Origin of the sequence: Thermithiobacillus plumbiphilus (assembly GCF_038070005.1) — a bacterium.
In the GTDB taxonomy this organism is placed as follows: domain Bacteria; phylum Pseudomonadota; class Gammaproteobacteria; order Acidithiobacillales; family Thermithiobacillaceae; genus JBBPCO01.
This window is the reverse complement of sequence record NZ_JBBPCO010000001.1, coordinates 284,179-341,849: the sequence shown is the minus strand read 5'-3', so window position 1 is coordinate 341,849 and position 57,671 is coordinate 284,179. Positions and strand designations below refer to the sequence as shown.

Genomic DNA, 57,671 nt, shown 5'->3' with positions numbered 1-57,671 from the left:
TTGAAATGAATCCGTCAGAGAATCCCGCTGGGCAGGCAAGACAGATCGTGCGCAGCCATGCCGTGGGCGCCCTGTCCACCCTATCTGTCGCCATGGAAGGTTTTCCCTTTGGCTCGGTAGCCACCTATGTTCTGGATCATCAGGCGCAACCGGTGTTCCTGCTGTCCGACCTCGCTCAGCATAGCCGCAATATCAAGCATGACCCGCGATCGAGTCTGCTGGTGCTGGAATCGGGCGCGGAGGAAGGCGTACTGGCCCGGGGCCGGGTAACGCTGGTCGGTGAAACCAGCGTCTTCGAGCCTGACGCACACCTGCGCGCGCGTTATCTGCGTTATTTCCCGGAAGCTGCGGGATTCATGGAAACCCACGATTTCCGGTTCTACCGCATGGATGTGGCGCGGGTGCGTTTTATCGGCGGGTTCGGCCGGATTCACTGGATAGAAGGCGCTGCCTATCAGGCCACCATGCTTGATGAACTGGCTGCAGCGGAGGCGGGGGCGCTGGCGCACATGAATGCAGATCATCAGCAAGCCCTGCGGGATTATTGCCGGTTTTATCATGGCATCGAAGCCAGCGGGGAAGTTCGTATGCTGGGAATCGATGCGGAAGGCTTCGATCTGCTGTGCAAGGGGCGCCGCCTGCGCTGTCAGTTTCCAGCGCCGATCCAGGCGGCGGGCGAGATGCGTGGCGTGCTGGTTGAAATGGCGCGTACCGCGCGCCAGGACGCCGAGGGATAGCTCTAGTCGAGCGTAGCCGTAGCCTTCTGCAGCAGTCGTTTGGCCTTGTTGCGCCGTTTCGACTGATGGCGGTTGTAGAGGAACTTTGCTCCTACCAGGACCAGGCTGCTCTTGCCCATATTCTCGCCGGCCATGTACAGACCCTGCATCGACTTGTGCGCCACGAGATCAACGCCATGAAGGGCCTTGCCGACCAGCCTGACCTTGTCGTCGGCGCTGCCGCTAAAGGATTGCACCTTGCCCAGCAGTTGATGCACCTGCGCGCTGCGCGGGCCAACTTCGTTTTCAACCCGCTGCAACAGGCGGTTGGCCGCATTCAGAGTCTTGAGACCCAGCAGGGTGGCAACCAGGCCTACCAGCAGAAAGATGATCATCGAGATCGTGATGATGCCCCAGGCCAGTTCGTTATCCATTCTCGTTCTCCCTTTCAAGGATTGCGAATCAAGCTGCTCCCGTGCCGGGCAGGAGTCTTGCGGCCAGCATGGCCGCACCAAGAATCCCCGCGCGGTCCTCGCTACGCGATGCTTCGACGCGAATCTTCCCTCTGAGCGCCGGGATCAGATCCGCCTCCAGACGCTGCCGGAGCGCCGGATAGAATAGATCCCAGGCCGCGGCTACACCACCCCCGATCACGACATATTCAAGATCGAGCACCTTGAGCATGTTCGCCAGGGCATACCCAAGGGTATCGCCCGCGAGCTGGAAGGCAGCAAGTGCATGCACGTCCCCCTGTGCTGCGCGTTCGGCGATCTGCTTTGTATTGAGCCGCTCGCCCGGCACTGCCGCGGCATAGCTGTTCTGGATGCCGGTGGCAGAGGCGTATTGTTCCAGGCAGCCCTTGTTACCGCAGCCACAAAGCCTGCCACCGGGGTCCACGATGATATGACCGACCTCCATGGCCACCCCATGTTCACCCGGGAAGGGCGAGCGCCCCAGTATCAGGCCACCACCCACCCCCGTACCCAGCCCCATGAAAATCATATTCTCGACCATGCCGCCGGTAAGCGCATATTCACCATAAGCGGCTGCCAGCGCGTCGTTTTCCAGATAGACCGGCAGCCCAGAATGGGCGCGCAATGGCGTCACCATATCCCAGTCGTGTAGTCCAGGCATATTGGGCGATTGGCTGAGGCAATGGGTTTTCGGGGAAATGAAGCCCGGAAAGCCGATACCGATGCCCTGTATCCCGGGTTGGGCATGCAGGGCCTGATCGATGCCCGCCTTGAGCAGATCCAGCAATTGGCTGGTTGCCGCTGCAGGACTATCTGCCCGTCTGAAGAGTTCGGACAGCAGGGCGGGCACGCGGACATCCCAGCGCAGCGTGCAGTCCTCATAAACACCCAGACGCAGATTGGTGCCACCTACATCGATGCCAAGAAACAGGGGCTTGCTCATGGGTGGGGTGTATCCTCCCTGGATCTGCGGAAAGCGGATGTGATCAGTGAACCTGACCAGGACGCATGACACCACCTGATGCGGGGTGCCCGGCGCCGACACTGATCGTGTCTTCAAGCACCCTGGGGACAGGTAACTTGATCAAACGATACAGGTTCGCCAGATTGGCACGATAGAGTGCGTCGAAATCCCGTACCGTATCATCCGGATTATAGTCTCCAAACCACCAGAACCAGTCCGACCCTTCGCAGATGGCAAGCTGGTGCAGGGCCGGGGTAAGCTGCGCTGGATTGAGTTCGCCCCGGGCAATGACTGCGTCGAATGCGGATTTGGCATCGCAGAGCAGTTCCCAGGCGCGATTCTTGTCCGGCGAGCCGATCCAGGTGCTGAATGTCCCGTAAACCCAGCTCCCGGCGACAACCTTGTCCAGGCTGGCTGGGCAGGGTGCTTGCGAATTGACCAGATAATCACGGTAGGTGCTCATTTCGATGCCGGGATGCTCGGCCAGGCGCTGGTAGAGACCCGACAGAAAGTAAAAGCCGTTGTAGGGGTAATATTCCCAGGCATTCTCGCCATCGAGGATGATGGAGACCACCGGATCCGGTTGATCCGCGCTGAGTTCCCGGATCTTTTCAAGCTCATGCACGAAATGATCCACCGCATCCCGGCCAAACCAGCGGGAATACTCGAAGCCGATCAAATCGGACAGCCTGTCGTCGCGGAAGAAGCAACAGATGCCAGCCCTCCCATCACTCACACGATAGGGCTGATACAGATACTCAACCCGATCCGGCAGTTCACCTTCTATCTGCCGGCGCAGACTGTTGGCAAGCACACCCTCACCGGTGGCGGCCCATTGCAGACCCTCATGGGCCATCAGATGCAAGGTGGCATCCGACACCCCGCCCTCGGCCGGCCACATGCCGGTAACTTCATGCCCGAACAGCTCACGATGAGACTGTTTTGCTGCCTCGAGATGCCAGCGGGCGCGCTCGATGCCTCCAGGATAGGCCTCCCTTGCCGGGAGCGGGGCATCCAGGCTTTCCGCTGCAACTTTGAGATCCTGCAACAAGGGTAGAATGGGATGAAAATAAGGTGTTGTCGAAAGCTCTATCTTCCCTGAATCCGCGAGCCGCCGGTAGCGCGGGATCAGGTCCGCGAATACCTGTCCGTAGATGTGGATGAGCTGCTGCCGGTCCGCTGGCGTGAATCCATGGCCCTTGGCCATGAGCGAGATGATTTCAGGATGACTGCGGCGCACGGTCTCGCCGGTCCAGGCAAGGTGATACCAGGTGACCAGATCCGCAAAATATTGAACAGACAGATACTCCAGGCTGTCCGCATCGCTCTCCACGGTATGCTGATAAAGCTGCTGCAGGTGACGGTAGCCCGGAAAGGGATCAATCAGATGTTCCTGGTTGGCGCGAAAGCAGCTCGATAGAAGCTGCCTTCTGTCATCCTGACCGAGAGTGCCGAGATCCGGCAGGGCCAAAGCCCTGAGCAGGGGATCGCGAAAGTTGCCGTTTTCAAATTGCTGGCAGTAATCCGCGAGCTGGTCGAGCAGGATAGGCACGAAATTGACCACGGCCCGGGCACCCGGCACCTGCTCCAGGTGCCAGGCCATGTCGGTGTAATCCTTGAGGGCGTGCAGATAGGTCCAGGGCAGGGCAAAATCGCCACTGCTCATCTGTCGGTACTCGGGTTGGTGCATGTGCCAACAGAAAACGACCTTCAGCTTGCGCTCAGGTGACATGAAAGATCCTCGGCGACATGGCCGTCGCGGTAAACGCCTCTAGCGGGGCGCTGCATGCAGTGGTTGACCCAGCATCTCCGGGGTGATCAGCGTGATGCCCTTTTCGGATCGGTGGAATCGACGCGCATCCTCTTCCGGATCTTCTCCAACCACCAGCCCGGCCGGGATCAGCGTGCCCTTGTCGATGATCACCCGCCGCAATCTGGCGTTCTCGGCAATCCGCACATTGGGCAGAATGACCGCCTCATCTATTTGGGCGCCACTCTCCACGATGACATTGGAAAACAGCAGTGAGTTCCGCACCCTCGCGCCGCTGACGATGCAGCCGCCCGAGATCATCGAGTCGGTGGCCATGCCGCGTCGGTCCTCTTCGTCGAAGATGAACTTCGCTGGCGGCAACTGTTCCTGATAGGTCCAGATGGGCCAGTTGCGATCATAGAGGCTCAGCTCGGGCGTGACACGCGTCAGCTCCATGTTGGCCTCCCAATAGGCATCCACGGTACCCACGTCGCGCCAGTAATTGGAGAGGAATCCGCTTTCGTCATGCCGCTGGTTGCCGAACCGATGGGCCTGGACCTTGTATCTGGAGGCAATGTGCGGGATCAGATTGATGCCAAAGTCATGCTGTGACTCGGATTCCTGGGCATCGCGAATCAGTTGCTCATAGAGAAAATCCGCATTGAAGACATAGATGCCCATGCTGGCAAGGATGCGATCCGGCTGGCCCGGGATCGGGGTTGGATCTTTCGGCTTTTCCTGGAATCCCGTGATGCGGTCTTTTTCATCCACGGTCATGACCCCGAAGGAGGTGCTTTCATTGGCAGGCATCTCGATGCAGCCAACGGTCAGGTCCGCCTGTGAATTCACATGGCTGGCCAGCATCTGGCCATAATCCATCTTGTAGATGTGGTCACCGGCCAGCACCAGCACGAATTTCGGGTGATAGGAACGCAGGATGTCGATATTCTGATAAACGGCGTCTGCCGTTCCCTTGTACCAGCTTTCCGCCAGGCGTTGCTGGGCGGGCATGATCTCGACGAACTCGCCGAACTCACCGCGCAGGAATCCCCAGCCCCGCTGGATGTGCTGAATGAGGCTGTGCGCCTTGTACTGGGTGACCACGCCGATCTTGCGGATGCCGGAGTTCAGACAATTGGACAATGGAAAGTCGATGATGCGAAACTTGCCACCGAAGGGGACGGCTGGCTTGGCGCGCCAGTCGGTGAGTTGCTTGAGTCGGCTGCCGCGCCCTCCAGCGAGAATCAGGGCTACGGTGTTTTGTGTGAGGATACTGACGAAACGTGCGGAATCCGGCATGAGCATGCGAGCTGTTTCCCCCTATCGTACGAAAGTTATATAAATAAAATCTAGTTATAGCTCAAAGCGATCCATAAAAAATAGCCCAAAGGTCCGATTGAGATCCCTTGCCCAGGGCTTTTCAATGACTCCCTTTGGATAACAAAAATTCCCTTCGGAAGGAAGTGCATGGATTCCCAGCTTCAGGCAATCATCGACGCAAGGCACCACGATCCCTTTTCCTTCCTTGGCCAGCACCAGCATCAGAAAAAATGGATCATCCGGACTTTTCTTCCGCATGCCAGCCGGGTGGAGGTGGCGGGACCTGCTGGGTGGGAGCCGCTCGAAAGGCGGCATCCGGCAGGCTTGTTTGAACTGGTCCGGCCTGAGGCACTGAGCAGGCCATATCGATTGCGCTGGGAAGCTGACGGTCATCTCCACGAATCCTTCGATCCCTATTGCTTTTCTCCAGAGATATCCGCTTTCGATCTGCATCTCTTTGCCGAGGGCCGACTTTGGGAAGCATACAGGACCTTGGGTGGCCATGTCGTGGAGCAAGAGGGTATCCATGGCGTCCGCTTCGCCGTCTGGGCGCCGAATGCCGAACGGGTCAGCGTGGTGGGTGACTTCAATCGCTGGGATGGCCGCGTGCATCCGATGTACTCGCATGGCAGCAGCGGGGTCTGGGAACTATTCATTCCTGGCCTGGAACCCGGCGCACGCTACAAGTTCGAGATCCGCAACCGCCATTCGGGGGCCGTTTTCCTCAAGACCGACCCTTATGGCAGCCGGTTCGAGCACCGGCCCGGCACCGCCGCCGAGGTCTTTTCCAGCCATTACGACTGGCAGGACGGGCAGTGGATGCAGGCACGTGCCAGTTGGGACTGGCAGACCACGCCGATTTCCTGCTATGAGGTGCATCTGGGTTCCTGGCGGCGAGGGGAGGGTGGGCGTACACTGAGCTATCGGGAAATCGTCGACCAGATCATCCCATACGTCAAGGAGATGGGTTACACGCATATTGAGCTCATGCCCGTTGCTGAACATCCGCTGGATGAGTCCTGGGGCTATCAGGTGACGGGCTATTTTGCGCCGACCAGCCGCCATGGCAGCCCGGATGATTTCCGCGACTTTGTGGACCGCTGCCATCAGGCCGGCATCGGCATCATCCTCGACTGGGTGCCGGGCCATTTCCCAAAGGATGCCTGGGCGCTGGCGCGATTCGATGGCACGGCCCTCTATGAACATGAAGACCCTCGCCTGGGTGAGCATCAGGACTGGGGGACCTACATTTTCAACTATGGCCGCAACGAGGTCAGGAGCTTCCTGCTCGCCAACGCGCATTACTGGCTTTCCGAGTTTCACATCGACGGCCTGCGGGTGGATGCCGTGGCCTCCATGCTCTATCTCGATTATTCCCGCAAGGCGGGGGAGTGGCTGCCCAACCGCTTTGGCGGGCGCGAAAATATCGAGGCCATCGATTTCCTGCGTGACATGAACGTCTTCGTGCACGAGCGCCATCCGGGCGCGGTGACCATTGCCGAGGAGTCCACCGCCTGGCCCATGGTCTCGCGCCCGACCTACATTGGCGGGCTGGGCTTCAGCATGAAGTGGAACATGGGCTGGATGAACGATACCTTGCGCTACATGAGCCAGGACCCGATTCACCGGCAGTATCATCACAACGAGATCACCTTCAGCCAGATCTACGCCTATAACGAGAATTTCGTGCTGCCGCTCTCGCATGACGAAGTGGTCCATGGCAAGCGCTCGCTGCTGGACAAGATGCCGGGCGACGCCTGGCAGAAGTTTGCCAATCTGCGACTGCTCTTTACTTACCAATACACCCATCCGGGCAAGAAGCTCAATTTCATGGGCAACGAAATCGGACAGGGGGCTGAATGGCAGGTATCGGGCAGCGTGCATTGGGATCTGCTCTCACGACATTGGCACGAGGGCATCCAGCGGCTTTCCCGCGACCTGAATCATCTGTACATGCGCGAACCCGCCCTGCATGAGCAGGACTTCTCGCAGCAGGGATTCCAGTGGATCGACAGCAATGATGCGCATCATTCGGTGCTGGCTTACCTACGACGCGACACCGCCGGCGAGATCCTCGTCGTGGTATTGAACTTTACGCCCGTGCCGCGTCCAAATTATCGTATCGGCGTACCACAGGGCGGGACCTATGCCGTGATCTTCAACAGCGACTCAGGCTATTACGCGGGCAGCAATGCCGGCAATGGTGGCACGCTGCAGGCAGACAGTCAGGAATGGATGGGTTTTCCCTATTCCCTTTGCCTGGATTTACCACCACTCGCAGGATTGATTCTAAAACCACAACAGGAGGGGTAGGTGAGCATTTTCAGCCGGATTTCCATCAACAGTGACAACTTCATGGCATCGGCCGTGGGCGAGCATGGCATCCGTGAGGAAGACCTGATCGCACAGGGTGACCGGCTGGATGGCCTGCGCGAACGGTTGCGCATCTGGCGTGATGGCAAGGAACCTTCCTTTCTGGGCCTGCCATTCCAGACCGACCTGGACGAGATCAAGACGCTCGGCAACAGGATGCTCAAGCGTTTCACCAGGTTCATCGTCTTTGGCATCGGCGGATCGTCGCTGGGCGGCAACATGCTGGTGCAGACCCTCGGCCGGCGCAATGACCGCCGCCGGGTGCGCTTCTATGACAATGTCGATCCGATCACGCTGGAGTCCCTGGACCGCATCGACTGGAACGAGACCCTGCTGATCGTCATCTCCAAATCCGGCAATACCGCTGAGACCATTGCCCAGTTCCTGACGGTATTGCCGCGCATGGAGCGCGAACTTGGTGCCCAGTGCGTGCATGAACATGTGCTGGTGATCACGGAAGAGCCCAAGGGCGCCCTGCAGCAGATTGCCGAGCGCCTGGAAATCCCGGTCATTCCGCATCCCGCCGTGGGGGGGCGCTATGTGGTGCTGTCAGCGGTGGGCCTGTTGCCGGCCTATCTGGCGGGCGTGGATATCGATGGCGTCATGGAAGGCGCACGCGCCATGGCGGATCGTTGCTGCCAAAAGGACATCCGCGAGAATCCCGGGCTCTGGCAGGGGGCCGCGCAGTATCTTCTGGCGGAAAATGGCAAGACCATCAGTCAGTGGATGCCCTATTCCGATCACCTGACCCTGGTGGTGGACTGGTACCGGCAACTCTGGGCGGAGAGTCTTGGCAAGCACGATCCCCAGGGGCGCGAGCGCGGGCTGACGCCGGTCAGCGCTAAGGGCGTGACGGATCAGCACAGTCAGTTGCAGCTCTTTCTCGACGGCCCTTCCGACAAGCAGTTCACCTTCCTGACCTCGCCCGACCTGCTCACCGCCGGCGAGCGCATCCCGACCCGTTTTGCCGACCTGCCCGCGGTCAAGCCCCTGGTGGGGCATACCACCGGCGAACTGTTCGGCGCGGAATTCCTGGGTACCCGCGAGACGCTCAGCCGTCGTGGCCGGCCCAACCGCACCCTGAGCCTGCTGCAGGGCGATGCCTTCGCCATCGGCGAGCTGATCATCCTGCTGGAAGTGGAAACTGTGGTGGTCGCCGAACTGATGGGGATCGATGCCTTTGACCAGCCGGCCGTGGAGGAAAGCAAGGTGCTGACACGCAAGTATCTCGATGAAATGAAGACCATCCGGGGGCTTTGAGCCCCTTTATCCCGGCCAGGCCGCCTCATCCAGCCAGATGTCGATACCTTGGGCTGGCTTGATGGCACTGGCCGGAATGTTATCCCCGGCGCGCCAGCGCCTGATGGCATCCCGCTTGCCTTTACCCGTCACATACATGAAAACCTGTGGCGACTGGCTCAGGGCGCGCGCGCTCATGCTGACCCGGTCTGGCGGCGGCTTGGGCGAGTCGTGCACCGGCAACACCAGCGGTGCATCCGTTGCCTCGCCCCAGTCGTGATCTGGAAACAGGCTGGCGGTATGGCCGTCCTCGCCAAGCCCCAGATGAATGAGATCCAGCCGTTTTGCCTCGGTCAGCAGCCTGGCATATGCACTCGCGGCGGCTTCGGCACCGAGTTCCGCAGGCATGGGGTGGACCTGTGAGGCGAGAACAGGCACATGATCCAGCCAGGCCTCAAAGGCCATGCGGCTGTTGCGCTCGGCCTCATTGATCGGCAGGCAGCGTTCATCACCCCAGTAGAGGTGCCAGGCAGACCAGTCGGTGTCCAGCTCGCGCAGCGCCTTGTAAATGGCAATGGGCGTGCTGCCGCCGGCCAGCACCAGATGGAAATCTCCGTGAGTGGAAAGGGCTTCATGCGCAATACGCCCGATGGCGGCTGCGGCATGCCGGACCAGCATGTCGGCATCCGGATACAGATGCCAGCGTCGTAGCTGCTCAGTCGCGGTCTGCATGTTCAGAACTCGTTGCGCCAGCTCTGATCCTCACTGTCAAAGAGCCTTGCGGCCTCTGGCGGCCCCCAGGATCCGGCAGGATAGGTGTGGATGAATTCGCGTTCCTGCGACCAGTTCTTGAGAATGGGATCCACCACCCGCCAGGCCCATTCCACCTCGTCGAAGCGGATGAACAGGGTGCGATCACCCTCGACGACATCCAGCAGCAAGGCCTCGTAGGCATCCAGCGGCTGTTCGCTGTCCATGCGATAGGAGGCATTCAAGTGTGCGGTGCGGGTATCCATTTCCAGGCCCGGCAGGCGTACCTGCAACTCTGCTTTGATGGTTTCCGTGGGCTGGATGGAAAAAGTGATCCAGTTCGGTTCGATGCTCTCGATGGGGGTTTCACGGAACAATTGCTGGGGCGGTTGCCTGAAACGGAGGGCAATGCCCGAAGCCTGCTTGGCCAGGCGCTTGCCGGTGCGCAGATAAAAGGGCACGCCACGCCAGCGCCAGTTGTCGATATACAGTTTCAGGGCGACGTAAGTCTCGGTGACGGAGTTAGCTTCGACACCTGGCTCTTCCTGGTAGCCTGCCACCCCCTGGCCATTGATGTGGCCCGGACCATACTGCGCGCGCAGGGCCTGGGCGTGAATGGCGCGACGCGGGATGGGCCGGATGGAGCGTAGCACCTTCACCTTTTCATCGCGCACGGCATCGGCCTCCAGGGCCGCCGGAGGCTCCATGGCCACTAGGGTCAGGAGCTGCATCAGGTGGTTCTGGATCATGTCGCGCAGGGCGCCGGCGCGGTCGTAGTAATCCGCCCGGTTCTCGATGCCGATGTCCTCGGCCACGGTGATCTGCACGTGATCGATGAAGTTGCGGTTCCATAGCGGCTCGATCATGAGATTGGCGAAGCGGAATACGATGAGATTCTGCACCGTTTCCTTGCCCATGTAGTGATCGATGCGGTAGATCTGGTCCTCGTTGAAGTATTTGTGCAGGCGTTCGTTCAACATCAGCGCGCTTTCCAGGTCATCGCCAAAGGGCTTTTCGATGACGATGCGATGCTTGCCCTTGTCCTTGTTGAGGCCTACGGCACCGAGATTGCTGACCACCTCGCCAAATTCCGTGGGCTTGATAGCCAGGTAAAAGATAGTGTTGCTCGGCGTGGTGATTTCCGTCTTCCCCAGGCGATAGGCAAGCTCCTGATAGGAATCGGCATTATCGAGCTCGCCGCGGACATAGCTGAAGCGCTTGCAAAATTTGCCAAACAAGGCGGCATCGAAGTTCCTGAGCCGCTTCTGGAGTACCTCCTGCATGTGGGCATTCCAGGCAGCAGTGTCCCACTCGCGCCGGCCGAAAGCGAAAAAGGTCAGGTCCGGCGGCAGCCGGCCGGCCTGTTCCAGGTGATAAAGGGCAGGGAGCAGCTTCTTGGTAGCCAGATTGCCCGTGGAACCAAAGATCACGAAATGGCAGGCGCCTTCGATCATCCCTCACCCCCGGGGCTGAGATCCATCACCGGGGCATTGGTCACGGCATGGCCGCCAAAACCCTTGCGCATCATGGCCAGCAGCTTGGCCTCGTAATCAAAGTGCCCCTGGCTGGCGAAACGCATGGCCAGCGCCAGGCTGATCACCGGGGCGGGCACGCCCTGCTCGATGGATTCCATCGCCGTCCAGCGACCTTCGCCGGAATCGGCCACCACCGGCGCGATATCCTCCAGCCCCTGGCCTTTTTGCAGGAATTCCGCCGTCAGATCCAGCAACCAGCTGCGCACCACGCTGCCGTGGCGCCACATTTCGGCAATCTTTGCGAGATCGAGGTCGAAATCCTTGCGCCCATGCAGTAACGCGAAGCCCTCGGCAAAGGCCTGCATCATGCCGTACTCGATACCGTTGTGGACCATCTTGACGAAGTGCCCGCTGCCTGCCGGCCCGCAATGCAGCCAGCCCTTGTCCGGGCCGGGCGCCAGGATCCTGATGAAGGGCTCGACCCGCGCAACCACCTCGGGTTTGCCGCCCACCATCAGGGCATAGCCATTTTCCAGGCCCCAGATGCCGCCGGAGACGCCGGCATCCATGAAATCGATGCCATGCTTGGCCAGCATTTCGCTCCGAAGCATGGAATCCTTGTAGAAGGCATTGGCGCCATCCACCAGGATGTCCCCCTTGGAGAGCAACGGGAGCAGTTGATCGATGTGGTTCTGGGTCGCCTCGCCGGCTGGCAGCATCAGCCAGATGATGCGCGGCGCGGGCAGCTTGTCCACCAGCTCCTGCAGGCTGTGTGCCGCCACCAGACCTGTCTCCTGGGCCATGCTGTCGGTCAGTGCGGCGCTACGGTTGTAAGCCACCACGTCGGCATTGCCCCGGCGCAGGCGACGCGCCATATTTCCGCCCATGCGACCCAGACCCACGATGCCAATCTGCATGTTGGAACCTCCATATCGGGAGAGTACTTATAAAATGATTCTATAATGAATCATTATCGAACCAAAGTGGCAACCTGCAAACCTTAGTGGTATGAACTGTCCGTGCTTTACGGATAGACTTGAAAGCCTCACTAAAATTCCACGAGGTAGACATGAAGATCGGTACGCCGCTATCCGCCAGCGCCACACGCATTCTGCTGCTCGGCAGCGGAGAGCTCGGCAAGGAATTCGTCATCGAAGCACAGCGCTTGGGCGTCGAAGTCCTTGCGGTGGACCGTTACGCCAATGCGCCTGCCATGCAGGTGGCGCATCGCAGTCTGGTGCTGGACATGACTGATGCCGATGCCCTGCTGGCCCTGGTGAAGCGTGAGCGCCCGGACCTCATCGTACCGGAAATCGAGGCGATCAACACGGATATTCTCGCGCATATCGAGGCGCAAGGACTGGCGACCGTGGTACCTAGCGCACGCGCCGTGCGCCTGACCATGAACCGCGAGGGTATCCGCTGTCTCGCCGCCGAGGAACTTGGCCTGCCGACCTCGCCCTATCGCTTTACCGACAGCGAAGCCGGGCTGCGCGAGGCCGTCGAGGCCCTGGGCTATCCCTGTTTCGTCAAACCCATCATGTCGAGCAGCGGCAAGGGCCAGAGCCTGATCCGCAGCCCCGATGAGGTGTCGGCCGCCTGGTCCTATGCCGCCACCGGGGCACGGGTAGCCGGTCAGCGCGTCATCATCGAGGGCAGGGTGGACTTCGATTATGAAATCACCCTGCTGACCGCGCGTACAGCCTTTGGCACGGTGTTCTGCGAGCCCATCGGCCACCGCCAGGAGCATGGTGATTATGTCGAGTCCTGGCAACCGCAGATCATGTCCGACAAGGCCCTGCGCACCGCCCAGGAGATCGCGCAGATCATCACCGACAATCTTGGCGGCTACGGGATCTATGGCGTGGAATTGTTCGTGCGCGGGGATGAGGTGATCTTCAGCGAATTGAGCCCGCGCCCGCACGACACGGGCCTGGTGACCCTGGCCAGCCAGGACATGAGCGAGTTCGAGATCCATCTGCGCGCCATTCTGGGATTGCCGGTCGCCCCTAAGCAATTGGGGCCAGCGGCTTCCGCGGTCATCTATGGCCAGGGCCGTGGCTGGGCGCCGCGGTATGGCAGGCTCGAACAGGCGCTGATGGTCCCCGAGTCACGGATCCGGCTGTTCGGCAAACCAGTGGCGAGCGAGCGTCGCCGCATGGGCGTGGCACTGGCCATGGGCCGCGATACCGACGAGGCGCGCGAACGGGCAGTCAAGGTCGCGCAAAACGTGGAGGTGATGTTTGAATGAAGCACTGCAGCTGAATCTACCCGGCCTGAAATACGCCGATCTCTTCATCCGGGAGGGCATGCTGCGGCTGGACGCCGCCTTTCTCGCCCTCGTGGATGAGGCCGATCCGGCACTTGGCGAGGGCTTGCGTCGCTATCGTCGTGACCCCGAAATGCCGGAGACGGAGAGCTCGGCCATTCTCATCGATGCCGGCCGGCTGCTCGACGATTTTCTCGCCAGCCTGTTTGGCATCATGCCCGCACGCGATGCCGGGACGTTTCAGGTGCAGCAGCAGGATCCCGTCTTCCTGTTCAAGGCGGAACTGGTGAAAGCCGTCGCCAAACGCCGCAGTCCGCCGCCGGGCGATTTTGCCAGCCTGAGCCTGCCCTTTGCCGAGGAACTTGCGGCAAGCGATCCTGAACTGGCCATGGCCGATCGCTGGCTGCTGGCGAAGGAATCCGATGATCGCGCCCTGCTTGATTTCATCGCCGACTGGACCTGGCATGCCCTGAATTCCCCGGAGGGCAAGGCTGCAACCGCCGGCTGGCGCAGTCTGGACCTGCCAAAACGGCTGAATTTCATGCGTCTGGTGGAAGCTGACCCGGTCCCCGACGATCCCTATGGGCGCCTTGAAGGCCCGCCTGATCGGCGGCGCAATCGCGAAGGCTTTTCCCTGACCGACAACAGCTACCGCAATCTGCGCCGCTCCCTGGATCATGTGCATTATTGCGTCTATTGCCACCAGCATGAGGGGGATTTCTGCAGCAAGGGCTTTCCGGAAAAAGGCCAGGGCGGTGATCACGGCCTACGCGTCAATCCGCTTGGCGAGACCCTGACCGGCTGCCCCCTGGGTCAAAAGATTTCCCAGAGCCACGTACTCAAGCGCGAGGGACTGAATCTCGGGGCCCTTTCCGTGATCATGATCGACAACCCCCTGTGTCCCGCCACCGGGCACCGCATCTGCAATGACTGCATGAAGTCCTGCATCTATCAAAAGCAGGAACCGGTGGACATTCCCTTCATTGAGACCAACATCCTCACCGATGCGCTGGCCATGCCCTGGGGCTTTGAAATCTACAGCCTGCTGACACGCTGGAACCCGCTGCGCCGCGACTATCCAGTACCTGCCGCCTATAACGGCATCAAGGTCCTGGTGGTCGGCGCCGGTCCCGCCGGTTTCAACCTGTCCCAGCATCTTCTCAATGCCGGCTTCGGCGTGGTCCTGATCGATGGCCTCAAGATCGAGCCATTGCCTCAGGAGCTGGTATATCGTCCGGGCCAGCCTCCACACCCCATTCGTGACATCAATGTGCTTTACGAGGATCTCGACAAGCGGCAGATGACCGGCTTTGGCGGCGTGGCCGAGTACGGCATCACGGTGCGCTGGAACAAGAATTTTCTCAAGGTGATCAACGTCGCCCTGCAGCGGCGTCAGCACTTCGCGGTCCATGGCGGCGTGCGCTTCGGGGGCACGCTCACTTTGGAGGATGCCTGGTCGCTCGGTTTCGATCACGTCGCCCTGGCGCCGGGCGCGGGCAAGCCCACCGTCATCCCGATGCACCAAGGGCTCGCGCGCGGCATGCGCCAGGCCAATGATTTTCTCATGGCCCTGCAACTGACAGGTGCTGCCAAGCGCGAAAGCCTCGCCAACCTGCAGATCCGCCTGCCGCTGGTGGTGATCGGCGGCGGGCTGACCGGCATCGACACCGCGACCGAGGCGCAGGCCTACTACATCCGCCAGGTGGAAAAAGTGCTGGATCGCTTTGAGTTGGTGGGCGCGCCCGAGGATCTGCCGCCGCTGGAGCGCGAGATCCTCGACGAATTCCTGGCGCATGGCCAGGCAGTGCGGGCAGAACGGGCGCGGGCCGCCACCGAGCAGCGCGCGCCGGATTTCCTGTCGCTGTTGCGCCAATGGGGTGGGGTGACCGTCGCCTTCCGCCGCGCCATGCGTGCCTCGCCGGCCTACCTGCGCAGCGATAATGAAGTCAGCAAGGCGCTGGAGGAGGGAATCTACTACGCCGAGGCCCTGAGTCCGGTGGAAGCGGAACTGGACCAGTACGGCCACGTGGCCGGCCTACGCCTTGAAAAACAGATGGAGGTTGGCGATGGCCGCTGGGTGGGCAGTGGCGAGATGCTGCGCCTGCCCGCGCGCACCGTGCTGGTGGCCGCCGGGGCGACGCCCAACACCGTCTATGAGCGCGAATATCCGGGCACCTTCGCCATGCATGGTCGCTACTACGTACCTTTCCGGGTGGAAGACGATGGCTTGATACCCGCGCCGCTGGACAGCCATGCCAAGGATCCGCGCATGGGCTTCCAGACCTCGCAGATAGGCGTCAGCATCTATGGCGACTGCCATCCGCTGTTTCACGGCAGCGTGGTCGATGCCATGGCCTCGGGCAAGCAGGGGGCGCTTGAGATCCGCAGGATCTTTCAGGACCGTCTGGACATTCCGGGAGATCCCGAGGAATTCGAGCACTTTCGCGCTGGCTTGAGCGAACGCCTGAGTCCGCGCGTATTGCGCCTGAACCGTCTGGCGCCGAATGTGGTGGAACTGGTGCTGCATGCGCCGCAACAGGCGCGCAAGTGGCAGCCAGGGCATTTTTTCCGTGTGCAGAATTATGAGGCGCAGTCACCCCTGGTCAACGGCACCCGCCTGCAGATGGAGGCCCTGGCACTGAGTGGCGCGGGCGCTGATCCTGAACGGGGGGAGTTGAGCCTGGTAGTGCTGGAGGTTGGCGCCAGTAGCCGCCTGATCAGCCGGCTCAAGCCCGGTGATCCGCTGGTGCTCATGGGCCCGACCGGCACGGCCATGCCGATCCCGGAAAACCAACGCATCGTCGTCATGGGCGGGCGTCGGGCGATATTTTTGTTGAGCGCGGTGGGGCCTGTCTGGCGGGCGGCCGGCAATCACGTGACCTTCTTTGGCTGTTTTGAAACTAGCGAGGAGATCTTCTGGCAGGATCGCCTGGAGGCCGCCTGTGACCGGATCTTCTGGTCCCTGGAACAGGGTGAGCTGCCCTGTGGGCTGCGTGCTGGCGACGAGCGTCTGCATGATAGCCCCGAGGATCTGGCCTCCCGCTGTCTGGCGGGCCGGCTGGACGATGCCCAGGAGATCCTGGCGTCGGCGGATGTGATCTGGGCCTTGGGCTCGGCGAAGATGATGCGCCTGAGTGCCGACCTGCTCACAGGCCCTATGGCGCCTTACCTGAAATCGGGCGTGCGGGCCTACGCCGGCGTCAACAGCCCGATGCAGTGCATGATGAAGGAGATCTGCGCGCAGTGCCTGTGCCGCCATGAGGAGCGCGACAGCGGTCAGACCAGGCGCATCGTGTTCTCCTGCTTCAACCAGAACCAACCACTCTTCGATGTGGATTTCGACAATCTCGGCGCCCGCCTGTCCCAGAACAGTCCCCAGGAACAGTTGAGCGACCGCTGGCTGAGCTACCTGCTCGACAGTCTCGGCGAAAATACTGGCGAGCGGGGTTCCGGGTCCTGATCTGGCGTGGATTCCTCAGCTTCCGAGAAAGCCTTCGATGCGGTCCAGCGCCTTTTGCAGGTTCTCCATGCTGGTGGCAAAGGAAATGCGAAGATAGCCCTCGGCCCCGAAGGCGGAACCCGGCACCAGGGCAACCCCGGCCTTTTCCAGCAACTCTTCGGCCAGTTCCAGATCATTTTTCAGGCCACGCTCGGCAATGACCCGGTGAAAGGATGGAAAGGCATAGAAGGTGCCCTGGGACTCAAGGCAACGCACGCCCGGCATCCGGTTCAGGCGCTCCACGACATAATCGTGGCGCTCCCGGAAGGCCCGCACCATCGGCTCCAGCACCGACTGATCCCCGCGCAGGGCGGCTTCCGCCGCCTTCTGGGCGATGGAGGTCGGGTTGGAGGTGCTCTGCGACTGAACCTTGGTCATGGCCTTGATCAGGGGCTCTGGCCCGGCGCAATAGCCAATTCGCCAGCCGGTCATGGCATAGGCCTTGGACACCCCGTTCATGACCACGGTGCGCGGCAACAAGTCAGGGCAGACATTGGCGATGTTCACGAAGGGCGCCTCGGTGAAGAGGATCTTCTCGTACATGTCGTCCGTAGCGATCAGCACCTGTGGATGCGCACGCAGCACCTCCCCAAGAGCTGCCAGTTCATCGGCGGTGTAGGCCGAGCCGGTCGGGTTCGAGGGGCTGTTCAGTACCAGCAATTTTGTCCGGGGCGTGATCGCTGCGGCCAGTTGTGCCGGCCTCACCTTGAAGCCGCTGTCCATGTCAGTCTCGACCACGCGCGGCGTGGCTTCGGCGAGAATGACGATATCGGTGTAGGATACCCAATAGGGCGCCGGCACGATGACCTCGTCACCCGGATTCAACAGGGCCTGACACAGATTGAAGAAGCTTTGCTTGCCGCCGACGGACACCAGCACCTGCGCCGGGCTGAAGTGCAGATCATTGTCGTGGGCGAATTTTTCGACAATCGCCTGCTTGAGACCCGGCGTGCCATCCACTGCGGTATACTTGGTGAAGCCCTCGCGGATGGCCCTGATGGCGGCTTCCTTGATATAGTCCGGCGTGTCGAAGTCCGGTTCCCCGGCGCCCAGGCTCACGATATCCCGGCCTTCCGCCTGCAGGCGGGCCGCTCTCGCTGTCACCGCGAGGGTGGGCGAGGGCTTGATGGCCTGAACCCGACGGGAAAGAAAAGTGTCCAAGCAAAGATCTCCCTGATTCCGTGCCCCGGGGGCACCCTGATAAGGCGTTAAAACCGCCTAATGATATGACGAAAAATTTTGAACTCAAGAGCCAATTTGAAGCGCGTGGCGATCAACCCGAGGCGATCCGCAAACTGCTCGACGGCCTGAACAACGGCGAGGCCTTCCAGACCCTTTTGGGCGTGACCGGTTCGGGCAAGACCTTCACCATGGCCAACGTGATCGCCCGCACCGGCCGCCCCGCCATGATCATGGCGCCGAACAAGACCCTGGCAGCACAGCTCTATGCCGAGATGCGCGATTTCTTTCCCGACAACCGGGTGGAATACTTCGTCAGCTACTACGATTACTACCAGCCGGAAGCCTATGTGCCGTCCTCGGACACCTTCATCGAGAAGGATGCCTCGATCAACGAGCACATCGAGCAGATGCGCCTGTCGGCCACCAAGGCCATCCTCGAGCGCCCCGACGTGATCATCGTCGCCACCGTCTCGGCGATCTATGGTCTCGGTGACCCCGGCGCCTATCACCAGATGATCCTGCATCTGCGCCAGGGCGACCTGATCGACCAGCGGGCCATATTAAAGCGGCTTTCCGAGCTGCAGTATACCCGCAACAACACGGAACTGAAGCGCGGTACCTTCCGCGTGCATGGCGACGTCATCGATATCTATCCCGCGGAAAGCGAGGGCGAGGCCCTGCGGGTGGAGCTCTTTGGCGACGAGATCGAGCAGCTCAGCCTCTTCGATCCGCTCACCGGCGCGCGCATCGCGAAGCTGGCCCGCTACACGGTCTATCCAAAGACCCACTACGTGACCTCGCAAACCGTGCTCAAGGGCGCGATCGGCCTGATCAAGGACGAACTGCGCGAGCGCCTGGCGCAACTGCGCGCCGCCGGCAAGGAACTCGAAGCCCAGCGTCTGGATCAGCGCACCCGCTTTGATCTGGAGATGATGGCGGAGCTCGGCTATTGCTCCGGCATCGAGAACTACTCACGTTATCTTTCGGGCCGTCCCGCCGGTGCCCCGCCGCCGACCCTGCTCGATTATCTGCCCGCCAACGCGCTGCTCTTCATCGACGAGTCGCATGTCACCGTGCCGCAGGTGGGCGGCATGTACAAGGGCGACCGCTCGCGCAAGGAGACCCTGGTGGAATATGGTTTCCGGCTGCCATCAGCCATGGACAACCGCCCGCTCAAATTCGAGGAATTCGAGGGTCTGATGCCGCAGACCATCTTCATCTCGGCCACCCCCGGCACTTACGAGATGAACCACTCCGGCCAGATCGTCGAGCAGGTGGTGCGCCCGACCGGTCTGGTGGACCCCCTGGTGGAAGTGCGTCCGGCCCGCAATCAGGTCGATGACCTGATCGGCGAGATCCACGCCACCGTCAGCACGGGTTTCCGGGTCCTGGTCACCACCCTGACCAAACGTATGTCCGAGGACCTCACGGACTATCTGAGCGACCTTGGCATCCGGGTGCGCTATCTACACGCAGACATCGACACCGTAGAACGCGTGGAGATCATTCGCGACCTGCGCGCCGGCAGTTTTGACGTGCTGATTGGCATCAACCTGCTGCGCGAGGGTCTGGACATGCCCGAAGTGGCCCTGGTCGCCATTCTTGACGCCGACAAGGAAGGCTTCCTGCGCTCCGATCGCTCCCTAATCCAGACCATCGGCCGCGCGGCCCGCAATCTGCAGGGCCGTGCGATCCTCTATGCCGACAGGATCACGGCGTCCATGCAGCGCGCCATGGAGGAAACCGAGCGGCGTCGCAACAAGCAGATCGAATTCAATACCGCCAATGGCATCATCCCGCAGGGCATCATCAAGCCGGTGGCCGACCTGATCGAGGGCGTCTATGCCCGCAAGCCGGGCGCACCGAAGGCCCGCGCCGCCGAGAAAGCGGGCGATTATGCCACGCCGACGGATGCCCTGGGTCTGGCCCGCAGCATCAAGCGCCTGGAGCAGGAAATGTACGAGCACTCGAAGAATCTCGAGTTCGAGAAAGCGGCCAGGACCCGCGATGAACTGCGGCGGCTGGAACAGCTCCTGCTGGGCGTCGATCCTTCATCGCTGGGCAAGCAACCGGCGCGCGCCCGCGCAAGTTGAGTTCGCCAGCAGCTGAGCGATGACAAGTCCCTGCCAGTGCAGCTAGACTGGCAGGGATTGCCATAATGCGAGCCCTTTGCATGACTCAGACTCCATCACATACGATCAGAATTCTCTTCGTCTGCCTCGGCAATATCTGCCGTTCACCCATGGCCGAAGGCGTCCTGCGTCATCTCGCCGCAGAGCAAAGCCTGAAGCTGGAAATCGATTCGGCCGGTACCGCCGACTATCACATCGGCGAGCCGCCGGACGAGCGCGCTCAGCAGGCCTGTTCTGGACGCGGTGTCGATATCACCGGCTTGCGCGGACGCCAGGTCAGCCCCGAGGATTTCCATCGCTTTGACTACATCCTGGCGATGGACACCGAAAACCTGCGCCGCCTGCGCGCCATGCAGCCCGCTGGCGCGCCCGCCAGGCTGTCACTCTTCATGGACTATGCCCCGGGGCCGCAGAAAGGGATGGCAGTGCCTGATCCTTACTATGGCGACTCGCAGGACTTCGATGAGGTGCTGAATATGCTGGAACTTGCGGCACAGGGACTGATCAAGCAAGTTTGTCAGGCCTGAAGCAGAAAGCCCGCCATTTGGCGGGCCTCTGCTTGCATCGAACTCAGTCGGGGTTCTGATCTTCAGGCATCTTGTCTTCTTCGGTCGCCTGATCCTCAGATATGGGGTCCCTGCCTGCACTGGCCCCAATGTCAGGCTTTTCCGGTGCGCTATCGACGGCTTCCTGCGTCACTGCAGGCATTCCCACCCTTGCAGCGAGCGGGCGACGGCGTGCGTAATGCGTCCGCTGCAATGCCCTGGCAGGGGTTGTTTCGGGTTTAGTTTCCTCGGCCTTTGTTTCCTGGGGCACTGTTTCTTCGGGTTGTTCAGCCTCGAAGTTCGGTTCGCTGGCAGTCGTGACGCTATCCTGCTTCAGACCTGGGGCATCCGGGATTTCCGCCTGTTGCCGCGACTGAGGCTGTACTGGCGGGGCATTTACATCAGAACTCCGGATATCGGGCTGCTCCACCCCTGTCTCCAGGGCTCGTTCAGTGGAACCGGGGTGTATCTCTGAACCCTCCTGAGCTTCAGACGAGGGAGCAGATTCCAGGGTAGACGGCAGCCCCGCCAGCTCCTGGTGCTCGCCAGCATCCATAGCAGCCGGGACATGCGTTTCATCCCGGTCTGTCTCCACCTGCAGCTCCAGATCATGCCAATCTCCCGGGGCCGGCTTCATACGATTACGCTGGACGGCGGCCTTGTTCCGGGCAGGGGCAGGCTGATCAACCGCCATTCCACGACCCTCCTGGGAAATCTCCACTGCAGCCATCTCTGCCACAGGAGTCGCTTGATGCCGCTGGCGCGGATGCGCCTTGGCCTCAGGCAGCGCTTCAGAGACCTTGTCCTGGGTCGCAGGTGACAATTCCTGGCCAGCACCCACTTCGCCCTTGCCACCCCGGCCGCGCCGCCCCCCCCGGCGATTGCGACGTGATCCGCTACGCTCGGACGGTTCGCTGGTTTCTGTAGCACTTTCGGCAGAAGCACTTGCTCTGGGTTGCAGGCCGGCATCTTTATCTTCGGTATCCCGCTTTTCCTGCTTCTGAGCATATTGCGCGCCAGCCTGCGGCGCTTGGCGGTCCGGACGTGGGCCCCTGTTTTCCAGCAGGCGCGGACGCGGACTCGAGGCTGGAATGTCTTGCGTCAGGTCGGGCGCGGGCACCGGCTCTGCAAGCAGCTGCGTTGGCGCGGCAGCTTCTGTCGGCAGGTCCGGATCATGGCGGCGTAGCAGCGCGTTCATGAGACGTTTCAGGAGACCCACGGGCTTGGCAAGCATGGTCAACGCCGGTGCTGCCGGTGCCGGTTCAGATGCGCTCGGTGGGGTGTCCTCGCGTGCAGGCAGAGGAGCCCGGGGAGCAAGATCGCCGGGCCGGACCGCAGGCCCTTCGTGAACCTTGACCGCCCGCAAAGGCACTGCCTCGGCCGGCAGGCTTTCCTGCTGAATGATCTGATAGCTCGGCAACTGGCCCTGGGTCATTTCCTGCACGCGCAGGCGATTGAGCTGGTAGTGCGGCGTGACCAGCTCCGCACTCGGCAGGAGCAGCAGTTTGATGCCGGTCTTGATCTCGATATCGACGATTTCAGCACGTTTCTCGTTGATCAGGTAAGTGGCGACCTCGATCGGCACCTGGACCTGAACCTGGCCGGTACGCTCCTTGATTGCCTCTTCCTGAATGATGCGTAGGATATGCAGGGCGCTCGATTCCACGCCGCGAATCTGGCCAGTGCCGTTACAGCGCGGGCAGGGCTGATGACTGGATTCCTCCAGGCTCGGGCGCAGACGCTGGCGGGACATCTCCATCAGGCCGAACTTGGAGATCCTCCCAAGCTGTACCCGGGCCTTGTCCAGCTTCAATGCCTCCTTGAGGCGATTTTCGACCTCGCGCTGGTTCTTGGCAGGACCCATGTCGATGAAATCGATGACGATCAGACCACCCAGGTCGCGCAGGCGTACCTGGCGCGCGATCTCCTCGGCCGCTTCGAGATTGGTCCTGAACGCGGTTTCCTCGATATCCTGGCCCTTGGTGGCACGACCGGAGTTGATATCGATGGAGACCAGGGCCTCCGTATGATCGATGACGATGGCGCCACCGGACTCGAGCCGGACCTCACGGGAGAAGGCAGATTCGATCTGATGCTCGATCTGGAATCGGGAGAAGAGGGGAATGCTATCCTGGTACAGGCGGATGCGCTTGATCATCTGCGGCATGATCGAGCCCATGAACTGGGAGGCCGCATCATGGGCAGACTGCGAATCGATGAGGATTTCGCCAATGTCCTCGGAAAAATAGTCGCGGATGGCCCGCACCACGACATTTCCTTCCTGATAGATCAGAAAAGGCGCCCCGCGGGTCTGGGAAGAGTCGCGGATGGCGGTCCAGACGCTGACCAGATAATTCAGGTCATTCTGCAGGTCGTCACTGTTCTTGCCGATCCCGGCGGTTCTGGCAATCACCCCCATGTTCTCGGGTATGTGCAGTTGCGCCAGCACCTCACGGATATGCTGCCGGTCCTCGCCCTCGATGCGCCGCGAAACGCCACCCGCCTTGGGGTTGTTCGGCATGAGCACGAGATAGCGGCCGGCCAGGCTGATGAAGGTGGTCAGCGCCGCACCTTTGCTGCCACGTTCCTCCTTCTCGACCTGAACGATGAGTTGCTGCCCTTCCCGGATGACATCCTGAATGCGCAGCTTGCGCCCGCCGCCATTGTCATCGCCACCATGCCCAGCATGGAAATACTCCCGGGAAATCTCCTTGAAAGGCAGAAAGCCATGGCGCTCCGCGCCATAGTCGACGAAGGCCGCTTCGAGACTGGGTTCGACCCGCGTCACTACCCCCTTGTAAACGTTGCTCTTTTTTTGCTCCTTGGAGGCTGACTCGATATCAAGGTCTACCAGCTTCTGGCCATCCACCAAGGCAACACGCACCTCTTCCGGATGCGTGGCATTGATCAACATGCGCTTCATATGTGAATTGTTCTCCTGCGCTCGACCTTGTTGTTCCGGTAATGGCCACGATTGGCCCGGAAGGGAGCGCGCCAAAAAATGTCAGTATGCAATATGGTAATGAGGCTGGATCGAAGGCCACAGACCAGGGCAGCATTATAATCATGATTGTTTAAGCGGTTCCGTGCTTATTCCCGCATGATACGGCGCGCCGGCGATTTTCGCATGACAAACCAGGCCAGCACCCTCGAAATCTCAGTATAGCAAACGTAGAATAGCAAATTTACTCAGCAGACTAAACAGGCAGCCCGGAGGCCCTTTGCAACCCACTTCACCAGGAGCTCTGACCAAGGTCCGCCAGCATCAGGTCGGGGCCGAAGAGGCAGGGCAGCGGATCGACAACTTTCTGCTGCGACACTTCAAGAACATCCCCAAGTCCCATGTTTATAAAATGCTTCGTTCCGGCGAGGTGCGCGTCAACAAGGGCCGCGTCCAGGCGACTTACCGCCTGCTGGAAGGAGATGTCGTCCGTCTGCCGCCGGTACGTGAACAGGCAGACAGCGACAAACCCCTTCCAAAGGCACCCGCCGGCCTGCAGTCCAGCCTGGAAACCGCCATCCTCCATGAGGACAACGCACTGCTGGTACTCAACAAGCCTTCTGGTCTCGCAGTCCACGGTGGCAGCGGCCTGAGCTTCGGCGTCATCGAAACCCTGCGGGCCGCCCGGCCTGATGCTCCCTTCCTGGAACTGGTACATCGGCTGGATCGGGAAACCTCGGGCTGCCTGATCGTGGCCAAGAAACGCAGCGCCCTGCGGGGGCTGCATGAACAGCTGCGTGAAGGGCAGATGGACAAGCATTATCTGGTGCTCGCAAAGGGCGCCTGGAAGGGAGGCGCGCAGAGCGTGGATCTGGCCCTGCGCAAGAACACGCTGCGTTCGGGTGAGCGCATCGTTCAGGCCGAGGCGGAAGGCAAGGCGGCTCGCACCCGTTTCGTGCCGGTGCAACGGTTTCGCCGCGCGGCCCTGTTGCGCGCGGAACTGGAGACCGGCCGGACGCATCAGATCAGGGTACATCTGCAGAGTATCGGTCATCCGGTGGCGGGGGACGATAAATATGGTGATCCGGAATTCAATCGGGAACTGCGCGAGCTTGGGCTGCGCCGACTCTTTCTGCACGCCGCCCACCTCAACTTCATGCATCCTGTGAAAGGGGAAAGAGTCATGGTTGAAGCACCCTTGCCCGAAGAACTTCAAGCAGTACTTCAAAAGCTGGATGGGAGCAGTAGCTGATGCAAAGGCGCTATGAACTGATCGTGTTTGACTGGGACGGCACTCTGATGGACTCGGTGGGCCTGATTACTTCCTGTCTGGAGACTGCCTTCCAGCGGGCAGGATTGCCGGTGCTGCCACCCGAACGTTACCGGGCCATCATCGGACTGGGACTTCAGGAGGCCATGAGCGAACTCATGCCGGATCTGTCCGCAGAGGCCCTGGAAACCGTCGTCGATCATTATCGCGACTGCTTTCTGTCCGCGCCGCCCGAATGCATGCCGTTCTTTGCCGAAGTGGAGAGCACCCTGGAGGCCCTGCATGGCGCCGGCTACCGCCTGGCCGTGGCCACCGGCAAGGCGCGCCGGGGTCTCGCGCGCCTTTTCGAGCAGCACGGAATCTGTCGGGTATTTTCGAGTTCGCGCTGCGCTGATGAAAGCCAGTCAAAACCTGCGCCGGACATGCTGCTGGAATTGATGCAGGAAAATGGGGTCAGCGCCGAAGAGACGCTGATGGTCGGGGACTCGCTGCATGATATCCGGATGGCGCGGGCCGCCGGCGTCGACGCCCTGGGAGTCGCGCACGGTGTGAATCCCTGCGAGGAACTGCTCGCCAGCGGCGCCATTGCCTGCCTTGCCAGCATGGCCGATCTCCTGCCCTGGCTCGAAGGGCGGGCAGGGCGCTAACCCAGCACCCTCGCGCCACAGTCAGCCAGCATTTGGGTCAACCGGATCAGCGGCAGACCAATGAGGGCGGTCGGGTCTTCGCCTTCCATGCGCTCGAACAGGGCAATGCCCAGGCCCTCGGACTTGAAGCTGCCGGCGGCGTCCACGGGATTGTCCCGGGCCACGTAATCACTGATTTCGGCAGTACTCAGCTGCCGTATCCGGACTGTAAACGGCACGATCTCGACCAGATGCTGTCCCTGGGCCTGACAGATCACAGCCAGCCCCGTCAGGAAGCGAACCGATTGTCCGCTCAGCATTGCAAGCTGTGCGCAGGCGCGCTCGGGGCTGCCGGGTTTTCCCAGGATCTGTTCTCCAAGCACTGCCATCTGGTCCGAGCCAATGACGATTGCCTGCGGGTGACGGCTTGCCACGGCCATGGCCTTGGCACGTGCCAGACGCAGCACCAGCGCTTCCGGCGTCTCGCCAGGCAGGGCTGCCTCATCCACCAGGGGCGGCTCCTGCGTAAAGGGCAGGCCAAGCCGTTCCAGGAGCGCACGCCGATAGGGGGAGGTGGAAGCCAGGATCAGCGGGCGGCTGATGTGCATCATTCGATCTCGATCAGGATTTCATCAGGATTGACGACGTCGCCCTTGGCGACATGCACCGCCACAACCCGGCCGCCAATGGGCGCATGGATCTCGCTTTCCATCTTCATGGCCTCGGTCACCAATACCGGGTCGCCGGCCTTGACCTGATCGCCGGACTTTACCAGGACCTCGACGATGGTGGCAGGCATGAAGGTGGTCACATGGCCGGCCAGGCTTGCACGTCGGCGGGGTGCCGGGCTTGGTTCCTGTGCTGCCGTTGCCGGGGCTTCAGCCTGAGCCCCCGCGCCATTCAGGATCTCGACATAGACCTCTTCGGGCATGCCATCCACGCTCACGAAGTAAGGGCGTTGGGCCTCATGGCTGATCCCGGTACCAAGAATGCGGATATGATAGGTTTCCCCGTGTACCGTGACATGGAAGTCGTTCGGCGCCCTCTGTTTGGCCGAGGTATCGACGGGAATCGGGGCGGGCGCTTCGGGAAACGCCTTTCCATGGGACCTTTGCTCGAAAAAACGGGTGGCAATATCCGGAAACAGGGCATAGCTCAGGACATCCTCCTCGCTGCTGGCCAGATCACCGATACGTGCGCGGAGCGAGGGAAGTTCAGGGCTCAGGCGATCGGCTGGCCGGCCTGTTTCGGGCAGGACATCGCCTATCGCCAATCTTTGCAGATCGGCGGCGACCCTCCCCTTGGGCTTGCCATAGAGCCCAAGCAGGTAATTTCTGGTTTCATTGGTGATGTGCTCGTAACGCTTGCCCGACAGGACGTTGAATACCGCCTGTGTGCCCACGATCTGCGAGGTTGGCGTGACCAATGGCGGGTAGCCGAAGTCCGCCCGCACCCGCGGGATCTCGGCAAGCACCTCATCCAGACGGTCCAGGGCACCGTGATCGCGCAGTTGGCTGATGAGATTCGACACCATGCCACCAGGCACCTGGTTGACCTGCACCCTGGTATCGATGCCGGTGAATTCGGATTCATGCGCCTGGTACTTGCGCCGGATCTCGCGGAAATAGGCTGCGATCTCCTGCAGCAGGGCCAGGTCGAGACCGGTGTCATGGGCCGTGTCGGCCAGGGCGATGACCATGGTTTCCGTGGGAGCATGCGAGGCGCCGCAACACAGCGAGGAAATCGCGGTGTCAATGATGCGCGCGCCGCCATCGATCGCGCGCAGGTGGTTCAGGGCCGAGAGCCCGGCCGTGTCATGGCTATGTGAATCCAGGGGCAGGGGCGTGGTCGCCCGAAGCGCCGAGAAGAGTTCGAAGGCCTTTTGCGGCGTGAGCAGCCCTGCCATGTCCTTGACGCAGATGCTGTCGCAGCCCATGTCCGTCAGTTCCCGCGCCATTTCGACGAAAGTGTCCAGCGTATGCACCGGGCTCTCGGTATAGGAGATGGCGCCCTGGGCATGCCTGCCCTGGTCCTTGATGGCACGAATGGAGGTTTCGAGGTTGCGCAGGTCATTCATGGCGTCGAAGACCCGGAACACGTCGATGCCGTTGGCTGCGGCCCGCTCGATGAAGGCCTCGACGACATCATCCGGATAGTGCCGGTAACCCAGCAGGTTCTGGCCGCGCAACAGCATCTGCAATCTGGTATTGGGCAAGGCCGCGCGCAACTTGCGCAGACGCTCCCAGGGATCTTCCCCGAGAAAGCGCAGGCAGGCATCAAAGGTAGCACCACCCCAGACCTCCAGCGACCAGAAGCCGACCCGGTCGAGCCTGTCGCAAATGGGCAGCATGTCCTCGGTCCGCATGCGGGTTGCCAACAGCGACTGATGCGCATCCCGCAGCACGGTTTCCGTGATGAATACCTGCTCCTGCATGACCATGTTCCTCCTAGAGCCCTTCGCGGGCCGCAATGGCGGCGGCGACGATGACAGCCACCGGCGTGGTACGCTGATCGGTATACTGGAGCAACTCGGGATGTCTATCCACGAAGGTGGTGTCCAGCCTTCCTGCCACGAACTCCGGGCAATCCAGTATCTCCTGATAGTAGGGCAAGGTCGATCTGATGCCGTATAGACCCATGTCCTTCAGGGCGCGTCGACTGCGGCGCAGTACGCCATCCCAGTCCCGCGCCCAGACGGTCAGCTTGGCGCAAAGGGAGTCATAGTAAGGCAGGATTTCATAACCAGTATAGATGGCGGCATCGGTGCGCACGCCCGGACCCCCCGGCGAATAATAGCGCGTCACCCGGCCAAAGCTGGGCAGGAAGTTGTTCTTCGGGTCTTCGGCGTTGATCCGGAATTCGATGGCGTACCCCCGCAGGCTGATGTCCTGCTGGCCAAACGACAGCGGCTGGCCTGCGGCAATGCAGATCTGCTCCTGGACGATGTCGATCCCGGTGACCTGCTCGGTCACGGGATGCTCCACCTGCAGCCGGGTATTCATTTCCATGAAATAGAACCTGCCGTCCTGATCGAGCAGAAACTCCACCGTCCCGGCATTGATGTAATTCGCGGCGCGTGCCGCCGCCACGCCGAACCGGCAGACCTGGTCCCGCTGCTCCGGGCTCAGTTGAGGCGAGGGCGCGATCTCGATGAGTTTCTGGTGACGGCGCTGAATGGAACAGTCCCTTTCAAAGAGATGCACGATATTGCCCTGCCGGTCGCCAAGGATCTGCACCTCGATGTGCCTGGGCGACTCGATGAATTTTTCAAGAAAGATTTCAGGGTTGCCGAAGGCCTTTTCCGCCTCCGAGATCACGCGCTGGTAATTCCGGCGCAGTTCTTGCGGATCGTTGCAGCGACGGATGCCCCGGCCGCCACCGCCACCACTGGCCTTGAGCATGACCGGATAGCCGATCGAGGCGGCCGCCCCGAGGGCTTCTTCCAGCGATCCGAGCTGGTCGGTGCCCGGCACCACAGGCAGGCCCGCTGCCTGCATGGTTTGCCTTGCCAGTGTCTTGTCGCCCATGCGTCGGATGCTTTCCGGTTCGGGCCCGATGTAGGCTACCCCACGTCGCTGGCAGATTTCGGCAAGTTCAGGATGCTCGGAAAGGAAACCATAACCAGGGTGCAGAGCGTCGCAGCCGGTCTCGACCGCAAGATTGACGATGCGATGCGCATTCAGATAGCCAAGCAGCGGATCAGGCCCGACGCTATAGGCTTCATCCGCTTTCTTGACATGCAAGGCGAAGCGGTCAGGTTCGGTATAGATGGCAGCAGAGGTGATACCCAGTTCGCTGCAGGCGCGTATGATCCGGGTTGCGATCTCGCCGCGATTTGCGATCAGGAGTTTTCTGAACATCGCATCCTCCCCGGCCAGAAAGAAAACCGGACCGCCCATTTCAGGCACGTCCGGGCTCTTTACTATGGCCAGCCTCTTGCAGGCTGTCAACCGGGAAGGATTTGCTAGCCGGTATTCCGCTGGCCGGCGGCGATAGCGTTGATGGAGCGCAGCAGCGGATTGAGCCAGCGCTCCCGCTCCTGACCGGCGAAATAGGTATCCCGGTATCGATACAGCAGCGATAGCTGAATATGGTTCAAGGGCTCCAGATAGGCCTGACGCCGCTGCAGGGAGCGGGCCAGTGCGGGATTGTCCTCCAGCATGTCCATGGCACCGCTGACCTGCAGCATGTGATCCACGGTCCGCTGATATTCACTGCGGATCATCTGGTAGATGTCCCGCGCGGCGGCCTTGTTCTCTGCCAGATCGGCATATTCCGCCGCGATTTCCATGTCCGCCTTGCGCAGGGATTGCTGAATGTTGCTGAGTAAGGCGCGGAAGAAGGGCCAGGAGGCATACATCTCCTGCAGTTTTGCCAGATTGCCGGGATCTTCCGCCTGCCAGTCGGCCAGTGCGGTCCCGAGGCCATACCAGGCCGGCAGGGTATGGCGCGACTGTGCCCAGGCAAAGACCCAGGCAATGGCACGTATCGAGTCCTTGGAGCGGTCCGCCTTGTTGCGGTGGGAGGGCCGCGAGCCGATGTTGAGCAGGGCGATTTCGCTCAGTGGCGTGGCTTCGTAAAAATAATCGAGAAAGCCCGGCGTTTGCTCGGTGAGCCTGCGGTAGGCCTGCTCACCGAGTTCCGCCAGCCTTTCCATGTCCCGGCTGTACTGCGGATTCTCCGCGGGCGCGGGCTGGATCAGATAGCGACTGGCCTTGAGCAGTCCTGTGGAGCCCACGGTCAACTCGTACACCGCGGTTTCCAGGTTGGCGTACTTGAAGGAAAGGACTTCGCCCTGTTCTGTGACCTTGATCTGTCCACTGACGGTGCCAGGTGGCTGCGCCAGGATGGCGTCATGGGTCGGACCACCACCGCGTCCGACCGTGCCACCGCGCCCGTGGAATATGCGCAATGCCACGCCATTGCTGCTGGCAAGCCGGGTCAGCTGCTGCTGCGCCTTGTAGAGAGACCAGCTGGAGGCCAGGATGCCGCCGTCCTTGCAGGAATCGGAATAGCCCAGCATGACTTCCTGGGGACCGCCGGCTGCCTGCAGCAGCGCCCGGTAGGCCGAATTTTCCAGCAGCGCGGACATCACCGCCTCGATGCGTTCCAGGTCATGGATGGTTTCAAAGAGTGGCGAAATGCGAATATCGCAGAACGCCCTGCCATCCCGCCAGCCAGCCAGGCCACATTCCTTTGCCAACAGCATGACCTCCAGCACATGGCTGGCCTCGTGGGTCATGGAAATGACATAGCTGCCGAAGATGCGCGGACTGATTTCCCGGCGCATGCGATCGATGCACTGGAACACTCGCAGGGTCTCGGCGCAGTCCTCGCTGAGTGCGGATGTATTGCCTTCCAGGAGTCCTGGCTGCTGAATGGCCCAGACCAGTCGCTCCAGGCGCTCGGCTTCCGGTAGCGTGTCATAGCTGCTGAATCCCGGCACATGCCGGAAAAGCTCGGCCACGGCCTGGGTATGCCTGCTTGATTCCTGGCGGATATCCATCTGGGCCAGAAAAAAGCCGAAGGTTTCCACCAGACGGATCAGATCCTTGAGTTCGGCATTGGCAACAATCTCATCACCGTGACCTGTCAATGAATCATGCAGCAGTCCCAGATCGGCGAGAAAGGCATCCTCGTCGGCATACGCGTGCGGCGCCTCTGGCGCCTGCTGGTTTTCCAGCAGGCATTCGAGCTGCACGGTGCGTTCCTCGATCCGGGCCCGCATGAAGCGGAGCTTCTGGCGATAAGGCTCATTGAAATAACGCACCTGCGTCCATTCCCAGATCTCCGGAAAATCCCGGGCATCCCGCGTCATCGAATCCAGCAGGGCAGGGGAAACCTCACAGAGTTCACTGGAATGACTCAGGATTTCCTGCATCAATCCCAGGCGTCGCATATACTCACGATGCACTTCCAGGCTCTGCATGCGCAAGGCCCAGATGGTGATGTCGGCGGTGACATTGGGGTTGCCGTCCCGGTCGCCGCCAATCCAGGAGCCGAAACGGATGTAGCTTGGCACCTTCAGTTTCGCTTCCGGATAGAACATCTTCACGGCGCGTTCCGCAAAGCGGAAACAAAGGGGAATGGCCTGGAACAGGCTTTCACGAAAGAAGAACAGGCCGTTTTCCACCTCGTCCGTGACCGCTGGCCGATAGGCGCGCACTTCGTCGGTTTTCCAGAGAATCTGGACCTGGCGCAGCAGGCGTGCCCGGACCCGGTCGCGCTCTTCCTCATTGAGCCGGGGATCGTCCAGTTCCTTGCTGCCGACGAAGATGCGGCGCAAGGTCTGCAACACGGTGCGGCGCTTCGACTCGGTGGGATGGGCGGTGAAAACCGGAATGTAGGCCAGATTGTCGAGCAGTGCCTGTACCTCGGCGGCAGTCATGCCCTGGGCATGCAGATCACGTATCGTGGCTTCGAACGAGCCGCGCCAGGGGTGCCCCACCTCACGGAACTGCCGCCGCCTAGACCGGTGCTGGAACTCCTCCTCGGCAATGTTGGCCAGGCTGAAGTAAATATGGAAGGCCCGGATCACGTGTGTCAGGGTCTCGGGATCCAGCGTGTTGATCAGCCCCGCCAGCTCCTCACGAAGCGCCTGATCAGGATCGCGATGCAGCGCGATGTAACCTTTGCGCAAGCGTTCCACGGCATCGAATACCTGTCCACCGGCCTGACTCTTCAGGACATCGCCCAGCAGCGATCCCAGGAGCTTGACTCGGGCACGCAGTTCATTGTCGGTTAGCACATCTGCCAAAACGTCACACCTCGGTAAATATTCTATAGGCTCAAAACCGACATATCATATATGATTTCATGGGCATTGCGCGACATGCCGATTTGGCGGCAGCCCTTTACATCCCAACCGTCCCTAGCTATCATCCGGCGCCTATGCTTAAAACTGATGCCAAGTGGCTCGACCTTCGTCAGATTGGCGAACGGCAGGAAACCCTGGCCGGCCAGGTGAGCACGGCAGCAATGCATCGCCTGCGGACGGTACTGACACAGGTGCCGCCGGTGGTGGAAGTCGACCTGCGCCTGCGGCGCGAACAGGCCGTCGTCGTTGCCGGAGGCGAGATTCGTCTCGACGGCGGGATTCAGTGCCAGCGTTGCCTGGGAGACATGCCCCTGTTGCTGGTCGCCCCGGTCCACAGCGGCATTACTGCCAGCGAAACACTGATCGGCCGGATGGATGAGAGCCTGGAGCCGGTTCTGGTGGAGGGTGACAGGCTGGAGCTGTCGGCCTGGGTAGAAGACGAGATTCTGCTTTCCCTGCCAATCGCACCCATGTGCACGGCCTGGACTGGCGGGGTCTGCCCTGTGTCTGGAATCGAGCCGGCCGTGCCGGCGACCTGAATTTTTTATACTATGTGCTGATACAGCATTCCTGGAGAGTATCATGGCCGTTCCACAGAGTAAGACCTCAGCTTCCCGTCGCGGCATGCGTCGCGCCCATGACCACCTGGACAGCAAGAGCCTTGCCCAGTGTGCCAACTGCGGCGCCACCAAGCGTCCGCATCATGTCTGTCAGCAGTGCGGACACTACAAAGGGCGCGCCGTTCTGAACAAAACGGCCGGCGAGTAGCGGAACAAGCCGGACGAGACACAGCGGTAGTCACGGATCACACGCGCATGAAGATCGCTGTGGACGCCATGGGAGGGGACTTCGGGCCCGAGGTGATCATCCCCGCCTCCCTGGCCTTTCTCGAAGAAACTCCCGAGGCAAACATCATCCTGCTGGGGCAGGAAGACCTGCTCCGGCAGGAATTGTTGCGCCATGGCGCCAGCAATCATGGCCGCCTGCAGGTCCAGCATGCTCCGCAGGTCGTGGGCATGGATGAGGCCCCTTCCCAGGCCCTGCGCGGCAAGCGCAATTCCTCGATGCGTCTTGGCATAGACCTGATCAAGACCGGCGCCGCCGATGCCCTGGTCAGCGCCGGCAATACTGGGGCCCTGATGGCGATGGGCAAGGTGATCCTGCGCACCATACCCGGCATCGATCGGCCTGCCATTGCCACGACCATGCCCACCCGGCAGGGCAAAACCCTCATGCTCGATCTCGGCGCCAATGTCGATTGCGATGCTCACCACCTCTACCAGTTTGCCATCATGGGCGATGTCTTTGCCCGTCTGGTGATGAATCTGCCCAGGCCCTCGATCGGTCTTCTCAACATTGGCGAGGAAGAGATCAAGGGCAATGAGACGGTGAAGGAAGCGGCAGTCCTCCTGCGTGGCAGCAGCCTCAACTTCCACGGCAATGTGGAAGGGTCGGACATTTACCGGGGCACCACGGACGTGGTGGTCTGTGACGGCTTCGTGGGCAATGTTGCCCTCAAGGTCTCGGAAGGTCTGGCCCAGATGATCCGGACCGAACTCAAGGAAGCCTATCAGGCGAGCTGGTACGGGCGCCTGACCGCAGTCCTGAGTCTGCCGGTGCTCAGGCGCTTTCGCGACCGGCTCGATCATCGGCGCTACAATGGCGCCACCCTGCTGGGGCTCAATGGCATCATCATCAAGAGCCATGGCAACGCCGACGCCTTCGCATTTGCGCAAGCCATCCGGGTCGCGGCAGCGGAAGTCCGTCATCATCTGATCGCAAACATCGCCCAGGAAGTGCAGGTGCTTCTGGCCGAACACCAAGAAACCACGGCATGACCCAATCAAATCAGCCATTCAGTCGCATCATCGGCACCGGCGCCTATCTGCCGGCGCGCGTCCTGAGCAATGCCGACCTCGAAAAAATGGTGGACACCACCGACGAGTGGATCTTCACCCGTACCGGCATCCGTGAGCGACGCATTGCCGCCGAGCAGGAAAGCACCTGTGACCTGGCGGAGCATGCCGCGCGCGAGGCCATGGCCAATGCCGGGATCACGGCCCAGGATCTGGACCTGATCCTGGTGGCGACCACCACGCCGGACCTGGTGTTCCCGAGCACGGCCTGCCTGCTGCAGGCCAGGCTTGGCAACCAGGGTGCTCCGGCCTTCGATATCCAGGCGGTCTGCACCGGCTTTGTCTATGCGCTGGACGTGGCAGACAAGTTCATCCGCACGGGTGCGGCCAGACGTGCCCTGGTGATCGGCGCGGAAACCATGTCGCGCATCGTCGACTGGCAGGATCGCAGTACCTGCGTGCTGTTTGGCGATGGCGCGGGTGCGGTGGTGCTGGAGGCAGGGGATGCCCCCGGCATCCTTTCCACGCATATTCATGCCGATGGCCGTTACAGCGACCTGCTGGCGGTTCCTGCCGGCATTTCCTGTAACAGCGCACGGTTCAAGGCGGGTGAGGCCTACCTCACCATGAAAGGCAATCCCGTGTTCAGGATGGCCGTCAAGACCCTGGGTGAGATCGTCGACGAAACCCTTTCAGCCAACCGCATGGGCCGGGGAGACATCGACTGGCTGGTGCCGCATCAGGCCAATATCCGCATCATCCAGGCAACTGCCGACAAGCTCGGCATGTCCATGGACAAGGTGGTCGTGACTGTCGATCATCACGGCAACACTTCGGGCGCGAGCATACCGCTGGCACTGCACTCGGCAGTGCGCGACGGGCGGATCCGTTCCGGGGAGACCGTCCTGATGGAGGCATTTGGTGGGGGCTTCACCTGGGGTTCGGTCTTGCTTAAGTGGGCGTAATCGGCTAAAAACTCCGCTGCTGTCGCGCGCTGCAAGCCACACGATAGCGCGCCCCACAATCATCTTAGGAGCAATCGAACTTGCTTGGTTCCACTGCCTTCGTCTTCCCTGGTCAGGGTTCTCAATCCGTCGGCATGCTTTCCGCGCTTGCGCAGGATTTCGCCATCGTCAGGGACACCTTTGCGGAAGCTTCCGACATTCTGTCCTATGATCTCTGGACACTGGTGCAGGAGGGGCCTGCAGAGCGGCTGAATCAGACCCTGCACACCCAGCCTGCCATGCTTGCCGCTGGTGTCGCCATCTATCGCGTCTGGGTGGAGGAAAGCGGAACTCAGCCGGATTTCCTGGCGGGTCACTCCCTGGGCGAGTACACCGCGCTGGTCTGCGCCGAGAGTCTGGCCTATCAGGATGCCCTTGCCCTGGTGATGGACCGTGCCCGATTCATGCAGGAAGCCGTGCCCGAGGGCATGGGCGGCATGGTTGCCGTGCTGGGCATGGCGGACGAAGACGTCGTGCGGCTTTGCAAGGAACAGGCCAGGGACGAAGTGCTGGAACCGGCGAACTTCAACTCGCCTGGCCAGCTGGTCGTGGCCGGCCATCTCGGTGCCGTCCAGCGCCTTGCCGATGCGGCGGGCAGCGCCGGGGCCAAGAAGGTGGTAATCCTGCCGGTCAGCATACCGAGCCATTGCTCACTGATGCAACCGGCTGCGGAACGGCTTGCAGAACGTCTGAATGGCATCAACCTGGGGGCACCAAAGGTGCCGGTGGTCAACAACGTTGATGTCAAGACCCCCAGCCAGCCGGAGCAGATCAAGTCCGCCCTGGTACGCCAGCTATACTCATCGGTGCGCTGGTCCGACACGATTCGCTACCTGGCCCGCCAGGGTATGTCGGCAGTGGTCGAACTCGGGCCGGGACGCGTGCTGACCGGCCTGACCAAGCGCATCGACCGCAGCCTGCTGGCCATGGCCATCGATGATCCGGCAACGCTGGAACAGGCAATGGACAAGATCTGAGCAATAAAAGGGAATTTTCGATGTCAAATCCATTCAAGTTGGACGGTCAGGTCGCAATCGTCACGGGCGCCAGCCGGGGTATCGGTCGCGCAGTGGCCTTGCGCCTGGGTGAACTCGGGGCGCGAGTGGTCGGCACGGCCACTTCCGCTTCCGGCGCCAGTCAGATTGAAGAGGCGCTCAGGACAGCCGGTATCGATGGCCGGGGCATGGTGCTGGATGTCACCAGCAACGAGGCGGTTGACGGCTTTCTGAAGGAAGTGACGGGCGCCTTCGGCACCCCGGGCATCCTGGTCAACAATGCCGGCATCACCCGCGACCAGCTCCTGATGCGCATGAGCGAGGAGGACTGGGATGCCGTGCTGGAAACCAATCTCAAGTCGGTGTTCCGCATGAGCAAGGCGGTGATCCGTGACATGCTGAAGGCCCGCCAGGGGCGCATCGTCAGCATCACCTCGGTGGTGGGCAGCATGGGCAATGCCGGACAGTGCAATTATGCCGCATCCAAGGCAGGCGCCGCTGGATTTACGCGCTCGCTTGCCCGGGAAGTCGGTGGGCGCAACATCACCGTGAACTGCGTGGCGCCGGGCTTCATCGACACGGACATGACACGCAAGCTGCCGGAAGAGCAGCGCAAGGCGCTCCAGAGCCAGATCCCCCTGGGGCGTCTGGGAGAGGTCGAGGATGTCGCCAATGCGGTGGCTTTTCTGGTTTCGCCTGCGGCGCGCTATATTACCGGCGAGACGCTGCATGTCAATGGCGGCATGCTGATGGCCTGAGTGCCGCGCCGGCCCGGGCAACTTTTCTTTTTGACGGAGATATGTTCCAATGCGCGCCAATGCGCGAGCCATCTCCGCATCGATACCAACCAAGGAGGCATCCTCACATGAGCAGCATCGAAGAACGCGTAAAGAAGGTTGTGGTTGAGCAGTTGGGCGTCAATGAGGACGAAGTGACCAATGAGGCTTCGTTCGTTGATGACCTGGGTGCCGACTCCCTGGACACGGTTGAACTCGTGATGGCGCTCGAAGAGGAATTCGATTGCGAAATTCCTGACGAAGAAGCTGAAAAGATCACCACCGTGCAGCAGGCGGTCAGCTACATCGAAGCAAATCTGCCCAAGTAATCAGGCCCTTTCAGGCGTGCGGATGGCTGCGCGCCTGTCCTGACCAGTTCTGGTCAGTCGGGCAGTTTTCCAAGGAGTTGTCTTTGAAGCGCCGCGTTGTCGTTACAGGTCTCGGGCTGGTCACGCCGGTAGGCGTCGGTGTCGCCCAAAGCTGGGATAATCTGGTCAAGGGTGTCAGCGGCATTGGTCGGGTCACCCGGCTCGATCCTGCTGCCTATGCCTCGCAGGTTGCCGGAGAGGTCAAGGACTTCGATGTCACTCGCTATCTGAGTGCCAAGGAAGCCCGGAAGATGGATCTGTTCATCCATTACGGCCTGGCGGCCGCCGTGGAGGCGATCGAGGATTCCGGACTCAGGATTACTCCTGAGATTGCCGAACGCGTCGGCGTGTCCGTTGGCTCGGGCATCGGTGGCCTGCCCGGCATCGAGCGCGGCTATGAGGATTATCTGCGTGGCGGCCCCCGCAAGATCTCGCCCTTCTTCATTCCCAGCTGCATCGTCAACATGGTCAGTGGGCACGTCTCCATCATGTATGGCGCCAAGGGCCCGAACCTGGCCATGGCGACAGCGTGCAGCACGGGGGCGCACGCCATTGGCGATGCCAGCCGCCTGATTGCCTTTGGCGATGCCGATGTCATGATTGCCGGAGGTTCCGAGGCGGCCATCAGCCCGCTGGGCCTGGGAGGCTTTTCGGCGGCACGGGCGCTGTCCACCCGCAATGATGAGCCCGAACGGGCCAGCCGTCCCTGGGACAAGGATCGCGATGGTTTCGTGCTTGGCGAGGGTGCTGGGGTGCTGGTACTGGAAGAGCGCGAATTCGCGCTCGCCCGTGGCGCAAGGATCTATGCCGAACTGACAGGCTTTGGCATGAGTGGGGATGCCTACCACATGACCCAGCCGGCGCCGGAAGGCGAGGGCGCGGCACGCTGCATGCGTGCAGCACTCAAGAATGCCGGCATGGCACCAGAGCAGGTCGACTACATCAACGCCCATGGGACCTCCACGCCATTGGGTGACGTGCAGGAAACCCAGGCCATGAAGAGCGTCTTTGGCGAGCACGCCTACAAGCTGGCGGTCAGCTCGACCAAATCGATGATCGGCCACCTCTTGGGTGCCGCAGGCGGTGTGGAAGCCGCCATCAGCGTGCTGGCCCTGCATCATGGCGTCATTCCGCCGACCATCAATCTCGACAACCCGGACGAAGGTTGTGACCTGGACTATGTGCCCCATGAGGCCAGACGCCGGCCGATCCGGGTCGCCATGAGCAACTCCTTTGGCTTTGGCGGCACCAATGGCACGCTGATCTTCGCCAAAGACTGAGCCGATGGCCAAGCCTGCAGGAGACTGGCAGATCCGGCCGATCTCCCCTGATACCCTGGATCTGGCTGCCCTGCATGGCCGGCATCCCGAACGCTACCCTGCCTTGCTGGAAAGCACCGCCCGCAATCGCCTGACCGGGCGGTACAGCATCCTGTTCGCCTTTCCCGAAATGCCCCTGTGGCTCGATGACGCGGGTCGCCTCTGGGAGAATGGCGCGCCATCACTGGCCGAGAGCTTTCTGAGCGCGCTGGACCAGCGAATTCATGATTTTCTCACCGAAGAACCCTGTCCCCTGCCATTTTGCGGCGGGATGTTCGTTTTTCTCGGTTATGAATTCCTCGGCCAGATCGAGCAGATCAGGATTCCCCGCGGCCCCCAGACGCTGCCACAGGCCTTCGCCCTGTCCATCGCTGGCGCTGTCGTGCTTGATCACCTTGAGGGAGCGGCCTGGCTGGTTGCCACAGGCAACCAGGCCACTGACCGGCTTGAGCGCATGGCAGCCGATATCGATGCCTGCCACGCAGCGCCGGAAGTGCTGGCGCCCATCGGCATCCAGTCGCTGCGTGAGGACCCCGAAGGGCATTTTCTGGACGGCGTCAGGCGCATCAAGGAATACATCCTTGATGGGGACATCTTTCAGGCCAACCTTTCACGCGCCTGGTCACTCACCCTGCAATCCCCGGATCCCCTGCAGATCTACCGACAACTGCGCCGCCACAATCCAGCGCCTTTCGCCGGTCTTTTTCGCTGGAAGGATCAATACGTATTGAGCTCCTCGCCCGAAAGGCTGCTGCACTGGGACCGGGAGACGCTCTCCAGCCGGCCCATTGCCGGCACCCGGCCGCGTCTGCCGGGCTGTGATGCGGCCCTGACCAGTGAGCTGATCGGGCATCCCAAGGAGCGGGCCGAACACATCATGCTCATCGACCTCATCCGCAATGATCTTGGGCGGGTCTGCCAGCCCGGCAGTATCGAGGTGGATGAACTCATGGGGATCGAAAGCTACAGCCATGTGCATCACATCGTGTCCAATGTGCGCGGTCAAACGCGCGCAGGCATCCGCCACGGGCAGATGCTGGCGGCGCTGTTCCCCGGCGGCACCATCACGGGCTGTCCGAAGGTGCGTTCGATGGAGATCATCGCCGATGTGGAGGATACCCCGCGCGGCCCCTATACCGGCAGCATGGGATATATCAGCAGGGATGGACAAATGGACATGAACATCCTGATCCGCAGCATGTGGCTCAACGAGAACAATTTGAGTTTCCGGGCCGGGGCGGGCATCGTCGCTGATTCGGATGCGGACCTTGAGTTGCTGGAGACCCGCGCCAAGGCCCGCGCCCTGTTGCGCGCACTGGGACTGAACGATGCCGGCCGTCCTGATTGACGGACAGCCCGACGCGCAGATCTCGCCCTGGGACCGCGGGTTTCATTACGGCGATGGGCTCTTCGAGACCATTGCCGTCATTCGGGGGAAACCGCTTTTCTGGGCTGCGCACCTTGAAAGACTGAGCCGCTGCGCCAGCCTGCTGCGGCTTCCGGCCATCCCGGAGCAGCGCTGGCTCGAGGACATGCACGCGCTGCTGCGCCCGGAATTGCCGCGGCAGGTGATCAAGCTCATCCTGAGCCGCGGGCCGGGTGATCGCGGTTATGCCTTCACGGGCCTTGAAACTGGTACGCGCGTGGTCTATGCCACCGACTGGCCGGCATTTCCTTCCTGCCACTGGCAGACAGGAGTAGCAGTGGGGATTTGCGAAACCCCGCTCATCGGTGGCGCCCCCTTTACCCGCTGCAAGACCCTGAACCGCCTGAACCAGATCCTTGCCCGCCAGGAGCTGAATTCACGGCCCGGTCTGAGCGAGGGCCTGATGCTGGACAGCACTGGCCTGCTGCGCGAGGGCACCTTCACCAATCTCTTCTGGGTGCGCGGGGGCAGGCTGGAGACGCCAAAGCTCGATTTCGCGGGCATTGCCGGGATCATGCGCCAGGAAATCATTCGCTGGCTTACCGAACGGCACATGCCGGTATATGAGCTGGATGCGCCGCCAGCTATACTCGCAGAAGCGTCCGAGTGCTTCGTTTCAAACAGCCTCATCGGTATCTGGCCGGTAAATTCGGTTGCAGGTATCGTGAACTTTCCGACAAATAGACCGCTATCGAATCAGATTCTTTCCTGGCTGGAGACCATTTCCCTTGTCGAAAAAGCGGAATAAACGCTCGCCCCTGCGTGGGCTTTTACTCCTTGGCCTGCTGGCTTTCTTCGGCGCGGCAGCCTACGGGCTTTACTATCTGCAGGCACCCAGGGCGATTCCGGCGGCTGGCGTTATGGTTGCCGTGCCAGCAGGGGCTCCCGCGCAGCGTGTTGCCCAGGAGCTTGAAAGGCAGGGGGTGATCTCCAACTGGCAGCTTTTCTATGCCTACATCCGCCTGACCGGCAAGGCACGCGGCATCCAGAGCGGCGACTACCTTTTTGCCGGAGTTGTCAGTCCAAGCCAGGTACTGGACAAGATGCTGAGCGGCGAGGTGCTGATCAGGAACTTCACCATTCCGCCAGGCTGGCGGGTGCGGGACGTGCTGCTTGCCCTGCAGGATTTCGGCCAACTACTGGATCTCAGTGGTTTGCCACCGCCGGACCGGGCCCAGAATCTGCTGGTGGAAACCGGTCTGGGCACGGGCCCTGCGGAAGGCTGGCTGTTTCCGGACAGTTATCGGATCGACCGGGGCAGCAAGGCCGTGGACCTGCTTGCCAGGGCGCATGACAGAATGAAGCAGGTCATGGCGGAGGAATGGGCCGGGCGTGCCCCAGGCCTACCGATCAAAACACCGGAAGAGGCGCTGACGCTCGCCTCCATCGTCGAGAAGGAAACCGGCGTGGAAACCGAAAAGCCGCTGGTCGCTGCGGTTTTCGTCAATCGATTACGGACGGGCATGCGGCTGCAGACCGATCCGACCGTGATCTATGGGTTGGGAGAGGCCTATGATGGGAATATCCGCCTGCAGGATCTGCGCACGCCCACCGCTTACAATACCTACACCATGACAGGCCTGCCGCCCACACCGATTGCCCTACCAAACCGCTCATCCATTCACGCGGCCCTGCATCCGGCGGACAGCAAGGCACTCTATTTCGTGGCCGATGGCAAGGGCGGGCATGTATTCACTGATAATTACCCGGATCACGAGCGGGCGGTGAAGCGCTTGCTGGCGAGCCAGAAGCAGAAATCATGAACGCCACGACGGGATTGTTTCTTAGCTTCGAGGGAATAGAAGGCGCCGGCAAGAGCACCCAGATGGCGAGGCTTGGCGAGTGGTTGCGACGATCCGGTCAGGACCCCCTGCTGACGCGCGAGCCCGGCGGCACGGCTTTTGGTGAAAGAATTCGGGATATCTTCCTGGACCCTGTGCTTGCCCCCCTGGATGCCAGTGAGGAACTGCTGCTGGTTTACGCTGCCCGCGTTCGCCACCTGCGCCAGGTCATCGAACCGGCCTTGCAGGCGGGCCGTATCGTCCTGTGCGACCGCTACGAGGATTCCACTTACGCCTATCAGGGCGGTGGGCGGCAGGTCCCGCTGAGCCGGCTGGACGCGCTGTCAATCTGGGCCGGGCCCTTGCGCCAGCCTGATCTGACCTTTTGGTTCGACGTGGACCCCGCGCAAGGCTTGGCTCGCGCCGGCAGGCGCGGGCCGCGGGACCGTCTGGAACAGGAAGCCCTGACCTTTTTCGAGCGCGCCCGGCAGGCATTTGCGCAACGCTGGGAAGCAGAACCTGAGCGCATCGTCCGCATTGATGCCACCCTGGATGAGGAAGGCGTCTGGCTGGAACTGCTGAGACATGTTGAAGCGCGGGTGAACCCTTGAATCTGAGGCAGCATGGCGGAGTGGAGAGCATCCCGGGCCTGGAAGATCCCTTTGCCCTGCTGTTGTCGGCCATCAGGCAGCAACGCTTGCCGCAATCCCTGCTGCTTGGCGGCGAGGCAGGCCTCGGCAAGCGGCTCCTGGCCGAAGCCCTGGCTGCCCGGCTGCTCTGCGAAGCGCTCGACAAGGACACCTTGCGGCCCTGTGGGGTCTGCGCATCCTGCCATCTCCTTGCAAGTGACTCGCACCCGGACTTTTTGCTGCTCGAACCACTGGAGGCGGGCAAGGTCATCAACATCGAGCAGGTCCGGGAGGCAAGCGAGTTCCTTCAGCTGCGGCCACAGCATGCACCGCGCCGGGTACTGCTGCTGGCGCCTGCCGAAGCCATGCCGCCAGCCGCCGCCAATGCCTTTCTCAAGACCCTGGAAGAACCCGGCCCTCATGGCAACATCCTGCTGGTGAGCCATGCCCTGGGCCGGCTGCTGCCTACGATCCGCAGCCGTTGCAGCCAGATCCGCCTCGTTCCGCCGGATGCTGGACAACTGAGTGCCTGGTTGCAGGCACAGAGCAATCTCGACGCCCGGACCGCGGCCGATCTCGCCCGCTACAGCCTTGGGCGCCCGCTGCGAAGTCTGGAGTGGATCGAGCAGGACATCCTGCGGTTGCGGCGCGAGTGGCTGGATGCCTGGCTGAAGCTGCCGCGCCAGAGCCCGGCGGCGGCCTTGTCACTCGCGGCACAGTGGGCGCGGGAAAAGGCCCTGTCAAACCTTCTCCTGACGGTGCACACCGTGGTGATCGATATATTGCGTTTGCGCCTGGGCGCCAGCAGTCCTATCATAAACGATGATTTCGGTGAGCCCCTGAGCCGCCTTGCCAGCCGGGTGGCCATTCACCCGCTGATAGATTTCGAGACACAATGGCGACAGATCCATGTTGCCCGAGACCGGAACCTGAATCTCACGCTGGTACTGGAATCCCTGGGCCTGGCCTGGCGCGATCCTGCGCTCTGGTCCGGAGCGGCTTTCCAGCAGCCAGAGGAAATGTGATGTCCACGCAAACGCCTGAAGCATCAAGATCCGCCGTCATCTCCGTGCAGTTCAAGGATGTGCTGAGCGTCTACGATCATTTCATGCCCAAAGTGAAGGGTGGTGGGCTGTTCATCGAGACCAGCAAGCCCTATGCCCTGGGGGACGAGCTCTTCATCCTGCTGACCCTGCCCGACAATGGTCCCCGGGTGCCGGTTGCGGGCCGGGTGATCTGGGTCTCGCCAGCGGGGAGTCGGGATGGCAGGGCGCCCGGGGTGGGCATCCAGTTTACCGGTGACCAGAGCAGCCTGAACGTGCGCATTCAGAATCTGCTGCTGACCGCCCCCGTTGCCGACCGCCCCAACCGGACCTTTTGAAAATGAACATGAACAACGCTTCCGGATCGATCTGTCTGGCGGATTCACACTGCCACGTGGATTTCGATGGCTATGACATGGGCCCGCAGGAATTGATTCAGGCTGCCCGCGCAGCCGGGGTACGCTATCTCCTGAACGTCAGCGTGGATGTCGCAAACTGGGAACGGGTGCTGTCCCTGGCCAACACCGATCTGGATGTCTATGCCTCAGTTGGCGTTCATCCCAATGAGGAACATGTGCCGACGCAGGAGCCTGACGTGGATACGCTGGTGGCCATGGCACAGCGGCCCAAGGTAGTTGCCATCGGCGAGACCGGCCTTGATTACTATCGCGGCGATGCCTCGCAGAAGGCCATGCAGCATGAGCGTTTTCGCACCCATATCCGCGCGGCTCGCCAGGCTGGCCTGCCCCTGATCATTCATACCCGCGCTGCGGCCGAGGATACGCTCGCCATCATGGCCGAGGAGGGCGCCGAGGCGGTTGGCGGGGTGATGCACTGCTTCGCGGAAAGCTGGGAAGTAGCGCAGGCGGCGCTGGCCATGGGGTTTTATATTTCCTTTTCCGGCATCGTGACTTTCAAGAGCGCTACCGAACTGCAGGAAGTGGCCCGGCGCGTGCCAGCCGACCGCATGCTGGTGGAAACCGATTCGCCCTTTCTCGCCCCGGTGCCCTATCGCGGCAAGACCAATCAGCCAGCCTATGTACTGGAGGTTGCGCAGAAAGTTGCCGACCTTCGTGGCATTGATCTGGCCACGGTTGCCGCGCAGACTACGGACAATTTCCTGAGGCTTTTCAGGATTCAGGCGCAGGCGGCCTGAGGAGGGCAGCGGGTGGAAATCATTTTTCTGGGTACGGGATCAAGCATGGGCACCCCGGTGATCGGCTGTCCCTGCGCCGTATGCCAGAGCGGGGATTCCCGCAATCAGCGCACGCGGGCCAGCATTCTCGTGCGGGCCGGCACCCGGAATCTGCTGGTCGATCCCGGCCCGGATCTACGGGTGCAGATGCTGCGCGAAGGCATCGATCACCTCGATGCCGTGTTCGTGACCCATATCCATGCCGATCACGTCAATGGCATCGATGACCTGCGCAGCTTCAACTACCTGCAGCGCGAGGTCATTCCCTGCTACGCGGATCAGTTCACCATCGACTCCCTGAACGAACGCTTCAGCTACTGTTTCGCGCCGCCGGATCCGAGCTGGAGCAAGCCATCCCTGTCCGCACATGTCATGACTGACAAGGCCCGCTGGGATGAAATCGAAGTCACCCCCGTTCCCGTCATGCATGGCAAGCTGCCGATTCTGGGCTATCGATTCAATCAGGCGGCCTATCTCACCGATGTCAAAACCGTGCCGGAAAGCTCCATGACACTGTTGCGGGACCTCGATCTGCTGATTCTGGATTGTCTACGTTACGAGGATCATCCGACCCACCTGAGTGTGGATGAGGCCCTTGATCTGGCCCGGCGCATCGACGCGCGTCGGACGATCTTTACGCACATGACCCACGACATCGACTTTGACACTTTGAGCGCCAGCCTGCCGTCAGGGATGGAACTGGCCTATGACGGCCTGCATGTGCAGGTCGGGGCGCAGGGGGCCTGCTAGCTTTCCGCAGGGGATTTCTCAACCAACAGGAGGGCTACCATGGATCTCATCCGGATCATACTGTCCGTATTGATTCCGCCGCTGGGCGTGTTTTTGCAGGTGGGCCTTGGCGGGCAGTTCTGGCTCAACGTGCTGCTGACGCTGCTGGGATATATCCCGGGACTGGTGCACGCGATCTGGATCATTGCCTCCAGACGTTGAGAGATACTGTCCTGGCTCCATCTTCCCTCTTCCAAGCATTGCTTTTCAGGGCTGTCGCAGGCAGCCCGGCCTTATCCAGGAACACGCAGCCCTTGTCCGCGCAGTCATTGACCGAAGAGCAGGAACGCGTCGTCAGACACGCGCAGGGCCACACCCTGGTCGCAGCCGTTGCCGGCAGCGGCAAGACCACCACCATGATCGAGCGCTACTGTCATCTGCTCTCGCTGGGTACTGCCGCGGACCGGATCCTGGTGCTGATGTTCAATAAGTCAGCACAGCTCGAATTTCTGGCACGGCTGCACCGACGCATCGAACTGCCCGCCAGGGCGCGCGTCTATACCTTTCATGCCTACGCCTATCTGCTGCTCGGCAATCTCGAAAAACGCGGTGAAATCACACCACTGGAACTGCGTAGCGAAGACTGGTTCTGGCGTGATCTCGCGACCCAGGCCCTGAGCCAGAGTGTTGCCGGCCCGGTGGACGACATCCCGGACAAGGTCGATGAATTCCTGCAACGGCTGGACAACTGGAAGGCGGAGATGCAGTCTCCCGAGGAGCTGCCGCGCTCAGGACCGTCAGCTGTCTGGACCAGGGCCTATATCCTGCATGAGGAGCTGCGTCTGGCGAAGAATGTGCGGGGCTTCAATGATCTCGCCTTTGATCTGATGCGGGCCCTGGCGTCGAAGCCGGAACGTCAGCGTTTCTTTGCCGATCGTTATGACCACGTACTGGTGGATGAGTATCAGGATATCAACACCAGCCAGTTTGCCCTGGTCAAGATCCTGATCGGCAGCCAGGGCCGGCTGATGGCTGTGGGGGATGATGATCAGAGCATCTATGGCTGGCGTGGGGCGCGGCCGGAATTCATGGTGCGGCACTTCGAGGATCATTTCCCGGCGGCCAAGCGCTATGTCCTGAGCCAGACCTTCCGCTTTGGCGATCAATTGGCCCGGGCGGCCAGCCAACTCATTGCCCGCAATAGCGAGCGGATTGAAAAGTCCTGTCAGGCGGCGGCTGGCAGCCCTGCCACGCGGGTGCATCTGCATCTGGCGGAGCACTATGGACAAGAGGCGGCGCGCATTGCCGGACAGGGCGCGCCCGGAAACTGCGTCGTGCTGGTGCGCTCCTATGCCCAGAGTGCACTGGTCGAGATCGCCTTTACGCTCACAGGCATTCCCTATCACCTGGAGGGTGCTTCGCCCTTTCACGAGCGCGCCGAGACCCTGGCCCTGCTGGGCTATCTGGCCCTGGGGAGCCGGCCCGCCGATTTTTCCCCCGACGAAACCGCGCGCATGGCGGACAAAATGCTGCGCATCCCCGGGCGCTATCTCGATCGCCGCTTGCTGGAGAATGCCCGCCAGTCCCTGCAGCAGGGCATGCCACTGAACAGCTGGCTGGCGGCTACGGCCGGGCGCCTCAAACGCGAGGCCCAGGCAGGGCAGGGGCGGCGCTTTTATGCCCTGGCCAAAAGGCTGATGGAAATGCTTGAGCTTCTGCATACTGTGGAGGCAATGCACCAGCAGGGCGACAGGGCCGCCGATATACTGGATTACCTGCTCGGGTCACTGGCACTGGCCAGCTTCTTTGAGCGCAATCACGGCAAGGAAGGCGCGGCGGATCGCATGCTGTTGTGTGAGGGCATTCTCCATTATGCCCAGCAGACCGGCATGGATGCGCCTGATTTTGTCGCGCACCTGCGCGGACTGCACTGGCGGGAAACCGGGGAAGACCGGGATCCAGATGCCATTCTCATCACCAGCTATCACCGGGCCAAGGGGCGGGAATGGGATCGGGTGATCCTGCCGGATCTGTCAGAAGACAGCCTGCCGCTGCGTCTGCACAGCGACAAGGACACTGGGGGCACCGCGAATCCGGCGAGCCGGATCGCCGAGGAACGGCGGCTCTTCTACGTTGCCATGACAAGGGCGCGTGAGGCCCTGCATCTGATTGCACCTCCCGATCCGCGGCTGGGCAGGCGAGGCAAGCCGGGTGAGGGTCGCTGCAGTCCGTTTCTGCTCGAATTTGATCTGCCACACACCTGATCCGCGCAAGGAGGCAGTATGGATGGCATGCCGGGGCATTATCTTCTCACCAGAGACAAGCATCAGCAGTTCATCAGCGCGCTGGAAAATCTTGGCAATGCGGTGCGCCAGGAAGGTCCCCTGGATGAAAAAACGGCGCAGCTCATCCAGCTCGGCGCTGCCGCGGCCATCCGCTCGGAAGGCGCGGTACACAGTCATACGCGCCGGGCCCGTCAGGCAGGCGCCACGGATGATGAGATTGTCCACACCCTGATCCTCCTGACCAGCACCATTGGTTTCCCGAATGTTTCTGCCGCCCTGAGCTGGGCAGGGGACGTACTCGAAAAGCCTTAAGACGACCCGGCCATACTCCAACTTAGGCCCCTGTAACCTGCGGGGGCACCGATTTATCCTGATTAAGTCTGCTTACTCCCGGGCAGGCCGGGTTGCGGCTTTTACGGTGATCCGCCAGAAGAGGGTTGCGACAGAAAAAAGGAGGAAATATGCGCCAGAAACTACTTTTGATTGCCATGGCCCCGGTTATGGTCTTTTCCCTGGCAGCCTGCGATGTCAAGAAAACACAGGAGGGCGAGGCGCCCAAGGTGGATGTCGAGGGCGGGCAGGTCCCCAAATATGATGTGGACGCCCCGGATGTCAGCGTCGATTCCAAAAAGGAACAGGTTGACGTTCCAACCGTCGGCACGCAGGAAAAGACCATCAGGGTGCCTGATATCAACGTCGAGATGAAGGACAAGCAGGTCGATGTCCCAGTCGTTGGTACCCAGAAGGAAGAGGTCAAGGTACCCGACGTGAATGTGCAACCTGCCGATGCGGGGAAAGAATAGCTTTCCCAAGATGGGCTCAGAGACAGGCGAGCGCCTTTTGGCGCTCGTTTTTCTTTATAGAGCCTAATGAGATCAGGAAGAGCAGCTTACTGAAATGTGGCTGGCCCAGTCCGGGGGTGGGGCGGCGTAGATCTCCATCTCCGGCTGCTCATCAAAGGGGCGACGCAGCAGGTCAAGCAGGCGATTCAGTTCTGAAAAATCCTTTTCCTGGGCCCTGGCAATGGCATTCTGCGCCAGATAATTGCGCAGGATGTATTTGGGATTAACGACATTCATGCGGGTGGCGCGGGTATCGTCGGATTCAGCCTGTTTCAGCAGGCGCTCGCGGTAACGCAGGGCCCAGGCATCAAAACCGGCGCGATCGAGGATCTGGTCGCGCAGAATCGAGTTGCTGGCGCCCTCATCCGTACTGAAACGGCTCAGCGTCCGAAAGAAATTCGTATAATCCGCACGGGTTTGCGCCATCAACTTCAAGAGATCCTGAAAGAGTGCAATATCGGCCTTGTCCGGTTCCAGAAGACCAAGCTTGGCGCACATGCCATGCACGTATTCCGTGGCGTAAACCGGGCCAAAGCGCTCCAGCACGGCGCGGCCTTCCTCGACCGGCACGAGGGGCGACAAGGCCTGGGCCAGGGCACTCAGGTTCCACATCGCAATTCTTGGTTGATTATCAAAGGCATAGCGGCCAGTGTTATCGGAATGGTTGCAGATGAATCCGGGATCATAGGCATCCAGGAAGCCATAGGGCCCATAATCGATGGTCAGCCCGAGGATGCTCATGTTGTCGGTATTCATGACGCCATGGGCGAAACCCACCGTCTGCCAGCGGGCAATCAGGCGCGCGGTGCGCTCCAGCACTTCCTGGAAGAAGGCGGTGTATTTGTCTGATTTGTCTGAAAATCCCGGAAAGTCGTGATCAATGACGTAATCCGCCAGGGTTTTCAGGTCCGCGTGGCGATCCCGGTAGAAATACACCTCGAAATGTCCAAAGCGCACATGCGAGGGCGCGAGCCGCGCAAGCACGGCCCCGGTCTCGACCTCCTCCCGGTAAACCGCCAGATCACTGCCGACGATGGCCAGGGCCCGGGTGGTCGGGATGCCCAGTCCGTGCATCGCTTCCGAGCAGAGATATTCGCGGATGGTGGAACGCAGCACGGCGCGCCCGTCACCCATGCGCGAAAAGGGTGTCTGCCCGGCGCCCTTGAGCTGAATTTCCCAGTGCTCGCCGCGCTGGTTGCGAACCTCGCCGAGCAGGATGGCGCGCCCGTCCCCGAGCTGGGGCACATAATGCCCGAACTGATGCCCGCTGTAGAGCGTGGCAATGGGGTCCGCGCCTGCGGGTACTCGTGCCCCTGCCAGCACCGCCAGGCCTTCTGGCTGGCTGAGGCTGGCGGGATCAAGGTCAAGCAGGGCCGCAGCACTGTCACTGACACTCACCAGATAGGGATCGGGCAGGGGATCGGGCCTGACCCGGCTGAAAAAATCATCGGGAAGCCCGGCAAAGCTGTTGTCGAAGGTTCGCTGGTCGAATGTCGGCATGATCCTGGTCTGATCCGGGTGCTTGCGGCGGAACCTTCCATCGCAGGCAAAGACAAAAGATTGAGAAGCAACAATAGCAGAAAGCGGGCAGGCTTTCCCCTGACCGGCGTTGGACCCGATTTACCATACAGGGCTATACTTGGCCCTTTTTACCGGGAGCGTGACCATGGCGACAGTGGAACTGACGAAGGACAACTTCGAAGAAGTCATCAACGACAACGATATCGTCATCATCGACTTCTGGGCCCCCTGGTGCGCGCCCTGCCGCAGCTTTGCGCCAACCTATGAGGCCGCGTCGGAAAAGCACGAAGGCGTGGTGTTTGCCAAGGTCGATACGGAAGCGGAGCAGGAGCTGGCGGGTTATTTTCAGATTCGCTCCATTCCGACCCTGATGGTGTTTCGCGAGAAGATCATCCTGTTCTCGCAGGCGGGCGCGCTGCCGGCCTCGGCCCTCGATGAGATCGTCACGCAAGCGAAATCGCTCGACATGGCCCAGGTGCATCGCGAAATCGCGCAGCAGCAGGAACAGCAAGGAGACCAGGCGTGACGGGCGAGTATAAGCCGCCGGTCGCCAACTACTTCGAGGCCCTGGAGTCACGCTATGGCGACAACTTCAACTTCGATCGTCTGAGCGATAGCGAACTGCTGGAACTGGAACGGCTGGGCCGCCAGGCGATCGAGATCGATCCCCTGGTGACCAGTGCCGAAAAGCAGATGCTTGCGCCCCTGCTGACGCTGATGGCCAAGCAGAAACAAAAGCGCAATCTTAGTTAACGTCGAGCGCCACATTTCAGGACAGACATGTCAGCCCCCAATACGATTTTTCTGAAGGATTATCAGCCGCCCCGCTATCTGGTCGAGACCCTGCGGCTCGATTTCGATCTCCACGAAACCCATGCCGACGTGCGTGCGCGCCTTGTGCTGCGCCTGAACCCCCAAGGGCAGGGGCCCGGTCCTCTGGTGCTCAATGGCCAGGATATGGAACTGCGCGGACTGCGACTGGACGGGCGGGCGCTGAACGCCCACGAGTATGCAATCACTGGGGACACGCTGACCCTTTCGGAAATGCCGGAAAGTGGCGAACTCGAGATCGAAACGCGCATCAGGCCCCAGGAAAACACCGCGCTCGAAGGGCTGTACCAGTCCGGCGGCAACTTCTGCACCCAGTGCGAGGCCGAGGGTTTCCGGCGCATCAGCTATTATCCCGACCGGCCCGATGTCATGGCGCGTTTCAGTACCCGCATCGAGGCCGACAAGGCCCGCTATCCGGTACTGCTCTCCAATGGCAACCTGGTCGAGGCGGGGGAGCTTGGCAATGGCCGGCACTTCGCGCTCTGGGAAGACCCCTTCCCCAAGCCGAGTTACCTCTTTGCACTGGTGGCCGGCAATCTCGCCCAGGTGGCCGATACCTTCACCACCCGCTCGGGCCGCGAGGTCGCGTTGCACATCTATGTGCAACAGAAGAATCTCGACAAGGTCGAACATGCCATGCGCTCGCTCAAACTGGCCATGCGCTGGGACGAGGAACGCTTTGGGCGCGAATACGATCTCGACATCTTCCAGATCGTGGCGGTGGATGACTTCAACATGGGGGCCATGGAGAACAAGGGCCTCAACATATTCAACTCGAAATACGTGCTGGCGAAAGCGGAAACTGCCACGGACGGCGATTTCGAGGGCATCGAGAGCGTCATCGGGCATGAGTACTTCCACAACTGGACCGGCAATCGCATCACCTGCCGCGACTGGTTCCAGTTGAGTCTAAAGGAAGGCCTGACGGTGTTTCGCGATCAGGAATTCTCGGCGGACATGGGTTCGCGCGCGGTGCGGCGCATCCAGGATGTCCGCGCCCTGCGCAGCATGCAGTTTGCCGAGGACGCCGGGCCCATGGCCCATCCGGTGCGCCCGGAATCCTATATCGAGATCAACAATTTCTACACCGCCACGGTGTATGAAAAGGGCGCGGAAGTGATCCGCATGATCCTTACCCTGCTCGGCAGAGAGGGGTTCCGGCGTGGCATGGACCTGTACTTTGCCCGCCATGACGGTCAGGCGGTCACCACCGATGATTTCGTGACGGCCATGGCCGATGCCAACGAGGCGGACTTCGGCCAGTTTCAGCGCTGGTACCGTCAGGCCGGCACGCCCGAAGTCAGCGCGAACTGGCAATATGATGCCGAAAACAGGACTTTCACCCTGACGCTGTCCCAGCGCACGCCTGCAACCCCGGGCCAGCCGGACAAGCTGCCCCTGCATATCCCGATTGCCATGGCCCTGCTGGACCCGAGCGGGCGGGAGATGCCCTTGCAACTCGAAGGCGAAGAGACACCTGCCGGGACCTCGCGCGTGCTGGAACTGCGCGAGGCCGCGCAGACCTTTCGCTTTGTGAACCTGGCGCAACCGCCAGTGCCCTCGCTGCTGCGCGGCTTTTCGGCACCGGTACGCCTGGCCGCGGAATATACGGATCAGGATCTCGTGTTCCTGCTGGCCCATGACCCGGATGCCTTCTGCCGCTGGGAGGCCGGCCAGCAGATGGCCATCAAGGCCATCCTCTCGGGCATTCAGGACTTCCGGGCGGGCCGGCGCCTGGCCTTCAACGAGGCCCTGGCGGACGCCGTGGGTCGCATTCTGGTGGATGACGAACTTGACCCAGCCTTTGCCGCGCTCTTGCTGGCCCTGCCGAGCGAGACCTATCTCGCCGATCTGCTGGATGTGGTGGATGTCGAGGGCATCCATGTGGCCCGCGAATTCCTGCGCCAGGGCCTGGCCATGCGCCTGAAGGATGTGTTTCTGGCGGCCTACCGGCGCAACAGCGATCAAGGCCCTTATTCGCTCGATCCCGAGGCCGTGGGCCGACGCGCCTTACGCAATGCCGCCCTGAGCTACCTGATGAGTCTGGAAGAGCCGGACATGACTGATCTGGCGCTCGGGCAGTACCAACGCGCCGACAACATGACCGACAGCATGGCGGCGCTCGGTCAGCTTGCGCATCGCGACAGTCCGGTGCGGCGCGAGGCGCTGGATGACTTTTATGCCCGCTGGCGCGAGGATGCGCTGGTGCTGGACAAGTGGTTTGCCATCCAGGCCACAGCACCCCTGCCGGGCGTGCTCGATGAAGTGCGCCAGCTCATGCAACATCCGGCCTTCGAGATCCGCAATCCCAACAAGGTGCGGGCCTTGATCGGCAGCTTCGCACGCGGCAATCCCACCGGGTTTCATGATGCCAGCGGAGAGGGTTATGCCTTCGTGGCCGATCAGGTGATCCATCTCAATGCCCTGAATCCGCAGATCGCCGCGCGATTGCTGGGGGCCTTCAATGCCTGGCGCCGCTATGATCCGCAGCGTCGCGCGCTGATGCAGGCGCAACTGGAACGCATCCTGCAAACGCCAGCGCTGTCGCCGGACGTCTATGAGGTCGCTTCAAAGAGCCTGGCTTAAGGCATGAATGACGCAGTGATCGAGGTCCGGCATCTGGCCAAGCACTTTGACCGCGTGCAGGCGGTAAAGGACGTGAGCTTCAGCGTGGCGCCGGGCAGCATCTGCGCGCTGCTGGGCGGCAACGGCGCAGGCAAGACCACGACATTGTCGATTTTATTGGGCCTGCTGCTGCCCAGCAGTGGCTCGGTACGCATCCTGGGGGAGGACATGCTCGCGCACCGCTACCAGGTGCTGCCACGCATGAACTTCGCCTCGCCCTATGTGGACCTGCCGCACCGGCTCAGCGTCGAGCAGAACCTTGGGATCTACGCGCGACTCTATGGCGTGCGCCGCCTGCGCGAGCGCATCCGCACCCTGGCGCGGGATCTCGATCTGGAGGCACTGCTCAAACGACGCTACGGCACGCTCTCGGCCGGCCAGAAGACCCGCGTGTCGCTGGCCAAGGCCATGCTCAATCATCCTGATGTCCTGCTGCTCGATGAACCGACCGCCTCGCTCGATCCCGACACCGGCGACCGGGTACGCGGTTATCTCATGGACTATCAGGCCAGTAGCGGGGCGACCCTGCTGCTGGCCTCCCACAACATGCTCGAGGTCGAACGCATGTGCGACAGCGTGATCATGATGCATCAGGGCGTCATCGTCGATCAGGGCCGGCCCGCGGCCCTGGTGCAACGCTACGGTCACCGGGATCTGGAGGAGGTGTTTCTGCATGTCGCCCGCGACGGTCAGGACACCGAGATCCGGAGTCGCGCCCTGTGAGCGACATGCTTGGCTTCCCGCGCCGGGTGGGCGCGCTGGTGCTGCGCCACATCTATCTTTTGCGCAGTTCCTGGCCGCGCGTGCTGGAACTGGCCTACTGGCCGACGGTGCAGATGATTCTGTGGGGCTTCATCACGATTTATCTGGCCGCCCAGAATGGTCTTTTGCAGCAGGCGCCGGGGCTATTGCTGTCGGCGGTGCTGCTCTGGGATGTGCTGTTTCGCGGCCAGCTCGGGGTGTCGCTGGCCTTCTTTGAGGAGCTCTATTCCCGCAATCTCGGGCATCTGTTCGTGAGTCCGTTGCGCCCGACGGAAATGATTGCCGCACTCCTGAGTGTGAGCCTCCTGCGCACCCTGATCGGGGTGGGGGCGGCGGCCCTGCTGGCCATTCCGCTTTACCATTTCTCGATTTTCAGCATGGGCCTGCCGCTGCTGGCCTTTTTCACCAATCTGATCGTGATGGGCTGGGCGATCGGCCTGATGGTCGCGGCCCTGGTGCTGCGTTTTGGTCTCGGGGCCGAGGGCCTGGCCTGGGCCATCATCTTCGCCGTGGCGCCGGTGAGCGGGGTGTATTATCCGCTCGACGTGCTGCCGGACTGGCTGCTGCCCGTGGCCTATGCGCTACCCTCGGCGCATGTCTTCGAAGGCATGCGGGCGGTGCTGCTGGAACATGTCTTTCGGGCGGATCTCTTCTGGCAGGCGGTGGGGCTGAACGTGATCTATCTGCTGGTCGGTGCCTGGCTCTTCCTGCGCGCTTTTCATCTGGCCCGCCTGCGCGGTCTGCTGCTGCAGATCGGAGAGTGAGGGGCCATGCGCCTGATCGGCCTGCTGCTGCGCGGCGCCTGGCTGCTGATCCTCTTTGCCGTGCTGTACTGGCTGGTCCTGTTGCTGCTGCCGGAGCTGCGCCATGTCTTCAAGGTGGCGCAACTGCTGCGTGAACCCGTACCCGTGGCTTTGCCGATGCCGGTGGAGGGCGTGAAGGTCCGCGGTCTGCGCGACAGTTATGGTGCGGCACGCTCCAATGACCGCAAGCATGAGGGCGTCGACATCTTCGCGCCACGCGGCACGCCGGTGTTGAGCACCACGCAGGGGCTGGTGATCCGGCGCGGGCAAAATCAACTAGGGGGTAATATCGTGATGGTGCTCGGCCCGGGCGGTCAACGCCACTACTACGCGCACCTGGAGCGCTTTGGCGCCATCGAGCGGGGGGACTGGGTCTGGCCCGGCACGGTGCTCGGTTATGTCGGGACTAGTGGCAACGCGGCGGGCACCCCGCCGCATCTGCATTACGGGATCTACGGCTACGGCGGGGCGATCAATCCCTATCCGCTGCTGAAAGAAGAAATACCGCCGAGGCACAAGGCGTCGGCGGCTGAATGAGGCGCAGCTTCAGGATTCAGGCTGCGGCCTCGGCACGTAGTTTGGCGGCGATGAAGTCCGGATGGCTGACGTACAGCAACCCGGCGATCTTGCGGATCAGATGATCCTCGTACTTGTCGATGCGCCCGTCGGCAAAGGCCACCTGCCACATCTGCTCGATCAGGTGCACCTTCTCATCGTAATGGAGCTGGGCATTGAGCTGGGTCGTAAACTCATGATAACCGGCATGATCACTCGACAATTGTTTGGCCAGATCGAGCAGTTCGCTGGCTTCGCTGTCCGAAAGCGCAAAGCGTGAGCGCAGGATCTCCAGCATTTTCTGCTGTTCTTCGGAGCCAACGCAGGTGTCGGCGCAGGCCAGCTCCTGCAGGAGGACGGCTGCGGCCAGGCGGACATCCCGGACACTTCCGGCGGCCTGCTGATCAGCAGACGGGAAATGTTTATCGAAGAACTCGCGAAGTGCATTCAGCATGTGTGTATCTCAAGTCTGGCTGTCCCGGGTCGGGTACAAAGGCCTGCCTGCCATAGGGGGCATGGCAATTTGGCTAAGTCTTGTCGAGTTGCCTGCACCAGACGTTCATGGATTCCCAACCCAGGGGCATGCGGCAGTTGTTGACCAGGCAGCCGGTAAACTGGTAAGCGCGTTTGGCAAAGGCCCGATTGATCCCGGGCTCGTCGGCCCGCGCAATGGTGTAGACATCCTGGATCCCGTAGGCGTTCCGAAGGTCCTCCTCCAGCGCCGACAGGAGCACACCCATCAGACCCCGGCCCCGCTGATCCGGACGAGTGGCGCAGTCGGTCAGTTCCGCCGATCTCTGCTCGAGATCGATTTCAGCCGAGGCGGCGGCCACGATCTCGCCCCTGGCATCCCGGATCACGCGGAAATGATGTGATCCCGTCTCGATACACTGGCGAATGTATGCTGGCTCCAGGGGCGAGGGATATTCGCAGAAGGTGGCGCGAAGCAGTCCCGACAGCTCCCCGGCCAGTTCTGGAGCGGCCGGGTCGCAGGCGTGGCCGGGGGGCAGGGAGGCGGCGACTGGGGTGGTGCTCCCGGTCGAGACCTGGCGCAGGGTCTGCGCATGCTCCCGCGCTCGCGGATCGACCGCCCGTGTGGGATCGGTGTAGCAGGCCCAGAGATGGGCGTCGCAGCGGTCCTGAAAGAAACCGTGAATCACGGCTTCGCGCCGAAATCCAAGCGCCTGCCACACGCCTTCCTGCCCGGGGCGCGTGTAGACCGTCACCTTGGAAAAGCCGCTGCGCTCCGGCGGCGTGCGAAGCAGCTCCAGACATCTGGAACTGCCTGAAAAATCACTGGCCGTGATGCCGTAGATCTTGGCGCGGGCATTGTGCGGGTCGGTCACCAGCGCGAACTGGCGACCATTCACATTCAAGGACTGAGGCGTGGCGAGATTCTGGCAGATCATTCGCGATTTGCCTTCCATCAGGCCAGGGTAAGGTGGCTCAGGCCGGCGGCCTCGACCGCCTCACGCACGATGGCATCATGCTGCGATGAATCAGCCCAGCGACGCTGGCCTTCTTCCGGCAGGAGCTCGATGGGATCGAAGTAAAGATAGACCTTTTCCTCGTCGACCGCCGGGCTGCGATAGACGCTCACGCCAGTGATTTCATCGTAGTAGTCATAGCTGTGCACGTCGCGCTTGCCACCGCCCCCCGGCACATCGGTCACGAAGGTGGGCGTATTGAAGCCGGCGGTGCTGCCACGCACCGCCCTTTCGATTTCCAGGGAAGTGCTGACGCGGGTCCGCATTTCCTCCACGCCCTTGACCATGTCGTGCTGGTACACATAGTAGGGTTGCACGTTCATGTAGGAAAGCTGGCGCACCAGGTTGACCATGGCCTCTGGATCGTCATTGACGCCGCGAATCAGCACCGACTGATTGCGCACGGTCACGCCATTCTTGAAGAGGTGCTCCATGGCTTCTCGCGTGATGTCGGTAATCTCATTGACCGAATTGAAATGCGTGTGGAGAGCGACTTCC

General features: G+C 61.5%; 52 protein-coding genes (1 of these 52 running past the window's edge). 35 read left to right on the top strand and 17 right to left on the bottom strand.

Annotated features, from left to right (window positions below):
* Window positions 1-5 precede the first annotated feature (5 nt).
* On the top strand, window positions 6-737 hold the full coding sequence (locus WOB96_RS01615; protein WP_341369514.1) for a HugZ family pyridoxamine 5'-phosphate oxidase: 732 nt from the start codon (window positions 6-8) through the stop codon (window positions 735-737).
* A gap of 2 nt (window positions 738-739) precedes the next feature.
* Here WOB96_RS01615 and WOB96_RS01610 read toward each other — a convergent pair whose 3' ends face one another.
* The 4 genes from WOB96_RS01610 to glgC are packed head-to-tail and all read right to left on the bottom strand — an operon-like array spanning window position 740 to window position 5,208.
* Entirely contained in the window at window positions 740-1,150 is a 411-nt protein-coding gene (locus WOB96_RS01610; RefSeq protein ID WP_341369513.1) for a DUF948 domain-containing protein, read from the bottom strand.
* A 28-nt stretch (window positions 1,151-1,178) separates the two neighbouring features.
* Complete coding sequence (locus tag WOB96_RS01605; RefSeq protein ID WP_341369512.1) at window positions 1,179-2,132, bottom strand: ROK family protein; 954 nt, start codon at window positions 2,130-2,132, stop codon at window positions 1,179-1,181.
* A gap of 43 nt (window positions 2,133-2,175) precedes the next feature.
* Entirely contained in the window at window positions 2,176-3,885 is a 1,710-nt protein-coding gene (locus WOB96_RS01600) for a glycoside hydrolase family 57 protein (protein WP_341369511.1), read from the bottom strand.
* 39 nt (window positions 3,886-3,924) lie between these two features.
* Window positions 3,925-5,208 (bottom strand): glucose-1-phosphate adenylyltransferase, encoded by a 1,284-nt coding sequence (gene glgC / locus WOB96_RS01595; RefSeq protein WP_341369510.1) that lies wholly within the window; start codon window positions 5,206-5,208, stop codon window positions 3,925-3,927.
* Window positions 5,209-5,370: 162 nt separating this feature from the next.
* On the opposite strand from glgC, the gene glgB reads away from it, so the two are divergent.
* A complete protein-coding gene (gene glgB / locus WOB96_RS01590) occupies window positions 5,371-7,536 on the top strand; it encodes a 1,4-alpha-glucan branching protein GlgB (RefSeq protein WP_341369509.1) in 2,166 nt (721 codons plus the stop codon).
* Window positions 7,537-8,856, top strand: coding sequence for a hypothetical protein (locus WOB96_RS01585; protein ID WP_341369508.1), 1,320 nt, complete (start codon window positions 7,537-7,539; stop codon window positions 8,854-8,856).
* A 6-nt stretch (window positions 8,857-8,862) separates the two neighbouring features.
* On the opposite strand, the gene pgl is transcribed toward WOB96_RS01585, so the two are convergent.
* Genes pgl through gnd form a run of 3 tightly spaced genes read right to left on the bottom strand, consistent with a single transcriptional unit; the run spans window position 8,863 to window position 11,977 of the window.
* Entirely contained in the window at window positions 8,863-9,567 is a 705-nt protein-coding gene (gene pgl / locus WOB96_RS01580) for a 6-phosphogluconolactonase (RefSeq protein ID WP_341369507.1), read from the bottom strand.
* Window positions 9,568-9,569: 2 nt separating this feature from the next.
* Entirely contained in the window at window positions 9,570-11,039 is a 1,470-nt protein-coding gene (gene zwf / locus WOB96_RS01575; protein WP_341369506.1) for a glucose-6-phosphate dehydrogenase, read from the bottom strand.
* Window positions 11,036-11,977 (bottom strand): phosphogluconate dehydrogenase (NAD(+)-dependent, decarboxylating), encoded by a 942-nt coding sequence (gene gnd / locus WOB96_RS01570; protein ID WP_341369505.1) that lies wholly within the window; start codon window positions 11,975-11,977, stop codon window positions 11,036-11,038. The genes zwf and gnd overlap by 4 nt, the downstream gene beginning before the upstream one ends.
* Before the next feature lie 152 nt (window positions 11,978-12,129).
* Between gnd and purT the strand changes: the two genes are divergently transcribed.
* Together purT and WOB96_RS01560 are read left to right on the top strand one after the other, a co-directional pair.
* Entirely contained in the window at window positions 12,130-13,311 is a 1,182-nt protein-coding gene (gene purT, locus WOB96_RS01565) for a formate-dependent phosphoribosylglycinamide formyltransferase (protein ID WP_341369504.1), read from the top strand.
* Window positions 13,304-16,789, top strand: coding sequence for an FAD-dependent oxidoreductase (locus WOB96_RS01560; protein ID WP_341369503.1), 3,486 nt, complete (start codon window positions 13,304-13,306; stop codon window positions 16,787-16,789). Before purT ends, WOB96_RS01560 begins: the two co-directional genes overlap by 8 nt.
* Before the next feature lie 15 nt (window positions 16,790-16,804).
* On the opposite strand, the gene WOB96_RS01555 is transcribed toward WOB96_RS01560, so the two are convergent.
* Window positions 16,805-17,989, bottom strand: coding sequence for a pyridoxal phosphate-dependent aminotransferase (locus tag WOB96_RS01555; RefSeq protein ID WP_341369502.1), 1,185 nt, complete (start codon window positions 17,987-17,989; stop codon window positions 16,805-16,807).
* A 65-nt stretch (window positions 17,990-18,054) separates the two neighbouring features.
* Here WOB96_RS01555 and uvrB point away from each other — a divergent pair, with 65 nt between their 5' ends.
* The gene (gene uvrB / locus WOB96_RS01550) at window positions 18,055-20,103 is read left to right on the top strand and encodes an excinuclease ABC subunit UvrB (protein ID WP_341369501.1); all 2,049 of its coding nucleotides are present in this window, start codon (window positions 18,055-18,057) and stop codon (window positions 20,101-20,103) included.
* A 65-nt stretch (window positions 20,104-20,168) separates the two neighbouring features.
* Window positions 20,169-20,669 (top strand): low molecular weight protein-tyrosine-phosphatase, encoded by a 501-nt coding sequence (locus tag WOB96_RS01545; protein ID WP_341369500.1) that lies wholly within the window; start codon window positions 20,169-20,171, stop codon window positions 20,667-20,669.
* Between the two features lie 43 nt (window positions 20,670-20,712).
* On the opposite strand, the gene WOB96_RS01540 is transcribed toward WOB96_RS01545, so the two are convergent.
* A complete protein-coding gene (locus WOB96_RS01540; protein WP_341369499.1) occupies window positions 20,713-23,610 on the bottom strand; it encodes a ribonuclease E/G in 2,898 nt (965 codons plus the stop codon).
* A gap of 298 nt (window positions 23,611-23,908) precedes the next feature.
* Here WOB96_RS01540 and rluC point away from each other — a divergent pair, with 298 nt between their 5' ends.
* Together rluC and WOB96_RS01530 are read left to right on the top strand one after the other, a co-directional pair.
* A complete protein-coding gene (gene rluC, locus WOB96_RS01535) occupies window positions 23,909-24,880 on the top strand; it encodes a 23S rRNA pseudouridine(955/2504/2580) synthase RluC (RefSeq protein ID WP_341369498.1) in 972 nt (323 codons plus the stop codon).
* Window positions 24,880-25,545 carry an HAD family hydrolase gene (locus tag WOB96_RS01530; RefSeq protein ID WP_341369497.1) on the top strand — a complete coding sequence of 222 codons (666 nt, stop codon included), beginning with the start codon at window positions 24,880-24,882 and terminating at the stop codon, window positions 25,543-25,545. Before rluC ends, WOB96_RS01530 begins: the two co-directional genes overlap by 1 nt.
* Here the strand turns inward: WOB96_RS01530 and WOB96_RS01525 are convergent.
* The 4 genes from WOB96_RS01525 to ppc form a co-directional block, all read right to left on the bottom strand.
* Window positions 25,542-26,135 (bottom strand): Maf family protein, encoded by a 594-nt coding sequence (locus tag WOB96_RS01525; protein ID WP_341369496.1) that lies wholly within the window; start codon window positions 26,133-26,135, stop codon window positions 25,542-25,544. The two genes, WOB96_RS01530 and WOB96_RS01525, sit on opposite strands and share 4 nt — an antisense overlap.
* Entirely contained in the window at window positions 26,132-27,958 is a 1,827-nt protein-coding gene (gene oadA, locus WOB96_RS01520; protein WP_341369495.1) for a sodium-extruding oxaloacetate decarboxylase subunit alpha, read from the bottom strand. Before oadA ends, WOB96_RS01525 begins: the two co-directional genes overlap by 4 nt.
* Before the next feature lie 13 nt (window positions 27,959-27,971).
* On the bottom strand, window positions 27,972-29,384 hold the full coding sequence (locus WOB96_RS01515) for an acetyl-CoA carboxylase biotin carboxylase subunit (protein WP_341369494.1): 1,413 nt from the start codon (window positions 29,382-29,384) through the stop codon (window positions 27,972-27,974).
* A gap of 104 nt (window positions 29,385-29,488) precedes the next feature.
* Window positions 29,489-32,272 carry a phosphoenolpyruvate carboxylase gene (gene ppc / locus WOB96_RS01510; RefSeq protein ID WP_341369585.1) on the bottom strand — a complete coding sequence of 928 codons (2,784 nt, stop codon included), beginning with the start codon at window positions 32,270-32,272 and terminating at the stop codon, window positions 29,489-29,491.
* A 143-nt stretch (window positions 32,273-32,415) separates the two neighbouring features.
* Between ppc and WOB96_RS01505 the strand changes: the two genes are divergently transcribed.
* From WOB96_RS01505 to WOB96_RS01410, 20 genes are all read left to right on the top strand, one after another.
* Window positions 32,416-32,880, top strand: a complete 465-nt coding sequence (locus WOB96_RS01505) for a YceD family protein (protein WP_341369493.1) — start codon at window positions 32,416-32,418, stop codon at window positions 32,878-32,880.
* A gap of 43 nt (window positions 32,881-32,923) precedes the next feature.
* The gene (gene rpmF, locus WOB96_RS01500; RefSeq protein ID WP_341369492.1) at window positions 32,924-33,109 is read left to right on the top strand and encodes a 50S ribosomal protein L32; all 186 of its coding nucleotides are present in this window, start codon (window positions 32,924-32,926) and stop codon (window positions 33,107-33,109) included.
* Window positions 33,110-33,156: 47 nt separating this feature from the next.
* Window positions 33,157-34,179 carry a phosphate acyltransferase PlsX gene (plsX, locus tag WOB96_RS01495; RefSeq protein WP_341369491.1) on the top strand — a complete coding sequence of 341 codons (1,023 nt, stop codon included), beginning with the start codon at window positions 33,157-33,159 and terminating at the stop codon, window positions 34,177-34,179.
* The gene (locus tag WOB96_RS01490) at window positions 34,176-35,162 is read left to right on the top strand and encodes a beta-ketoacyl-ACP synthase III (RefSeq protein WP_341369490.1); all 987 of its coding nucleotides are present in this window, start codon (window positions 34,176-34,178) and stop codon (window positions 35,160-35,162) included. Before plsX ends, WOB96_RS01490 begins: the two co-directional genes overlap by 4 nt.
* A gap of 80 nt (window positions 35,163-35,242) precedes the next feature.
* The gene (gene fabD, locus WOB96_RS01485; RefSeq protein WP_341369489.1) at window positions 35,243-36,178 is read left to right on the top strand and encodes an ACP S-malonyltransferase; all 936 of its coding nucleotides are present in this window, start codon (window positions 35,243-35,245) and stop codon (window positions 36,176-36,178) included.
* A gap of 20 nt (window positions 36,179-36,198) precedes the next feature.
* Window positions 36,199-36,954, top strand: a complete 756-nt coding sequence (fabG, locus tag WOB96_RS01480; RefSeq protein ID WP_341369488.1) for a 3-oxoacyl-ACP reductase FabG — start codon at window positions 36,199-36,201, stop codon at window positions 36,952-36,954.
* A 107-nt stretch (window positions 36,955-37,061) separates the two neighbouring features.
* On the top strand, window positions 37,062-37,301 hold the full coding sequence (gene acpP, locus WOB96_RS01475) for an acyl carrier protein (protein WP_341369487.1): 240 nt from the start codon (window positions 37,062-37,064) through the stop codon (window positions 37,299-37,301).
* An 83-nt stretch (window positions 37,302-37,384) separates the two neighbouring features.
* The gene (fabF, locus tag WOB96_RS01470; RefSeq protein WP_341369486.1) at window positions 37,385-38,620 is read left to right on the top strand and encodes a beta-ketoacyl-ACP synthase II; all 1,236 of its coding nucleotides are present in this window, start codon (window positions 37,385-37,387) and stop codon (window positions 38,618-38,620) included.
* A gap of 4 nt (window positions 38,621-38,624) precedes the next feature.
* Entirely contained in the window at window positions 38,625-40,007 is a 1,383-nt protein-coding gene (locus WOB96_RS01465; protein WP_341369485.1) for an aminodeoxychorismate synthase component I, read from the top strand.
* On the top strand, window positions 39,988-40,833 hold the full coding sequence (gene pabC / locus WOB96_RS01460) for an aminodeoxychorismate lyase (protein WP_341369484.1): 846 nt from the start codon (window positions 39,988-39,990) through the stop codon (window positions 40,831-40,833). The genes WOB96_RS01465 and pabC overlap by 20 nt, the downstream gene beginning before the upstream one ends.
* Window positions 40,814-41,848, top strand: coding sequence for an endolytic transglycosylase MltG (gene mltG / locus WOB96_RS01455; RefSeq protein ID WP_341369483.1), 1,035 nt, complete (start codon window positions 40,814-40,816; stop codon window positions 41,846-41,848). The genes pabC and mltG overlap by 20 nt, the downstream gene beginning before the upstream one ends.
* A complete protein-coding gene (gene tmk / locus WOB96_RS01450) occupies window positions 41,845-42,477 on the top strand; it encodes a dTMP kinase (protein WP_341369482.1) in 633 nt (210 codons plus the stop codon). Before mltG ends, tmk begins: the two co-directional genes overlap by 4 nt.
* Window positions 42,474-43,520: a DNA polymerase III subunit delta' gene (gene holB / locus WOB96_RS01445; protein WP_341369481.1), complete on the top strand. Its 1,047-nt coding sequence runs from the start codon at window positions 42,474-42,476 to the stop codon at window positions 43,518-43,520. The genes tmk and holB overlap by 4 nt, the downstream gene beginning before the upstream one ends.
* Window positions 43,520-43,876: a PilZ domain-containing protein gene (locus tag WOB96_RS01440; RefSeq protein WP_341369480.1), complete on the top strand. Its 357-nt coding sequence runs from the start codon at window positions 43,520-43,522 to the stop codon at window positions 43,874-43,876. Before holB ends, WOB96_RS01440 begins: the two co-directional genes overlap by 1 nt.
* A gap of 8 nt (window positions 43,877-43,884) precedes the next feature.
* On the top strand, window positions 43,885-44,694 hold the full coding sequence (locus WOB96_RS01435; RefSeq protein WP_341369479.1) for a TatD family hydrolase: 810 nt from the start codon (window positions 43,885-43,887) through the stop codon (window positions 44,692-44,694).
* A 12-nt stretch (window positions 44,695-44,706) separates the two neighbouring features.
* Window positions 44,707-45,483 carry an MBL fold metallo-hydrolase gene (locus tag WOB96_RS01430; protein WP_341369478.1) on the top strand — a complete coding sequence of 259 codons (777 nt, stop codon included), beginning with the start codon at window positions 44,707-44,709 and terminating at the stop codon, window positions 45,481-45,483.
* A gap of 39 nt (window positions 45,484-45,522) precedes the next feature.
* A complete protein-coding gene (locus tag WOB96_RS01425) occupies window positions 45,523-45,684 on the top strand; it encodes a YqaE/Pmp3 family membrane protein (protein ID WP_341369477.1) in 162 nt (53 codons plus the stop codon).
* A gap of 92 nt (window positions 45,685-45,776) precedes the next feature.
* The gene (locus tag WOB96_RS01420; protein ID WP_341369476.1) at window positions 45,777-47,726 is read left to right on the top strand and encodes an ATP-dependent helicase; all 1,950 of its coding nucleotides are present in this window, start codon (window positions 45,777-45,779) and stop codon (window positions 47,724-47,726) included.
* A gap of 18 nt (window positions 47,727-47,744) precedes the next feature.
* Window positions 47,745-48,059 (top strand): carboxymuconolactone decarboxylase family protein, encoded by a 315-nt coding sequence (locus WOB96_RS01415; protein ID WP_341369475.1) that lies wholly within the window; start codon window positions 47,745-47,747, stop codon window positions 48,057-48,059.
* Window positions 48,060-48,208: 149 nt separating this feature from the next.
* Window positions 48,209-48,550 (top strand): hypothetical protein, encoded by a 342-nt coding sequence (locus tag WOB96_RS01410; protein ID WP_341369474.1) that lies wholly within the window; start codon window positions 48,209-48,211, stop codon window positions 48,548-48,550.
* 72 nt (window positions 48,551-48,622) lie between these two features.
* On the opposite strand, the gene WOB96_RS01405 is transcribed toward WOB96_RS01410, so the two are convergent.
* Window positions 48,623-50,089 carry a protein adenylyltransferase SelO gene (locus WOB96_RS01405; RefSeq protein WP_341369473.1) on the bottom strand — a complete coding sequence of 489 codons (1,467 nt, stop codon included), beginning with the start codon at window positions 50,087-50,089 and terminating at the stop codon, window positions 48,623-48,625.
* Between the two features lie 166 nt (window positions 50,090-50,255).
* Between WOB96_RS01405 and trxA the strand changes: the two genes are divergently transcribed.
* From trxA to WOB96_RS01375, 6 genes are read left to right on the top strand one after another with little or no spacing between them, the layout of a single operon-like run.
* Window positions 50,256-50,636 (top strand): thioredoxin, encoded by a 381-nt coding sequence (gene trxA, locus WOB96_RS01400; protein ID WP_341369472.1) that lies wholly within the window; start codon window positions 50,256-50,258, stop codon window positions 50,634-50,636.
* Window positions 50,633-50,863, top strand: coding sequence for a hypothetical protein (locus WOB96_RS01395; RefSeq protein WP_341369471.1), 231 nt, complete (start codon window positions 50,633-50,635; stop codon window positions 50,861-50,863). Before trxA ends, WOB96_RS01395 begins: the two co-directional genes overlap by 4 nt.
* A 27-nt stretch (window positions 50,864-50,890) precedes the next feature.
* Entirely contained in the window at window positions 50,891-53,527 is a 2,637-nt protein-coding gene (gene pepN, locus WOB96_RS01390; protein WP_341369470.1) for an aminopeptidase N, read from the top strand.
* Between the two features lie 3 nt (window positions 53,528-53,530).
* Window positions 53,531-54,289, top strand: a complete 759-nt coding sequence (locus tag WOB96_RS01385; RefSeq protein WP_341369469.1) for an ABC transporter ATP-binding protein — start codon at window positions 53,531-53,533, stop codon at window positions 54,287-54,289.
* A 5-nt stretch (window positions 54,290-54,294) separates the two neighbouring features.
* Complete coding sequence (locus WOB96_RS01380) at window positions 54,295-55,092, top strand: ABC transporter permease (RefSeq protein WP_341369584.1); 798 nt, start codon at window positions 54,295-54,297, stop codon at window positions 55,090-55,092.
* A gap of 6 nt (window positions 55,093-55,098) precedes the next feature.
* Complete coding sequence (locus tag WOB96_RS01375; protein ID WP_341369468.1) at window positions 55,099-55,668, top strand: M23 family metallopeptidase; 570 nt, start codon at window positions 55,099-55,101, stop codon at window positions 55,666-55,668.
* Window positions 55,669-55,684: 16 nt separating this feature from the next.
* Here WOB96_RS01375 and WOB96_RS01370 read toward each other — a convergent pair whose 3' ends face one another.
* The 3 genes from WOB96_RS01370 to WOB96_RS01360 all read right to left on the bottom strand — a co-directional run.
* Window positions 55,685-56,140, bottom strand: a complete 456-nt coding sequence (locus WOB96_RS01370) for a tellurite resistance TerB family protein (RefSeq protein ID WP_341369467.1) — start codon at window positions 56,138-56,140, stop codon at window positions 55,685-55,687.
* A 73-nt stretch (window positions 56,141-56,213) separates the two neighbouring features.
* A complete protein-coding gene (locus WOB96_RS01365) occupies window positions 56,214-57,095 on the bottom strand; it encodes a GNAT family N-acetyltransferase (protein ID WP_341369466.1) in 882 nt (293 codons plus the stop codon).
* 17 nt (window positions 57,096-57,112) lie between these two features.
* On the bottom strand, window positions 57,113-57,671 hold the 3' portion of the coding sequence (locus WOB96_RS01360; RefSeq protein ID WP_341369465.1) for a KamA family radical SAM protein. 917 nt of this gene lie beyond the right edge of the window; 559 of the gene's 1,476 nt are visible here — the last part of the coding sequence; its start codon lies beyond the right edge, outside the window — the gene reads right to left on this strand; the stop codon is at window positions 57,113-57,115.

Excerpts from the sequence above, each read along its gene's own strand:
- WOB96_RS01515 (WP_341369494.1), bottom strand. The coding sequence starts at position 29,384 with ATGTTCAGAAAACTCCTGATCGCAAATCGCGGCGAGATCGCAACCCGG.
- gnd (WP_341369505.1), bottom strand. The coding sequence starts at position 11,977 with ATGCAGATTGGCATCGTGGGTCTGGGTCGCATGGGCGGAAATATGGCG.
- WOB96_RS01410 (WP_341369474.1), top strand. The coding sequence starts at position 48,209 with ATGCGCCAGAAACTACTTTTGATTGCCATGGCCCCGGTTATGGTCTTT.
- WOB96_RS01605 (WP_341369512.1), bottom strand. The coding sequence starts at position 2,132 with ATGAGCAAGCCCCTGTTTCTTGGCATCGATGTAGGTGGCACCAATCTG.
- WOB96_RS01465 (WP_341369485.1), top strand. The coding sequence starts at position 38,625 with ATGGCCAAGCCTGCAGGAGACTGGCAGATCCGGCCGATCTCCCCTGAT.
- WOB96_RS01600 (WP_341369511.1), bottom strand. The coding sequence starts at position 3,885 with ATGTCACCTGAGCGCAAGCTGAAGGTCGTTTTCTGTTGGCACATGCAC.
- purT (WP_341369504.1), top strand. The coding sequence starts at position 12,130 with ATGAAGATCGGTACGCCGCTATCCGCCAGCGCCACACGCATTCTGCTG.
- uvrB (WP_341369501.1), top strand. The coding sequence starts at position 18,055 with ATGACGAAAAATTTTGAACTCAAGAGCCAATTTGAAGCGCGTGGCGAT.
- tmk (WP_341369482.1), top strand. The coding sequence starts at position 41,845 with ATGAACGCCACGACGGGATTGTTTCTTAGCTTCGAGGGAATAGAAGGC.
- rpmF (WP_341369492.1), top strand. The coding sequence starts at position 32,924 with ATGGCCGTTCCACAGAGTAAGACCTCAGCTTCCCGTCGCGGCATGCGT.
- pepN (WP_341369470.1), top strand. The coding sequence starts at position 50,891 with ATGTCAGCCCCCAATACGATTTTTCTGAAGGATTATCAGCCGCCCCGC.
- WOB96_RS01440 (WP_341369480.1), top strand. The coding sequence starts at position 43,520 with ATGTCCACGCAAACGCCTGAAGCATCAAGATCCGCCGTCATCTCCGTG.
- pabC (WP_341369484.1), top strand. The coding sequence starts at position 39,988 with ATGCCGGCCGTCCTGATTGACGGACAGCCCGACGCGCAGATCTCGCCC.
- glgB (WP_341369509.1), top strand. The coding sequence starts at position 5,371 with ATGGATTCCCAGCTTCAGGCAATCATCGACGCAAGGCACCACGATCCC.
- acpP (WP_341369487.1), top strand. The coding sequence starts at position 37,062 with ATGAGCAGCATCGAAGAACGCGTAAAGAAGGTTGTGGTTGAGCAGTTG.
- WOB96_RS01610 (WP_341369513.1), bottom strand. The coding sequence starts at position 1,150 with ATGGATAACGAACTGGCCTGGGGCATCATCACGATCTCGATGATCATC.
- plsX (WP_341369491.1), top strand. The coding sequence starts at position 33,157 with ATGAAGATCGCTGTGGACGCCATGGGAGGGGACTTCGGGCCCGAGGTG.
- pgl (WP_341369507.1), bottom strand. The coding sequence starts at position 9,567 with ATGCAGACCGCGACTGAGCAGCTACGACGCTGGCATCTGTATCCGGAT.
- WOB96_RS01425 (WP_341369477.1), top strand. The coding sequence starts at position 45,523 with ATGGATCTCATCCGGATCATACTGTCCGTATTGATTCCGCCGCTGGGC.
- trxA (WP_341369472.1), top strand. The coding sequence starts at position 50,256 with ATGGCGACAGTGGAACTGACGAAGGACAACTTCGAAGAAGTCATCAAC.
- WOB96_RS01540 (WP_341369499.1), bottom strand. The coding sequence starts at position 23,610 with ATGAAGCGCATGTTGATCAATGCCACGCATCCGGAAGAGGTGCGTGTT.
- WOB96_RS01435 (WP_341369479.1), top strand. The coding sequence starts at position 43,885 with ATGAACAACGCTTCCGGATCGATCTGTCTGGCGGATTCACACTGCCAC.
- WOB96_RS01415 (WP_341369475.1), top strand. The coding sequence starts at position 47,745 with ATGGATGGCATGCCGGGGCATTATCTTCTCACCAGAGACAAGCATCAG.
- WOB96_RS01405 (WP_341369473.1), bottom strand. The coding sequence starts at position 50,089 with ATGCCGACATTCGACCAGCGAACCTTCGACAACAGCTTTGCCGGGCTT.
- WOB96_RS01365 (WP_341369466.1), bottom strand. The coding sequence starts at position 57,095 with ATGATCTGCCAGAATCTCGCCACGCCTCAGTCCTTGAATGTGAATGGT.
- WOB96_RS01615 (WP_341369514.1), top strand. The coding sequence starts at position 6 with ATGAATCCGTCAGAGAATCCCGCTGGGCAGGCAAGACAGATCGTGCGC.
- zwf (WP_341369506.1), bottom strand. The coding sequence starts at position 11,039 with ATGATCGAAGGCGCCTGCCATTTCGTGATCTTTGGTTCCACGGGCAAT.
- WOB96_RS01380 (WP_341369584.1), top strand. The coding sequence starts at position 54,295 with ATGCTTGGCTTCCCGCGCCGGGTGGGCGCGCTGGTGCTGCGCCACATC.
- fabG (WP_341369488.1), top strand. The coding sequence starts at position 36,199 with ATGTCAAATCCATTCAAGTTGGACGGTCAGGTCGCAATCGTCACGGGC.
- WOB96_RS01545 (WP_341369500.1), top strand. The coding sequence starts at position 20,169 with ATGCGAGCCCTTTGCATGACTCAGACTCCATCACATACGATCAGAATT.
- WOB96_RS01525 (WP_341369496.1), bottom strand. The coding sequence starts at position 26,135 with ATGATGCACATCAGCCGCCCGCTGATCCTGGCTTCCACCTCCCCCTAT.
- glgC (WP_341369510.1), bottom strand. The coding sequence starts at position 5,208 with ATGCTCATGCCGGATTCCGCACGTTTCGTCAGTATCCTCACACAAAAC.
- WOB96_RS01530 (WP_341369497.1), top strand. The coding sequence starts at position 24,880 with ATGCAAAGGCGCTATGAACTGATCGTGTTTGACTGGGACGGCACTCTG.
- WOB96_RS01385 (WP_341369469.1), top strand. The coding sequence starts at position 53,531 with ATGAATGACGCAGTGATCGAGGTCCGGCATCTGGCCAAGCACTTTGAC.
- oadA (WP_341369495.1), bottom strand. The coding sequence starts at position 27,958 with ATGCAGGAGCAGGTATTCATCACGGAAACCGTGCTGCGGGATGCGCAT.
- WOB96_RS01370 (WP_341369467.1), bottom strand. The coding sequence starts at position 56,140 with ATGCTGAATGCACTTCGCGAGTTCTTCGATAAACATTTCCCGTCTGCT.
- WOB96_RS01375 (WP_341369468.1), top strand. The coding sequence starts at position 55,099 with ATGCGCCTGATCGGCCTGCTGCTGCGCGGCGCCTGGCTGCTGATCCTC.
- WOB96_RS01505 (WP_341369493.1), top strand. The coding sequence starts at position 32,416 with ATGCTTAAAACTGATGCCAAGTGGCTCGACCTTCGTCAGATTGGCGAA.
- WOB96_RS01490 (WP_341369490.1), top strand. The coding sequence starts at position 34,176 with ATGACCCAATCAAATCAGCCATTCAGTCGCATCATCGGCACCGGCGCC.